Annotated in this window: 56 protein-coding genes (2 of these 56 running past the window's edge); 26 read left to right on the top strand and 30 right to left on the bottom strand. The window is 38.3% G+C overall.

The features are described from left to right. A protein-coding gene (locus R2R28_RS06605; protein WP_316824917.1) for a DUF1080 domain-containing protein crosses the window boundary here: on the top strand, positions 1–494 show its 3' portion. Its footprint begins 316 nt before the window's first position; the window shows 494 of its 810 coding nt (coding positions 317–810); its start codon lies beyond the left edge, outside the window; its stop codon occupies positions 492–494. 30 nt (positions 495–524) lie between these two features. After that, complete coding sequence (locus R2R28_RS06600; protein WP_316824916.1) at positions 525–1,223, top strand: SDR family oxidoreductase; 699 nt, start codon at positions 525–527, stop codon at positions 1,221–1,223. Between the two features lie 214 nt (positions 1,224–1,437). Here the strand turns inward: R2R28_RS06600 and R2R28_RS06595 are convergent, their stop codons facing one another. From R2R28_RS06595 to R2R28_RS06575, 5 genes are all read right to left on the bottom strand, one after another. Beyond that, a complete protein-coding gene (locus R2R28_RS06595) occupies positions 1,438–2,550 on the bottom strand; it encodes a Fic family protein (protein WP_316824915.1) in 1,113 nt (370 codons plus the stop codon). Positions 2,551–2,792: 242 nt separating this feature from the next. Further along, entirely contained in the window at positions 2,793–3,236 is a 444-nt protein-coding gene (gene rplI / locus R2R28_RS06590; protein ID WP_025144599.1) for a 50S ribosomal protein L9, read from the bottom strand. A 12-nt stretch (positions 3,237–3,248) separates the two neighbouring features. After that, the gene (gene rpsR, locus R2R28_RS06585; RefSeq protein WP_010599582.1) at positions 3,249–3,512 is read right to left on the bottom strand and encodes a 30S ribosomal protein S18; all 264 of its coding nucleotides are present in this window, start codon (positions 3,510–3,512) and stop codon (positions 3,249–3,251) included. After that, on the bottom strand, positions 3,512–3,868 hold the full coding sequence (rpsF, locus tag R2R28_RS06580) for a 30S ribosomal protein S6 (RefSeq protein ID WP_025144598.1): 357 nt from the start codon (positions 3,866–3,868) through the stop codon (positions 3,512–3,514). Before rpsF ends, rpsR begins: the two co-directional genes overlap by 1 nt. Positions 3,869–4,119: 251 nt before the next feature. Beyond that, complete coding sequence (locus R2R28_RS06575) at positions 4,120–4,713, bottom strand: hypothetical protein (RefSeq protein WP_316824914.1); 594 nt, start codon at positions 4,711–4,713, stop codon at positions 4,120–4,122. A 180-nt stretch (positions 4,714–4,893) separates the two neighbouring features. Between R2R28_RS06575 and R2R28_RS06570 the strand changes: the two genes are divergently transcribed. The 3 genes from R2R28_RS06570 to R2R28_RS06560 all read left to right on the top strand — a co-directional run bounded on the left by R2R28_RS06570 (position 4,894) and on the right by R2R28_RS06560 (position 8,609). After that, a complete protein-coding gene (locus R2R28_RS06570) occupies positions 4,894–5,757 on the top strand; it encodes an AraC family transcriptional regulator (RefSeq protein WP_316824913.1) in 864 nt (287 codons plus the stop codon). A gap of 27 nt (positions 5,758–5,784) precedes the next feature. Continuing rightward, positions 5,785–6,540 (top strand): DUF1570 domain-containing protein, encoded by a 756-nt coding sequence (locus R2R28_RS06565; RefSeq protein ID WP_316824912.1) that lies wholly within the window; start codon positions 5,785–5,787, stop codon positions 6,538–6,540. Between the two features lie 242 nt (positions 6,541–6,782). After that, a complete protein-coding gene (locus R2R28_RS06560; RefSeq protein ID WP_316824911.1) occupies positions 6,783–8,609 on the top strand; it encodes a DNA polymerase III subunit gamma/tau in 1,827 nt (608 codons plus the stop codon). A gap of 29 nt (positions 8,610–8,638) precedes the next feature. Here the strand turns inward: R2R28_RS06560 and R2R28_RS06555 are convergent, their stop codons facing one another. The 3 genes from R2R28_RS06555 to R2R28_RS06545 all read right to left on the bottom strand — a co-directional run bounded on the left by R2R28_RS06555 (position 8,639) and on the right by R2R28_RS06545 (position 12,663). Further along, positions 8,639–9,310, bottom strand: a complete 672-nt coding sequence (locus R2R28_RS06555; RefSeq protein WP_316824910.1) for a TlpA family protein disulfide reductase — start codon at positions 9,308–9,310, stop codon at positions 8,639–8,641. Positions 9,311–9,497: 187 nt separating this feature from the next. After that, the gene (locus R2R28_RS06550) at positions 9,498–9,905 is read right to left on the bottom strand and encodes a hypothetical protein (RefSeq protein ID WP_316824909.1); all 408 of its coding nucleotides are present in this window, start codon (positions 9,903–9,905) and stop codon (positions 9,498–9,500) included. 538 nt (positions 9,906–10,443) lie between these two features. Next, a complete protein-coding gene (locus tag R2R28_RS06545; RefSeq protein WP_316824908.1) occupies positions 10,444–12,663 on the bottom strand; it encodes an NADP-dependent isocitrate dehydrogenase in 2,220 nt (739 codons plus the stop codon). A 213-nt stretch (positions 12,664–12,876) separates the two neighbouring features. Here R2R28_RS06545 and R2R28_RS06540 point away from each other — a divergent pair, with 213 nt between their 5' ends. From R2R28_RS06540 to R2R28_RS06510, 7 genes are all read left to right on the top strand, one after another. Further along, the gene (locus R2R28_RS06540; protein ID WP_316824907.1) at positions 12,877–13,485 is read left to right on the top strand and encodes a hypothetical protein; all 609 of its coding nucleotides are present in this window, start codon (positions 12,877–12,879) and stop codon (positions 13,483–13,485) included. 1,051 nt (positions 13,486–14,536) lie between these two features. Next, a complete protein-coding gene (locus R2R28_RS06535) occupies positions 14,537–15,739 on the top strand; it encodes an ankyrin repeat domain-containing protein (protein WP_316824906.1) in 1,203 nt (400 codons plus the stop codon). Between the two features lie 9 nt (positions 15,740–15,748). After that, the gene (locus R2R28_RS06530) at positions 15,749–17,095 is read left to right on the top strand and encodes an ankyrin repeat domain-containing protein (RefSeq protein ID WP_316824905.1); all 1,347 of its coding nucleotides are present in this window, start codon (positions 15,749–15,751) and stop codon (positions 17,093–17,095) included. A 367-nt stretch (positions 17,096–17,462) separates the two neighbouring features. Beyond that, positions 17,463–18,035, top strand: a complete 573-nt coding sequence (locus R2R28_RS06525; protein WP_316824904.1) for a hypothetical protein — start codon at positions 17,463–17,465, stop codon at positions 18,033–18,035. Between the two features lie 123 nt (positions 18,036–18,158). Next, on the top strand, positions 18,159–20,876 hold the full coding sequence (locus R2R28_RS06520; protein WP_316824903.1) for an outer membrane beta-barrel protein: 2,718 nt from the start codon (positions 18,159–18,161) through the stop codon (positions 20,874–20,876). 135 nt (positions 20,877–21,011) lie between these two features. Beyond that, complete coding sequence (locus R2R28_RS06515; RefSeq protein ID WP_316824902.1) at positions 21,012–22,331, top strand: sorbosone dehydrogenase family protein; 1,320 nt, start codon at positions 21,012–21,014, stop codon at positions 22,329–22,331. Between the two features lie 81 nt (positions 22,332–22,412). Beyond that, entirely contained in the window at positions 22,413–24,464 is a 2,052-nt protein-coding gene (locus R2R28_RS06510; RefSeq protein ID WP_316824901.1) for a TonB-dependent receptor, read from the top strand. A gap of 55 nt (positions 24,465–24,519) precedes the next feature. On the opposite strand, the gene R2R28_RS06505 is transcribed toward R2R28_RS06510, so the two are convergent. Then, positions 24,520–24,663: a single-stranded DNA-binding protein gene (locus R2R28_RS06505; RefSeq protein WP_316825006.1), complete on the bottom strand. Its 144-nt coding sequence runs from the start codon at positions 24,661–24,663 to the stop codon at positions 24,520–24,522. Positions 24,664–25,103: 440 nt separating this feature from the next. Between R2R28_RS06505 and R2R28_RS06500 the strand changes: the two genes are divergently transcribed. From R2R28_RS06500 to R2R28_RS06490, 3 genes are all read left to right on the top strand, one after another. Further along, positions 25,104–25,640 (top strand): MepB family protein, encoded by a 537-nt coding sequence (locus R2R28_RS06500; RefSeq protein ID WP_316824900.1) that lies wholly within the window; start codon positions 25,104–25,106, stop codon positions 25,638–25,640. Between the two features lie 68 nt (positions 25,641–25,708). Further along, positions 25,709–26,554, top strand: a complete 846-nt coding sequence (locus R2R28_RS06495; protein ID WP_316824899.1) for a methylated-DNA--[protein]-cysteine S-methyltransferase — start codon at positions 25,709–25,711, stop codon at positions 26,552–26,554. Further along, positions 26,554–27,186 carry an alpha-ketoglutarate-dependent dioxygenase AlkB gene (locus R2R28_RS06490; RefSeq protein WP_316824898.1) on the top strand — a complete coding sequence of 211 codons (633 nt, stop codon included), beginning with the start codon at positions 26,554–26,556 and terminating at the stop codon, positions 27,184–27,186. The genes R2R28_RS06495 and R2R28_RS06490 overlap by 1 nt, the downstream gene beginning before the upstream one ends. 129 nt (positions 27,187–27,315) lie before the next feature. Here R2R28_RS06490 and R2R28_RS06485 read toward each other — a convergent pair whose 3' ends face one another. Beyond that, complete coding sequence (locus R2R28_RS06485) at positions 27,316–28,107, bottom strand: hypothetical protein (protein ID WP_316824897.1); 792 nt, start codon at positions 28,105–28,107, stop codon at positions 27,316–27,318. 292 nt (positions 28,108–28,399) lie between these two features. Between R2R28_RS06485 and R2R28_RS06480 the strand changes: the two genes are divergently transcribed. From R2R28_RS06480 to R2R28_RS06460, 5 genes are all read left to right on the top strand, one after another. Next, on the top strand, positions 28,400–28,702 hold the full coding sequence (locus R2R28_RS06480; RefSeq protein ID WP_316824896.1) for a hypothetical protein: 303 nt from the start codon (positions 28,400–28,402) through the stop codon (positions 28,700–28,702). Between the two features lie 11 nt (positions 28,703–28,713). Then, positions 28,714–29,064 carry a DHCW motif cupin fold protein gene (locus R2R28_RS06475; protein WP_316824895.1) on the top strand — a complete coding sequence of 117 codons (351 nt, stop codon included), beginning with the start codon at positions 28,714–28,716 and terminating at the stop codon, positions 29,062–29,064. A 4-nt stretch (positions 29,065–29,068) separates the two neighbouring features. Continuing rightward, positions 29,069–29,599 carry a GNAT family N-acetyltransferase gene (locus R2R28_RS06470; RefSeq protein WP_316824894.1) on the top strand — a complete coding sequence of 177 codons (531 nt, stop codon included), beginning with the start codon at positions 29,069–29,071 and terminating at the stop codon, positions 29,597–29,599. Between the two features lie 55 nt (positions 29,600–29,654). After that, positions 29,655–30,053, top strand: coding sequence for an META domain-containing protein (locus R2R28_RS06465; RefSeq protein WP_316824893.1), 399 nt, complete (start codon positions 29,655–29,657; stop codon positions 30,051–30,053). Between the two features lie 75 nt (positions 30,054–30,128). Beyond that, positions 30,129–31,052 (top strand): YihY/virulence factor BrkB family protein, encoded by a 924-nt coding sequence (locus R2R28_RS06460; RefSeq protein ID WP_316824892.1) that lies wholly within the window; start codon positions 30,129–30,131, stop codon positions 31,050–31,052. 193 nt (positions 31,053–31,245) lie between these two features. Here R2R28_RS06460 and R2R28_RS06455 read toward each other — a convergent pair whose 3' ends face one another. Both R2R28_RS06455 and R2R28_RS06450 read right to left on the bottom strand, forming a co-directional pair. Continuing rightward, on the bottom strand, positions 31,246–31,836 hold the full coding sequence (locus R2R28_RS06455; RefSeq protein WP_316824891.1) for a porin family protein: 591 nt from the start codon (positions 31,834–31,836) through the stop codon (positions 31,246–31,248). An 11-nt stretch (positions 31,837–31,847) separates the two neighbouring features. Beyond that, the gene (locus tag R2R28_RS06450) at positions 31,848–32,144 is read right to left on the bottom strand and encodes a hypothetical protein (RefSeq protein WP_316824890.1); all 297 of its coding nucleotides are present in this window, start codon (positions 32,142–32,144) and stop codon (positions 31,848–31,850) included. Positions 32,145–32,276: 132 nt separating this feature from the next. Here R2R28_RS06450 and R2R28_RS06445 point away from each other — a divergent pair, with 132 nt between their 5' ends. Continuing rightward, a complete protein-coding gene (locus R2R28_RS06445; RefSeq protein ID WP_316824889.1) occupies positions 32,277–33,431 on the top strand; it encodes a tetratricopeptide repeat protein in 1,155 nt (384 codons plus the stop codon). On the opposite strand, the gene R2R28_RS06440 is transcribed toward R2R28_RS06445, so the two are convergent. The 5 genes from R2R28_RS06440 to R2R28_RS06420 all read right to left on the bottom strand — a co-directional run bounded on the left by R2R28_RS06440 (position 33,428) and on the right by R2R28_RS06420 (position 40,337). Further along, a complete protein-coding gene (locus R2R28_RS06440; protein ID WP_316824888.1) occupies positions 33,428–33,889 on the bottom strand; it encodes a DUF4268 domain-containing protein in 462 nt (153 codons plus the stop codon). The genes R2R28_RS06445 and R2R28_RS06440 overlap by 4 nt on opposite strands. 176 nt (positions 33,890–34,065) lie before the next feature. Continuing rightward, entirely contained in the window at positions 34,066–36,714 is a 2,649-nt protein-coding gene (locus R2R28_RS06435; protein ID WP_316824887.1) for a glycoside hydrolase family 78 protein, read from the bottom strand. Positions 36,715–36,883: 169 nt separating this feature from the next. Continuing rightward, positions 36,884–37,468: a riboflavin synthase gene (locus R2R28_RS06430; protein ID WP_316824886.1), complete on the bottom strand. Its 585-nt coding sequence runs from the start codon at positions 37,466–37,468 to the stop codon at positions 36,884–36,886. 228 nt (positions 37,469–37,696) lie between these two features. Then, a complete protein-coding gene (gene accC / locus R2R28_RS06425) occupies positions 37,697–39,208 on the bottom strand; it encodes an acetyl-CoA carboxylase biotin carboxylase subunit (RefSeq protein ID WP_316824885.1) in 1,512 nt (503 codons plus the stop codon). A gap of 103 nt (positions 39,209–39,311) precedes the next feature. Continuing rightward, on the bottom strand, positions 39,312–40,337 hold the full coding sequence (locus R2R28_RS06420) for a GntG family PLP-dependent aldolase (protein ID WP_316824884.1): 1,026 nt from the start codon (positions 40,335–40,337) through the stop codon (positions 39,312–39,314). Between the two features lie 220 nt (positions 40,338–40,557). Between R2R28_RS06420 and R2R28_RS06415 the strand changes: the two genes are divergently transcribed. After that, on the top strand, positions 40,558–41,418 hold the full coding sequence (locus tag R2R28_RS06415; protein WP_316824883.1) for an N-acetylglucosamine kinase: 861 nt from the start codon (positions 40,558–40,560) through the stop codon (positions 41,416–41,418). A 223-nt stretch (positions 41,419–41,641) separates the two neighbouring features. Here R2R28_RS06415 and R2R28_RS06410 read toward each other — a convergent pair whose 3' ends face one another. Further along, positions 41,642–42,331: an NUDIX hydrolase gene (locus R2R28_RS06410; protein ID WP_316824882.1), complete on the bottom strand. Its 690-nt coding sequence runs from the start codon at positions 42,329–42,331 to the stop codon at positions 41,642–41,644. Positions 42,332–42,442: 111 nt separating this feature from the next. Here R2R28_RS06410 and pfkA point away from each other — a divergent pair, with 111 nt between their 5' ends. From pfkA to gap, 3 genes are read left to right on the top strand one after another with little or no spacing between them, the layout of a single operon-like run. Further along, on the top strand, positions 42,443–43,429 hold the full coding sequence (gene pfkA, locus R2R28_RS06405; RefSeq protein WP_316824881.1) for a 6-phosphofructokinase: 987 nt from the start codon (positions 42,443–42,445) through the stop codon (positions 43,427–43,429). A gap of 1 nt (position 43,430) precedes the next feature. Beyond that, complete coding sequence (locus R2R28_RS06400; protein WP_316824880.1) at positions 43,431–44,273, top strand: hypothetical protein; 843 nt, start codon at positions 43,431–43,433, stop codon at positions 44,271–44,273. 8 nt (positions 44,274–44,281) lie between these two features. Continuing rightward, entirely contained in the window at positions 44,282–45,280 is a 999-nt protein-coding gene (gene gap / locus R2R28_RS06395; RefSeq protein WP_121282344.1) for a type I glyceraldehyde-3-phosphate dehydrogenase, read from the top strand. Between the two features lie 683 nt (positions 45,281–45,963). Here gap and R2R28_RS06390 read toward each other — a convergent pair. Genes R2R28_RS06390 through R2R28_RS06380 form a run of 3 tightly spaced genes read right to left on the bottom strand, consistent with a single transcriptional unit; the run spans position 45,964 to position 48,081 of the window. After that, on the bottom strand, positions 45,964–46,710 hold the full coding sequence (locus tag R2R28_RS06390; RefSeq protein ID WP_316824879.1) for a metallophosphoesterase: 747 nt from the start codon (positions 46,708–46,710) through the stop codon (positions 45,964–45,966). Positions 46,711–46,719: 9 nt separating this feature from the next. After that, entirely contained in the window at positions 46,720–47,280 is a 561-nt protein-coding gene (locus R2R28_RS06385; protein WP_316824878.1) for a hypothetical protein, read from the bottom strand. Between the two features lie 51 nt (positions 47,281–47,331). After that, positions 47,332–48,081 carry a DeoR/GlpR family DNA-binding transcription regulator gene (locus R2R28_RS06380; RefSeq protein WP_316824877.1) on the bottom strand — a complete coding sequence of 250 codons (750 nt, stop codon included), beginning with the start codon at positions 48,079–48,081 and terminating at the stop codon, positions 47,332–47,334. Positions 48,082–48,180: 99 nt separating this feature from the next. Between R2R28_RS06380 and R2R28_RS06375 the strand changes: the two genes are divergently transcribed. After that, positions 48,181–48,759: a 5' nucleotidase, NT5C type gene (locus R2R28_RS06375; RefSeq protein ID WP_316824876.1), complete on the top strand. Its 579-nt coding sequence runs from the start codon at positions 48,181–48,183 to the stop codon at positions 48,757–48,759. Between the two features lie 140 nt (positions 48,760–48,899). Here the strand turns inward: R2R28_RS06375 and R2R28_RS06370 are convergent, their stop codons facing one another. From R2R28_RS06370 to R2R28_RS06330, 9 genes are all read right to left on the bottom strand, one after another. Next, complete coding sequence (locus tag R2R28_RS06370) at positions 48,900–50,264, bottom strand: TIGR04222 domain-containing membrane protein (protein ID WP_316824875.1); 1,365 nt, start codon at positions 50,262–50,264, stop codon at positions 48,900–48,902. 135 nt (positions 50,265–50,399) lie between these two features. Continuing rightward, the gene (locus R2R28_RS06365) at positions 50,400–51,008 is read right to left on the bottom strand and encodes a Crp/Fnr family transcriptional regulator (RefSeq protein WP_316824874.1); all 609 of its coding nucleotides are present in this window, start codon (positions 51,006–51,008) and stop codon (positions 50,400–50,402) included. 99 nt (positions 51,009–51,107) lie between these two features. Further along, positions 51,108–51,422 carry a hypothetical protein gene (locus tag R2R28_RS06360; protein ID WP_316824873.1) on the bottom strand — a complete coding sequence of 105 codons (315 nt, stop codon included), beginning with the start codon at positions 51,420–51,422 and terminating at the stop codon, positions 51,108–51,110. 99 nt (positions 51,423–51,521) lie between these two features. After that, positions 51,522–52,502 (bottom strand): type IX secretion system membrane protein PorP/SprF, encoded by a 981-nt coding sequence (locus tag R2R28_RS06355; protein ID WP_316824872.1) that lies wholly within the window; start codon positions 52,500–52,502, stop codon positions 51,522–51,524. Between the two features lie 18 nt (positions 52,503–52,520). Then, positions 52,521–53,465, bottom strand: coding sequence for a gliding motility-associated C-terminal domain-containing protein (locus tag R2R28_RS06350; protein ID WP_316824871.1), 945 nt, complete (start codon positions 53,463–53,465; stop codon positions 52,521–52,523). A gap of 39 nt (positions 53,466–53,504) precedes the next feature. Beyond that, a complete protein-coding gene (locus R2R28_RS06345; protein ID WP_316824870.1) occupies positions 53,505–54,194 on the bottom strand; it encodes a hypothetical protein in 690 nt (229 codons plus the stop codon). 27 nt (positions 54,195–54,221) lie between these two features. Then, positions 54,222–56,288, bottom strand: coding sequence for an Ig-like domain-containing protein (locus tag R2R28_RS06340; protein ID WP_316824869.1), 2,067 nt, complete (start codon positions 56,286–56,288; stop codon positions 54,222–54,224). Positions 56,289–56,563: 275 nt separating this feature from the next. After that, entirely contained in the window at positions 56,564–57,535 is a 972-nt protein-coding gene (locus tag R2R28_RS06335; RefSeq protein WP_316824868.1) for a type IX secretion system membrane protein PorP/SprF, read from the bottom strand. A 20-nt stretch (positions 57,536–57,555) separates the two neighbouring features. Then, positions 57,556–57,671 carry the final stretch of a gliding motility-associated C-terminal domain-containing protein gene (locus R2R28_RS06330; protein WP_316824867.1) on the bottom strand. 823 nt of this gene lie beyond the right edge of the window, so only the last 116 of its 939 coding nucleotides appear in the window; its start codon lies off the right edge, out of view; its stop codon occupies positions 57,556–57,558.

Genomic DNA, 57,671 nt, shown 5'->3' with positions numbered 1-57,671 from the left:
GTGCTCCAAGTTATACCCTGCGCAATAGCGGTGTAATGTTCCATTCGCAGGATCCGAAAACAATGCCGAAAGAACAAGATTGGCCAATTTCGATCGAAATGCAGTTTTTAGGTGGCCTGAGCGATGGCCGCCCGCGGCCTACAGGTAACATGTGTTCACCAGGTACGGATATTTTTTATCAGGGTAAACTATATGATGGACATTGTTTAGACTCTAAATCAAAAACATATGATGGCGATCAATGGGTATCAGCCGAGCTGATTGTAATGGGCGATTCGCTGGTTACGCACATTATCAATGGTGATACCGTTTTACAATATAGCAAACCACAGATCGGCGGTGGTGTAGCCAACCGCTACGATCCAAAAATCAAAATCGATGGAAAAGCGCTTACCGAAGGTTTTATTGCCTTGCAAAGTGAAGGTCAGCCGGTAGATTTTAAGGATATCCAGATCATGGAGCTGCCGCATAATGGCAAGCAAAAATCAAAATAAACATTTTTCGATATCATACGTTACAAGAACATGAAAGTTGCATTAATTACAGGAGGAAGTAAAGGAATAGGTTACGGTATTGCCGAGGCCCTTTTAAAAGCAGGTTACAAAGTAGCCATCACCAGCAGAACAATCGAGAGTGCAAACCAGGCAGCGGCCAATTTGGTGGCTCATGGCGATGTATTGGCCATTGAAGCCAATGTTGCCAATTTTAACTCTCAACAGGATGCCGTAAAGCTGATTCTGGAAAAATGGGGACAATTGGATGTATTGATTGCCAATGCAGGCATTGGTCATTTTGCACCTATTGACGAGTTAGATATTGATTTGTGGAAGGAAACCATTGATACCAATTTAACAGGTGTTTTTTACAGCATCAAAGCCACAGTCGACGAACTAAAAAGAACTCAAGGGCATATTTTTACGATATCCAGCTTGGCGGGCACTAATTTCTTCGCAGGAGGCTCGGCCTATAATGCAAGTAAATTCGGTTTAACAGGATTTACCCAATCTGTGATGCTTGATTTAAGAAAGTATGGTGTAAAAGTGAGTACCATTATGCCTGGTTCAGTAGCAAGCCATTTTAATGATCACCAACCGGATAGCGAAAGTGATGCCTGGAAAATCCAGCCGGAAGACATGGGTAAACTGATTGTTGATCTTTTAGCCATGCCAGCCAGAACTTTACCAAGTAAGGTAGAAATCAGACCAACTACGCCTAAAGGCTAGTGAGATGGATGATGTGAGATGGATAATGGAAGACGGGTTAACTCAATTTCATTATTACCTATACCTCTGGGAGATCAATAATGATTTCCCAGAGATTTACGCTAATTTGATGCTATAATAGGTTTCTTCTTCAACTGAAAAGATCATCATCCGAAAAATTTGGCTTTTTCTTGGAAATAGCTACTTACAGAATTAATTATCCATAACATCACCATTACCCTCTTAAGATCTGAATAAGATCATCATTAATGTAGAATACCTCTTTCCCGTCTTTAATGTTGCTTAATATTTTGGCATCCATTAGTTCATTAAAATATTTGGTAAGGGTTGTTCTTGAACTAATTCCTAATAAATTGCCAATAAGTTTTGGCTTGATATATGGTTGACTAAAGATAGCTTCATTAACTTCTTTACTGTACCACTTCATTTTTGATTTACCATGGACCAAAGTGGCTTCCATCTGACTAAGAATACTTAAAATCAATTGATTGGTAAGCACAGCGGTCTTCTCTATTGCATCAAGCATATATAATACCCACGGTTTCCACAAACCTCTTTGTGTTACTGTGCCTAAATGATAATAATAATCATCTTTGTTAAGGATAATGTATTTAGAAAGATATAGTATAGGCTGATCCAATAAATGCTTACTTACCAGGTACAACAAATTTAAAATCCTTCCGGTTCTTCCATTCCCATCAAAAAACGGATGTATTGCCTCAAACTGATAGTGCGCGATACACATTTTGATAAGCGGATCGGTTGGATACTTAATATCGTTGTTCAGGTAATCTATTAAATTCCCTATTTTTTCTTCAATTATACCTGTCCCCCTCGGAGGGGTGTATATAACTTCCCCTGATTTAAATTCGCTTTGCCCTTTTTTGATTACGGTTAAACTTTGCGGAGGTCTAAAACCTGCAGTTGAATTTTTAACCTGCCTGAATGTGTTAATAACACAACCTGTATCTATTTTTCCATTTGAACGGATTAGTTTATACCCTTCCCAAAGTGCTTCCCTGTAGCGTAATACTTCCTTGGTTGCGGGCTTAATATTTTCTTCATTCAAGGTTTCAGATACCGCTTTGTATAATTCGTCTTCAGTTGTAAATATATTTTCGATCGCGGTTGAGGTTTGCGCTTCCTGCAACGCAATGGTATTTACCAGCATAGTAGGGTTAGGTAAGCGCTGAAAGCTGCTGTTGGTTGTTGCTAGTACTCTTGATGCCGTTACTAATTTTTTAAGGATATCAACATCCTGCTCTACATCATTTAGCGGTGGCAGATTTGGCAGCTGGTTGTAAGGTTGTAATCTATCGTATGCCATAAGCGTTCATTTTTTATGTATTATTTGAACACGTTTTATAATTAGTTTCAAATAATGAACATATTATTAAGTCATGTTCATTATATCCGAAATACTGAACATATCACGAATTTACGAATATAACTGAACATATAAAGCCAACATGTTCATATTTTTATAAAAAGTGAACACATAATTTTTTTTTGCGCATAAAAAAAGTCCCGATTTTCACCGGGACTTTTTATTGATTCTTTAAAGAATGCTTATTCAGCGATTACTTCGAAAGGAACCTGAACTTTAACTTCTTTGTGTAAGTTTAAGTTAGCAACATATTCGCCAACAAATTTAGGTTCAGTTTCGAAAGTGATGCGACGACGGTCTACATCAAAGCCTTGTGCTTTTAATGCTTCAGCAATCTGGATGGTGTTAACCGCTCCGAAGATTTTTCCGCTTTCGCCTGCTTTAGCACCGATTGAAAGTTTAACATCAGTTAAACGCTCAGCAACACCTTCAGCATCTTTCTTAATTTTATCTTGTTTAAAAGCAGCTTGCTTTAAGTTTTCAGCTAAAACTTTTTTAGCAGAAGAAGTAGCCAATGCTCCAAATCCTTGAGGGATTAAATAGTTACGGCCATAACCTGGCTTTACTGTAACTACATCATCTTTCTCACCAAGGCCTTTAATATCTTGTTTTAAAATAATTTCCATATCTCTAGCCTCCTATTTTAATTGATCAGCAACGAAAGGTAACAAACCGATATGACGGGCACGTTTAACTGCCTGAGCCACTTTACGTTGGAATTTTAACGAAGTACCAGTTAAACGGCGTGGTAATAATTTACCTTGATCGTTGATAAATTTCAACAAGAAGTTTGCATCCTTGTAATCGATGTATTTAATTCCGTTTTTCTTGAAACGGCAATATTTTTTACGGTTATCCTCTACTTTAGGGGCAGTTACGTATTGTATTTGTTCTCTTGCCATTACGCTGCAACCTCCTTAGTTTTTTTGTTAAAAGCACCACTACGCTTTTTCTCATTGTAAGCAATTGCGTGTTTGTCTAAACGGATAGTTAAGAAACGTAACACACGCTCATCGCGTTTTAATTCAAGCTCTAATTTTGCGATCAAATCTCCTGAAGCTTTGTATTCAGTTAAGTTGAAGAATCCGTTTGATTTTTTGTCAATTGGATACGCTAATTTTCTCAAACCCCAATTATCTTCCTGGATAATTTCGGCACTGTTGTCAGTTAGAACTGCTTTAAATTTAGCTAATGCCTCTTTTGCAGCCTCTTCTGATAACAACGGGGTTAGAACGATAACAGTTTCGTACTGATTCATTGTTATAAATTATGTTTTTAATTTTTTAATCCCGAGGTATATTACGGGGATGCAAAAGTAACAATATTTTTCTTTAAATCAAAGGATTAGTCAGAAATTATGATAGAATAAAGTAAGATGGAAGATGTAATAAGGTGAAATGGACAATTGAAACTATGGGCACTACCTCATCCATCCTACATCTTCCATTTAAACAAAAAAAGGGGAATTATCTATCAAGACAATCCCCCTACATCTATTAGCTGTTATTGTTAGTACGTTTGCACAGTTTTAACAAAACACTCATCTTTAAACTTAACCACAAAGGTTAATTCTCTTGAGTCTGTTTTGCTGATGTTGAATTTTTTAGTCAACTGTGCTTTATCTTTAAATACCTCGTTGTAAACCTCATCATTGTATTCGTTGTACACTTTAACTTCGATCGGATTTTTATCCAGGTTATCGAGGCTAAGTGTGATTACTTTATCATTTTGAGTATAAACAGGTTTTGATATGTTAGAAATTGTTGGCTCCGAAACTACTGCCTCACCATCTTTAATGGTCACGGCATATTTTGCCAATTTTGCTTCAGACTCTACTTTAAGCACATAGTTTCCATCAGGAAGTGCGTTTAAATCGTAGATTTTGCTTGAAAATGCTGTTGCATGAATAGTTTCCTCAAATAAAACCTCATCATCAGAACCAAGAAGTGATAAATTCACATTTTCTGCTTTATCAGCAGTAAAACGGATATATTTTTCCTTTTCGCTTTTTACTTTTAAAGTAAAATCATCATCGTTAGCGTGAACACCCGTAGCAGTAAAAAACAAAGCTGCTATTAAACCGATTTTTAAGAACTTTTTCATAACCAATATTTTTTAAGAGTTAATCATTATATGATGGTACTAAGGTAGGGCGCTAATTGGGATATAGTGAGTTGCATATTTTCCACTTTCTATGCTATATTACCCCAACAATACAGCAATTTGACAAAAAGCTATAATAAAGCATATTTTTATGTATTTTGGTAAAATAATTTACAGCATATGAAACCAAGTTTCGAAGTTGTTGAACCTTCTTTCGGAAGTTCATTCTATTATTCGAAGTATGTAGAAAATGCCAATAATATGGCGCACCTCTGGCATTACCATCCGGAAATCGAAATGGTATTTGTAAATGGTGGCGCCGGAAAACGGCAGATCGGCAGTCACGTTTCCTATTATACAGATGGCGATCTGATCCTGATCGGCAGCAACCTACCCCACTGCGGGTTTACCGACACCAACACAGGTAATAAAAACGAAACAGTGATCCAGATGAAACCAGAATTTTTGGGTGATACTTTTTTAGGTTTACTGGAAATTAAAGGTATCTCCGAATTATTTGATAAGGCAAAGGCAGGCATTGCTTTTGGAGCCGAAACCATGCGCAAAGTTGGAGATAGAATTGAAATGATGGATGATCAGCCACCTTTTGAAAGGTTGTTGACTTTGCTCAGTATTTTAAAAGAACTGGAACTGGCCGGAGATTATAAAATCTTAAATGCAGATGGTTTTTCGATGGAAATGCAGGTACAGGATAACGACCGCATCAACATGATTTTTAACTATGTAAAAGACCACTTTCAGGATCAGATCAGTTTACAGCATGTGGCAGAAATGTCGAGCATGACCGTTCCTTCATTTTGTCGTTACTTTAAAAAAATTACCAAAAAAACCTTTACGCATTTCGTAAACGAATACCGTGTGGTACATGCTTCGAAACTTTTAGCAGAAAAACCGACGAGTATAGCCAATATCTCTTACGAAAGCGGTTTTAACAACTTTAGCCATTTTAATAAATTATTTAAGGAATTTACAGGTAAAAGTGCTTCAGAATATAGACATGAGCTGAAATCGGTGATTAAATAATATATTAGGATAGTTTTTTTAAAAAATATGAACAAGCTTTTCCTATTAATATTTGTCAATCTGATCAGCGTAAGCCTTTATGCCCAGTATGTTGAGATTAATCCGGTCAACTGTAAAATAAACGATAACGAGCAGAAGAAAATCGAAAAACTGATTGCTTACGAACGGATGTTCTGCAATGAAATTTTTGAAACCAGCGAAAACGTAACTGTACCTGTTAAAATAAATCTTTATGGAAAATCTAAAGATTACCGTGTAGAAAAAGCCAAATACAACGCACCATCAACCACTGGCTTTTATATACCAACTATAAATGAGGCTTTTATCATGAAAGGAAGCAATTTTATAGCGGTGGTATTACATGAAGCCAGTCACAGTATTTTTCAGTTTAATTACCAAAAAGCACCAAAATGGTTAAATGAAGGTTTAGCCGAATTCTTCGAAACACTGGATTTTGACAGTGAAGGAAATTTATATTCTTACCCGCAAAGCGACCGGATTAAAAGTATTAAAGCTGGTTTGGATTTTAAAGATACCGACAGGTTAAAAACCTTTTTCAGAATATACGATGGTACTTTTTACGGGCATGGCGTGGATGACAATTACAATACGGCTTACAGCATTATCTATTATTTTGTCAAAAACAAAAGAACAGCAGCTTTAAAAAACATCATCAAACTAACTGCACAAGGCTACGATACCGAAAAAGCCATTGAAGTTACTTATGGTAGTTTTAATGCATTTGAAAGAAGTTATAAACAGTTTTACAACCTGCATCCTTAAACAATGAACAAATGATTGAATTTTGAATGAGTAAATATATGCGTTAAGTCTAACCCTTAAAACATGTCAACTTTACAACATTAAAAACGTTCCAACATTCATTAACAAAGCAATTCAACAATAAAGCAATTAACAATGGCTTACCAACATTAAAACCTTCAAACATTAAACTCCACACCCAACTTTTCAACATTCCAACTTTTCAACCTCACAACACCTAAATTTTTCCTATTTTCGTGCCGATGGAAAATTTTATTGTTTCTGCCCGTAAGTACCGCCCAGCCACCTTCGAAACCGTAGTTGGCCAGCAGCATATTACCGGTACGTTAAAAAATGCCATCAAAAACAATCAGCTTGCCCAGGCCTTTTTATTTTGCGGGCCACGCGGGGTGGGTAAAACAACCTGCGCACGTATTCTGGCCAAAACCATTAACTGTACCAATCCTACAGCAGAAATGGAAGCCTGCGGACAATGCGACAACTGCCTTTCTTTCCAGAACGGACATTCTTTTAATGTACACGAGTTAGATGCGGCATCGAACAACTCTGTTGATGATATCCGTAGTTTAATTGAGCAGGTGCGCATACCACCACAAGCCGGAAAGTACAAGATCTATATTATAGATGAGGTTCACATGTTATCTCAAAGTGCATTTAATGCCTTTCTGAAAACTCTGGAAGAACCACCTTCTTATGCCATTTTTATTCTGGCTACTACTGAGAAACATAAAATCCTGCCAACTATTCTATCACGTTGTCAGATTTTCGATTTCAACCGTATCCAGGTAGATGATATTGCAAGTCACCTATCAACCATTGCCCAACGCGAAAACATTGCTTTCGAAAGTGATGGTTTACATATTATTGCCCAAAAGGCTGATGGCGGTTTGCGTGATGCACTTTCGATGTTCGATCAGATTGCCAGTTATGCCAACAAGAACATTACTTATAAAGCGGTAATTGATAACCTGAATATTTTAGATTACGATTACTTTTTTAAACTTACTTCTTATTTAACTGCAGCTGAAGTAAGCCAGACTTTGCTTTTGTTCGATGAAATTCTGAACAATGGCTTTGATGGCAATAATTTTATTAATGGTTTAGCCAGTCACTTCCGTAACCTGTTAGTGGGTAAAGATGCCGCTACCATTAAACTTTTAGAGGTGAGCGAAAACATTAAGCAAAAATACCTCGATCAGTGCCGTCAAACAGAACTTTCGTTCCTGTTAACCGCATTAAACCTGGCCAATACCTGCGATTTAAATTACAAAAACTCTAAAAACCAGCGTTTACAGGTAGAATTGGCATTGATTAAAATGTGCCACATCCGGTCAGTCGTCAATTTAGCACAACAGCCTTTAAATACCAATAACACAGCAACTGACGGAGATCAGGATAAAAAAAAAACTAATGTCGTAGCCGAACAGCCTGAAAGCCAAAAGCCAAAAGCCGAAAGCGTAAATACGGTTCAAACTGCTGCACCCGTTGTTAATCCCCCTGTTTTACCCAGCATTCCTTTAGAAGAAAAAACAAAGGAAATACCAAGGGTAAGCAGTCCTCCGCCATCTACTACTTCCATTAATATCAATATATCAAAAGCTGGGGCAGCCAGCATGCTTATTCCTTCGCTAAACGATTTCGATCGTATTGCCCAGGAGGAGGAAGATAAAGGACCGAAAAAAGCAACCGGTGAGGCCCGCGAAACTTTTAGTTACGACCGCTTATTGGAAATTTGGAGCATATACACTCAACGGCTTAAGGCCACCGATAAAATTAATCTATTTACGATTTTAAATAATTTCGCCCCTACATTATTAAATCCTCAACTGATTGAAATTTCGGTGGAAAGTAAAACACAGGAACACCTGATCCAACAAGAATCAGTTGATCTCTTGAATTTCCTACGGAATGAACTCCGCAATTTTGGGGTAGAGGTTGTATATAAACTGGTAGAGCGTAAAATAGAAAACAGGCTTTACGGTAACCGCGAAAAATACGATTACCTGGTAAATAAAAACCCAAAGCTTGATGAATTACGCAGAAGATTCAATTTAGATATTAACCCCTAATCATTTAATTGATTGAAATTTCGGCGTATTTAAATCTTCTGGACGTACTTTTCAAGAAATAGCTTAAAATTTTCTACTTCAACTCCCGATTTATTTTTTCCGGCATCATTATAAAGTTTTATAAATTGTTTCAAGCTGGCAGTTGCATCAATGCCTTTTTCTGCCTGTAGCAACATATACATGGCTATCGTGCCCTCACTACCTAAATCTACTCCCATGCCGCCACCCAACACTTTCCTGCCCTTCCCCAAAATAATATTATATGGCAGTCCTTCCATATCTACATGTAACACATCCATGTATTTTTTGTAAAGGCTATCCGGAAGAAAGAGATTTACGCCGCTTAACTTTTCACGTTCAACAACCTTTTTCCATTCCTCTTTTTTGCTATCAACGCCTATATTAAGTACAATTATTTTTGGGTTTTCTTTAAGTTTAGCCGCAATCATGTTAATGCCGGGCATCTCATTAATGCAAGGCTTACACCATGTACCCCAAGAGTTTAATAATACAGTATTATCATCAAAATCAGATAGCTGAACTATTTTTCCTGACAGGTCTTCGAGTGCCATTTGCGGCACCTCTAACCCATTTTTTTTATTGAATTTGTTAACTGCGTGGTTTATTAGAAGCGTTTTGCACGAACAAAAAGTAAAAAATGAGAGGGAGAGCACAAAACACAAGCGTAATATTTTCATCATTGAGAACGATTAATTTTCCCACAATATAAGAAGATTAACAAAAATATAACGTCCTGTTTGCATCTACGCTATTAAATATAATTAAAACAAAAAGCAGGATTACACATCATTTTACAAATGTATAACCCTGCTTTTCCATTTATGATTGTTTCGTCAAATTACCATTTTCCGGATGGCAATCTCCTGACTATTTTTGGGGCGTATCGTTAACCGGATAACCTTCTTCGTCCAAATCGTCTCGGTTATCTTCAGGGGTACGGGCAAGTATTTCATCCTCTGCGTTCAGTTTTACACTTTCTCCGTTATCTACATGCATGCCTAACTCTTCTAAGTTATCTTCGGCAATTTCTTCGTTGCGTGCATATTCATTGCCAACATACGGATTTGCTTCATCATAGGTAGAATCATCATCTTTGGCACCGGCAGCAACCGTTTCATATCCCATCGGATGATCGTATTCACTATCCGTTCCTTTTACATCAAGCTCGTAACTTTCTTTATTTTTATCGTACGATAAATTTTCTTTATTGATTTCACTATTTTCTGTGGTACTGTGTATTTTATCCTGCGATCCTTTGTTTTCGTTAATTGCCATGGTATGGGTCTCCTATAATTTATAATGTTATAACAAAGCGGTGTAGATAAGGTTTTTCTTTAGCCATATAATTTTATTATTATTTGAGCGTGCACCAAGCTACGCAAGGGTCGGGCTATGCACTACAAGTCCTCGCCACTCGTTCCTCACGGCTGCGGGCTTTCCGTTGCTATCCCTCACGCAGGCAAAATGCCTAAAATCCATTTTGAAAGTATATCATTCTGCTATTGATCTGTGGGGACACAGACCCGAGGGGTTAGAAATAGTATCACTGAATAATCCACCCTAAACCCGATCAAACCGGGATGCTACCGATCCTTCATCGGGAGCAGAAGCGGGAGCGGGACTGCTGCAACCCAAATGCTTTTGCAGCTGCTTTCCAAATGCAAAAGATTCATTAATTTCTAACAAATAGCTATTAAAGCTAAAAAATCCATCATAAAAAAAGCGTCCCGATTTTTACATCAGAACGCTAAATATGTTAAAATTTGCCAACCTCTATACTAAAAGCATATTAAAGTTGACCACTTGGTTTTAATTACAAACTAGCCAAAGAGGTATTTAATGTCTCACTAGGGCGCATGGCTTTGCTCGCCAATTCATCATTAGGATTGTAATAACCACCAATGTTTTGAGGTTTGCCTTGCGAACCAATCAACTCTTCATTAATTTTCGCTTCGTTTTCTAACAAAGTTTTAGCCAATGGCGCAAATCTGGCTTGCAGATCAGCATCTTTAGTTTGAGCAGCCAAAGCTTCAGCCCAGTATAAAGCCAAATAGAAGTGCGAACCACGGTTATCGATTGTTCCTAACTTTCTACCCGGAGATTTATCGGTTGCCAAGAATTTAGCATTAGCCTCATCCAAAGCATCGGCCAATACCTGTGCTTTTGTATTGTTTTGAGTTTGAGATAAATGCTCTAAAGAAGCTTGAAGTGCTAAAAACTCACCAAGCGAATCCCAACGTAAATAACCTTCTTCGATAAACTGCTCAATGTGTTTCGGAGCAGAACCACCGGCACCGGTTTCGAACAAACCACCACCATTCATTAAAGGAACAATTGATAACATTTTCGCAGAAGTTCCTAATTCTAAAATCGGGAATAAATCGGTTAAATAATCACGCAATACATTACCGGTAACCGAAATGGTATCTAAACCTTTACGGATGCGCGCTAAAGTAAACTTAGTAGCTTCGATCGGGGCCAAAATACGGATATCTAAACCTGTAGTATCGTGATCTTTTAAGTAACTATTTACTTTTGCAATGATTTCTCTATCATGTGCTCTTTTTTCGTCTAACCAGAAAACCGCAGGTGTTTCAGATAAACGCGCCCTGTTAACCGCTAATTTAACCCAATCCTGAATCGGAGCATCTTTGGTTTGACACATGCGGAAAATATCGCCTTTTTCTACTTTCTGATCGAAAAACACTTTACCGTCAGCATCAGTTACACGAATAATACCAGAACCAGTAGCCTGGAAAGTTTTATCGTGCGAACCATATTCTTCGGCTTTTTGTGCCATTAAACCCACATTTGGTACTGAACCAATCGTCGTTACATCAAAAGCACCGTGTACTTTACAGTCATCGATAGTTGCAGTATATACACCCGCATAAGAACGATCTGGAATTAAAGCAATCGTATCTTCAGGTTTACCTTCTTTATTCCACATCTGGCCCGAGGTACGGATCATTGCAGGCATCGAAGCATCAACAATCACGTCACTTGGCACATGCAGGTTGGTAATTCCTTTATCAGAGTTTACCATCGCCAAAGCTGGTCCGTTTTCTATGGCTTGTGCCAAAGCGGCTTCAACTTCTGCCTGTTTAGGGTTGCCTGCAATTTTTGCATAAACATCACCTAAACCATTGCGGGTATCGATGTTAAGTGCTGCGAAAAGATCAGCATATTTAGTAAATACATCTGCAAAATAAACCTCAACAATGGCACCGAAAATAATCGGGTCCGATACTTTCATCATGGTTGCTTTTAAATGCGCTGATAATAAAACGCCTTCTGCTTTAGCCTCAGCAATTTCTTTAGCTACGAAAGTTTTCAATGCTGATAAACTCAATGCAGAGCTATCAATCACCTCTCCTGCTTTTAATGGCGATAAACCTTTTAATTCGGTTACCGCACCATCTGCAGCAACAAATTCAATTTTAAACTGACTTGCTTCTGCAACAGTAGTAGATTTTTCCGAACCGTAAAAATCGCCTTCAGTCATGCTTACTACTTTAGTTTTTGAGTCAGCAGACCATTTCCCCATCGAATGTGGGTTTTGTTTTGCGTAGTTTTTAACCGCTTTAGGTGCTCTACGATCAGAGTTACCTTCGCGTAAAACAGGATTTACTGCCGAACCTAAAACTTTTGCATATTTAGTTTTAATTGCTTTTTCTTCTTCGCTCTGCGCATTATCAGGGTAATTAGGAATGGCAAAACCCTGAGCCTGTAACTCTGTAATTGCAGCTACCAATTGTGGAATAGAAGCAGAGATATTTGGTAATTTGATGATATTTGCCTCTGGAGCGGTAGCCAAAGTACCAAGCTCTGCTAAAGCATCACCAATTTTTTGTTCGTCTTTTAAATACTCAGGAAAGTTTGCCAAAATTCTTCCTGCTAAAGAAATATCTCTGGTTTCTACATCAATACCTGCTGATGCGGTAAAAGCTTGTACAATAGGTAAAAGTGAATAAGTAGCCAACATGGGCGCCTCATCGGTTTTGGTGTAGATAATTTTTGATGTATTTGACATATTTATATTGATTTTACTGATTAAGGTTAATTATTCGATCGGTTTATGGCTTTGTAAACCAATCTTTTTAAAATCGCCTAAAGATAAAATAATCGAATGAATTAAGGAACATCGTAATGTTATTTATGGTTGGGTAAACATCTAAATACTTAAAAATATAGTTACATTTTATTTATTTTAGTTTCGTAAAAACTTAAAACTAAATTACCTACTTTGAAAACACTCAAATATCCGCTTCCAGAAACATTAGAAAAAATACTTACCAGTGATGATTATTACCAGGACGGAGGTATGGTTATTTCAGGACTGGCTTATCAAGATAAAGATCTCATTTTAACTGTTAACCTCTACCCAAATTCTAACAGACAAACTAAGCAGATTTGGGAGTTAAAAGTTATTAATATCGCGGCCGAAAATTTTTCGAGATCATGGACGACACATTTCTCTTTCTATTCTGAACATTTTTTACTTTATGGATTAACAGACGCTCACGGTGATCTTTATTACAACGGAAAAGCAAAAAATTCGGAAAAACTTTTTATAGATCTTTATAAGAACCATTTAAAAACCTACTATGGCGACTTTCCCTTTGCTTATGGGATAAATGCTGCTATGGATATTTTTAAATTGTGTAAAGACGGATCAGGAATGTTCGCACGTGGCCCGAAGGAGGTTTTAGAAAAATATCAGGTTTGCCTTGCCAAGCATAACATCCAATCAAATTTTGTAGGAAGCTCGCCTAAACCTGAACATAAATTAAAGCTCCTGACTTTTGGTGAAAGTTATTTTATCGGAGAAGAATTTTTATTTACAGAAGCATAAAATAATTGATTATTACTTCTGGATGCTTAAAATCAGCTTCTCATATAATAATAAAACTTTGGAGCGCTTGTCACTCGCTTTTTTTAATTTAGTCCTGCCCTGCGCTTTATCCCGATGAAATATCGGGGATGCCCGCTCCGATCAGGGCTAGAAACTTAGGCCTGTGACACGGAAAACCGACATAGTAGCAGAAAACTACCTAAACTAAATCTGATCAGCTGGTTACGATTTCTTATCATACCGTGTCGACACAAATATTTAAGATTAGTTTAGGCATTTTGCTGGTTTCCATCCAAAACCTACAATCCTTACCGAAGGACGCCGTCAATCCCAAGTGGCAGGGGAATCAAAAAAACAGTTGCAGTATAAAACAAACGGCACTACCAAACCTGAAACGCAGTGGTTTTGTGTTCGTAAACGATAATTCAAAAGTTATTAAGGAATCGAACACAAAATGAAGTGCCGCTGTTTTTTTGATGAGCGCGGGGCGGTGAGAAGCCACATTGCCGGATTGACAAAGCGCTTTGGCTACTTTGGCGCTCCAAAGTAGCATGCCCCCGCGGCATAGAGCGGAAAAAAAATATTCATTTATAGCAGTATTAAATAATTGAATCTTTATCATATACTTATTAAGTCAGATTTCTATAAAAAATAATATTATGTTGGAGCGCAGCGTCACTCGCTTTTTTTAATTTACTCCTGCTCATTGCTTTACCCCGATGAAATATCGGGGATGCCCGCTCCGATCAGGGCTATAAACTTAGGCCTGTGGTACGGAAAACCGACATAGTAGCAGAAAACTACCTAAACTAAACCTGATCGAACGAATGCCATTTTTCACGGCAGCAGGCAGAGCAGGAAGAAATTAACCTATGGCACACTACAACTGCTTTCCAAAAGCAAGCAACTAAAACTTCATGATACTATAATTTGTTGCCACCCATTGTGGGAAGCTTTCAAAGTAAATAAACGCTACCACCTTAATATTTTGGCTAAACTTTTGTAGGATCCAGGGCACATATATCTATCTATTTTAAATATTTTAATTGAAATGACCGAAACTACCTTAGATCAGCAGTTAAATGCCCGCAAATTTGATGAAGCGAAAAGCTTAATGCAAAACGGCGAAAAACTCTCTAAAAACTTACAGGATTACCAGAAATCGTCTATTTTAGACAACCTTATTAAGGGAAAACAGTACGAAATATTAAATATGATGGTAAAGGATAAAACCATCGAGACCGATATTTACGAATTCGACAATTTTGATAAAAGCATTTTTCAGGGTATCGTATACCACCTGGGCAATGATGCTGAAGACATTGCCTTTTTTGCAGCATTTATTACCCATTTCGAGAACCTGAATGACGAAGTAAACGCTAAAACTTTATTGGGTTATCTCTTCGAAAATGGGATGAACTTAGAAGTAATCAAGGCTTGTATCGATGCGGGATGCACAACAAATTTTAAAAATAATGCCGAGGAAAATTACCTACATCAGGTGGCAAAAAGCAACTTTCGTAAATATAACCTCAACGATGAGCAAACCACCGATCTGCTTAAAGGTTATATCGACATCCTGATTAACGAAGGAATTGACATAAACGAAGGCAATATTGTACAGGAAACGCCTTTAATTACCACGATAAAATTTAATAAGAAAAATTTAATTGCCCACCTGCTCGAAAATGGTGCAGATCCGAACCAAATCGATCGGGAAGGCAATTCGGCTTTCTTTTATGCTGTGGCGCATTCGCAAAGTGAAAACATTTACGATACGCTCCGCAATTTTGCCTCGCCCGAGTTTGATCAGGTGAGCAAAAAAGGAGAAACTTTATTGTTCGAATATGTGCGCATGATGTCTAACAGCGAAAGTGGTATTAATTTTCTTAAAAAACTGCTTGAGGATGGTGCCGACTTGTATCAAACCAGCACATGGTACAGTGCAGATAAAACCCCGTTGGATGTAATTGCCGAAAAACAGGCCGGTATTTTAGCCGCTGTTTTAGAAAGTGGACAGGTAGATATTAACAGAACAGACGATGAAGGAAACACCTTACTGCATAAGGTTTGCGCTTATAATGTAAATTACGAAGCAGAAAAAGCAAAGGAAACCTACAGGAAGGTTAAACTTTTGATCGAAAATGGAGCAGATGTTTCAATTAGCAACGATAAAGATCAAACGGCTTTAATGCTGGCTTCTGACGATAACCTGAAAATAAAAACTGTTGAATTACTAATGAAACAACCTTAATATATGTCGATGTCATTTATAATTGCCTGCGAAAGCGGTAAACGAAAAATAGCCGAACTTTTATTGGCCAATAACGAAGTAGAAGTAGGATACACCGACGAAAAAGGCCGCACCGCTTTACACTATGCTGCCCACCATGGGTATTTAGACCTGGTAAAAATATTAATTGATCGCGGTTCAGATTTAGATTATGAGGATCATGCTGGCGAAACCCCCTTTTATTTTGCCTGCCTGCAAAAGCAGAAACAGACAGCATTATATCTATTAGATAAAGGCGCCAGGGTTGATATTAAAGACCTGAAAGGAAACAGTTTGCTCCACTTAACAGCACAAAATGGACAGATGGAGGTTTTGGAAAAACTGCTTGATAAAGGATTAGAAGTTGATGGCGAAAACAATGAGGCAGAAACACCGCTCCTAATCGCATCAGCCTGGAGAAATAAAGAGGTTGTTCAAAAATTACTGGACTTTGGTGCCAATATCAACACCACCAATAAACATGGTGATTCGTCATTGATTTTTGCTGTCAAATCAAAAAATTCGCCGATGGCCGAATTGCTTATTGATAAAGGTGCTAACATTAACCATGTTAATCACGCAGGCGAATCAGCCTTATTACTTGCCTGTTACGATGCCAACCGCATGCTCACCAAAACACTGGTAGAAAAAGGAGCTGATGTATTTGTAGCTTCAAAAAGCGGTTTATCACCAATATGGTATGCCTGCGCCAATAACCAGAAAGAAATTGTTGATTTATTTTTGGCCAATGGTGTAGACGTAAATTACGCAAAACCACTTTCGGGCAATGATGATTCGATGTATTCGTACCTCGAATGGGTAGAAACGGCTAATAATATTTCCATTTCAGCCAGCTTTTCTTTCGATAATGATTATAACTATGGTGGCGAAAGCATGTTACATGTTGCGGCAAAAAGCGGTCATTTAAGCATGTTAAAGTTATTATTGGAAAAAGGTGCCAACGTTAACATTCAGGATGAAAGCGGTAACACAGCCTTACACTATGCTGCTGCAAATGGTAAAAAAGATGCCGTAAAGTTTTTGCTCGAAAAATCCGCTGACCCATCTATTGTGAATGTGAAAGAGCAAAAGGCAATAGATTATTCAAATATTAAAGGTTTTAATGAAATTACTGAACTCTTGCTAAAATACGGTCCGGCAAGTAATTCGAGCCCACAAAGTACGAATGCTGTACCAACAGGAAGTAATGCCGAAACGCCAAAAAACGATATGGCAGCTAAAAAACAGGCTTTGTTAGATTTAAAAGAATTATTGGATGCAGGAATTTTATCGCAGGAGGAATTTGATGCGGAGAAGGCTAAGATTTTGAAAGCATAAATCTTTATATCGTCGTCATTTCGAGCGCAGCCGAGAAATCTATCTAGGCAGATCTCTCCACTCCACTGTGTTTCGGTCGAGATGACGACACTTTTTTAAAATTTGATATCATTACCGGAGCTCCCCCCCCGAACCGTCATTTCGAGCTTATTGCAGCGCAGCCGAGCGATCTATCCAGACAGATCTCTCCATTCCACTACATTTCAGTTGAGATGACAATGCTTTTATTTAAATCTGTTAACATTGGCATGGAGAAATGATATTAATATATTGCCCGATAAAATTTTAGTTATAAATTTATCTTTACAATTCTCTGGTCAACTATCGTAAATCCGATCAGGAAACCTGCTATATTAACGCTGACACAATGAAAAATACCTCGAAAATTAAAACCCAGTTATTTATACTTCTCTTTCTTTCCATAATCATCTACGCCTGCTCTCCAAAGTTATATGTAGATGAAGAAAAGCGTTACCAGGCCGGCACCTTAACCAATGCACAGATCGATTCGCTACATACTTTTTTGAAACAAAACGAAAGGCTTGCATTAAAAGATACCATTATTATTAAATACGATTTTAACCAGGATGCTTGCTGGGATGACCTAAAATACCAGAACTCGGAGTTTTTGAACAATGTAAGGTGGACATTCCAAAAAAACATATTAGAAAAAGCAGAGGCCCGTCCTAAAGTAGCCATATACCAATACCGCGAAGTTGGAGAGCGGTTTAGTCAGATTAAATCAAAAGGTTTAGAAATAGAAACCGATCCGGGATTTTTAAAAAAGTTATTATTTAAGGAAATAACCACTTGTGGTACAGCTGCAATTATACTTCCTGACGGAAAATTCTTGCTTGTTAAATCTGATCCACAATTTTCTGCATTGCTATTAACTGCCGGAGATATTCAAAAAAAATTACTGGAAAACCTGGTGAAGTAGCTTTAAAGGCTGTTATTGATATTTTTAAATCGATTTAACAATTCTTTAACTAAATCTTTGGTTATTATGCTGTAATTTAGTTTCCACTAATCGTTACAAATTATAGCTCAACCAAATACCTAAATGCTCAAGCTTCTCTCTACACTCCTATTTATTTTTATAGGTTTTAACCTGATGGCGCAAAATAAAACTACTGTAAAAGGTATTGTTGCCGATTCATCTTCCAAAGCACCAGTAGAATTTGCTACCGTAGCCATTGTAAATGCGAAAGATACCAGTTTGGTTTCTTATACACTTACCGATAAAAATGGTGTTTTCAAGTTATCCGGGATTCCGGTTGAAAAACCTACCAAACTGATTATCTCTTATGTTGGCTATACCACATTCAGGCGGATGCTCGATCTGAAAAAGGATGTGGTTAAAGATTTCGGCACAATTTTATTGGCAGGCCATAACCTTGAAGAGGTAGTAATAAAAGGCGAAAGATCACCAATTGTGATCAAAAAAGATACCATCGAATTTAATACTGAAGCTTTTAAAACCCGGCCAAACGCCGTTGTAGAAGAATTGCTTCGAAAATTACCTGGTGTACAGGTAAATGTAGATGGTTCTATCCTGGTAAACGGCAAATCAATCAGTAAACTCTTAATTGATGGCAAAGAATTTTTTGGTAACGACCCAAAAGTAGCCACCAAAAACCTTGATGCCGATATGGTAGATAAAATCCAGGTTTATGATGACCGCGAGAATGATCCCGATCATCTGGTTAGTGAAACCCAGGTAGCCAAAATCATCAACCTGAAGATGAAGAGTAAAATCAAGAAAAGTACACTGGGTAAAATTTATGGCGGTGGAGGCAGCCGCGATCGTTATGAGGCTGCAGGTATCCTCAGTAATTTTAGGGATACTTTACAGGTAAGTTTAATTGGTTTGGCCAATAACCTCAATAAAACAGGCTTTTCCGGTCAGGATTTATATTCTATGGGTGGTTTCGATCGTTCAGGCGGATCGCAGGTATACGATGGAACATTTGGCGGCCGGGGTTATGGTGGGATGGAAAATGTAGCTTCAGGGGGTTTTAACATCAACAACAATTATGGCAAAAAACTAAAACTCAATTTAGTTTATTTTTATACCCATACCGAGCGAATATTTAACGGAAACAATTATAACGAACAATTTCTGCCTGATACCAAACTTGTATCCATTTCGCAAAACAACAGCAATAACAAAAACGATAAACATGCCATCAGTGGTCTTATTGAGTGGGTGCCCGATACCATTAACAGGATTAGGTACGAACCAAAGTTTAATTTTGGCAGTGATAACAATGTAAACGGAAGTTTCGGTAACAGTTCAAACACGGCTTTTCCCAAATTAAGAGAAACCAATTTTGATTCGGGATACCATGCAAATAACACCAGTTTTTCGCATAATTTTAATTACTACCGCAGGTTAAAGAAAAAAGGCGAATCGCTGAATATTACACACTCTGCTCAATTAAACAATAACGGCGGAGATAAATTCTCCCTTTATAACATCATTTCCTACACTGCTGACGTAAAATCGGAAAGGCAGGACCGTTATGAAGATAGCTGGAGAAAATCGAGTTCGGTTGATTTATCACTTACCTATAATTACCCGATTATTATAGATAAAATGATTTTAGAAATGAATGTTTATGCTAAATATTCGGCCAATAAAGACCAGTTGAGTATTTTAGAAAACAATCCGCTCACAGGAAATTACGATTTGCTACAGGTAAACCTCAGCAACGATTTACAGCGTAATATTTTTACGCAGAACATCCGTCCTCAGCTATTGTATAAAATAAATAAAAATTACAGTATAAGACTGGGCGTTAAGGCCGAACTGAATGATGTGAAAAACAACTTCAATTATGGTTATGATGATATTAACCAAAAGTTTTATAATTTTTTTCCAACTATACGCTTTGATGGCCCAAGCTTGTCATTCAGTTACGATGAAAGGATAGATTTACCTAGTATCTCACAGATGCAACCCATAGTACGGGAGTATAATTCATTATATAAAACAACCGGTAATCCTAACCTTGCACCATCAAGGGTAAGGAATTTAAATTTTAACCTTTATAAATATAACCATAGCAAACAGATCAATTTTAATGTTTACTCCGGGCTAAATTTCAGCAATAATATAGTGATCCAGCAAACCATATTAAGCAGTGCAGGCGCAAATACCACCACCTATGTAAACCGGAATGGTGGTGCCAACGGGTATATGGGTTTAAATTTTGGCAAACAACTAAAAAAATCCCAAAAATGGCAGGTTGGTTTTAATACCAATGTAAACCTGAATTTAAACAGAAGACCGTTTATCCTTAATACAGATGAAGGTTTCGAAAACAGTTTTTACACCACCTTGGGTGAAAATATCAGTTTCAACTACAATGAGTTGTTAAGCATCAATGCCAGATATAATTTCACCAAACAAATGACCAGGTATAAGGATGTAAATTTCAACAATGTAAATACCTATTCGCATACCATAGGATCTGATTTTAGCCTGCGCTGGCCTAAAAAAATAATTCTGGACGCCAATTATTCTTATAACTACAATCCCCAGATTGCAGAAGGTTTTCCCAGAAGTTCACATCTTTTAAACCTTGCCTTATCGCTACAAATGCTTAAAAAAGACCGTGGGCAGTTAAAAATCTCGGTTTACGATCTTTTCGATCAGAATATTTCGGTAAGCAGGTATGCTTACAACAATGCTGTTAATATATCCGATAGAGAAATATTAAAACGATACTTCCTTGTTACCTATCAGTATAAACTGAATATTTTTAAAGGAAAATAAGGCGCGCTCTCCTATGGAAGGTGCTTTCGGGTACTTTCCATTTTCATTTTTTTGGTTGTGGCAATTATAGCGGAAACGAAAACATCTCCCCCATTTCGATGTTTATTTTTATGAAAACTAATAAAACCAGTTAACATGAAAAATAAAATTTTCTACACAGCAATCCTGTCAACGTCGGTTCTTTTTGGATGCCAATCCAATTCTGATAAGCAACCTCAGGGCGAAGATACCACCGTAACCACCAAAACCGGGGCAGTAGATTTACCTGCACCGGATACCAATGCCGCCAAAAGCAAATTCAGCAAGGTAATTGGCTGGCCGGAAGGAAAAACACCTGTTGCACCCGAGGGATTTGTGGTGACCAAATTTGCGTCCAACATCAAAAGTCCGCGTAATACTTATATCGCGCCAAACGGCGATGTATTAGTCGCCCTCTCAAACTCTGAAAGAAGCGCGGCAGAATCGGTTGCCAATACAGTTACCGGTAAAGCTAAATCTGAAGTTCCGGGAAAAAGTGCAAATACCATTTTGCTTTACCGCGACGACAATAAAGATGGCAAACCCGAAACAGTAACGACCTTTTTAAATGGACTTAACCAGCCATTCGGCATGCTCATTATTGGCAATTCGTTTTATGTAGCCAATACCGATGGTTTGTGGCAATATCCTTATAAGACTGGTGACACGAAAATAACTGCTACGGGTAAAAAGATTTTAAGTCTGCCAGCCGGTGGTTATAACAACCATTGGACAAGAAACCTGATTACCAATGCGGATAAAAGCAAAATTTATGTAACCGTTGGATCGGGTAGTAATGTAGGCGAAAACGGCATGGAAAATGAAATTCGCAGAGCCAATATATTAGAAATTAACCCGGATGGAACTGGTGAAAAAATTTATGCCAGTGGTTTACGTAATCCCGTAGGGATTGATTGGGCGCCATCAACCAATATGTTGTGGACAGCTGTTAACGAACGCGATGGCTTGGGCGATGACCTTGTACCTGATTATATTACCAGCGTTAGACAAGGCGCATTTTATGGCTGGCCATTTTCTTATTACGGCCAAAATGAAGATCCGCGCTTAAAAGGTAAAAATCCTGAAATGGTTAAAAAAGCGATAGCTCCTGATGTAGCAGTTGGTGCGCATACTGCTTCTTTGGGTTTAGCTTTTTATAAAGCCACAAAATTTCCTCAAAAATACCAGGGTGGTGCATTTATCGGTCAGCATGGCTCATGGAACCGGTCGGCAATTTCTGGCTATAAAGTAGCTTTCGTGCCATTTAAAGATGGAAAGCCAACAGGAAAACCTGAAGATTTTTTAACCGGTTTTGTTTCAAATGCAGATAAAGCAGAGGTTTATGGTCGTCCGGTTGGTGTTACGTTGACCCCAGATGGCGCCTTATTGGTAGCCGATGATGTAAGCGGGGTAATTTGGAAGGTAGCCGCAAAATAGTTTACCAATCAGCCACAGGTTAGCAGAATATACAGTAATTTTATCCTGCCAATCTGTGGTTAAACATCAAACCTTGTACCCTTGAAATCAAATCTTACCCTCCTATTCACTTTATTTGCAGTTACTGGTTTAGCCCAGACCGTTAAACAAGATTCGACAAAAAAACTCGAAGATATTACCGTAAAAGGTTATTACAACCAGCAGTCTCTATTAAGATCGGTATCAGCAGTAAGCTTGATTGATAGCAGCTTAATCCAAAACCAGCAAAACAGTTCGTTGGTAAGCACGCTAAATGCTACTCCCGGAGTAAGAATGGAAGAGCGCTCTCCCGGAAGTTACCGTTTATCGCTTCGCGGAAGTTTATTGCGCTCGCCTTTTGGCATAAGGAACGTTAAAATTTACATTGATGATTTCCCTTTAACCGATGCGGGTGGCAATACCTATTTAAATGCCCTGGATATAGCTGCAGTGGGTACAATAGAAGTTTACAAAGGACCGGAGGCCAGCATATTTGGAGCAAATACAGGAGGTGCGCTTTTGATCTCGCCACCAAATTTAAGTCATAACGAAATTAATGTTTCGGCCAGTACAGGCTCATATGGTTTGTTTCATCAAACTGCTGATATTAAACGCCAGTTCAAAAATTACAGTTTCAGCTTTACAGAAGGTTATCAAAAAAGTGATGGTTACCGCCAAAATAGTGCGATGGAAAGAAAATATTTTCAAACTTTTCATCAATGGAACTATAGTGCTGCGGGTAGCTTAAAAGCATTTGTACTTTATAGCGATTTAGACTATAGTACTCCGGGGGGATTAACAGCCACTCAGCTGGATCAGGATCCTAAACTGGCACGACCAGCTACACCAACTATCCCTGGTGCCATTTCGCAGCAAGCTGCCATCTACAATAAAACCGTTTTTGGTGGTTTATCTAATTCCTATCAGTTTAATGCGCATCTAAAACACGTTATTGCTTTATTTACCACCTATACCGATTTCAAAAACCCTTTTATTACCAATTATGAAAAACGTTACGAAAGCACTTTGGGCTTAAGAACATTTTTAGACTATAATCAGGCAAAAGAAGATTTTAAATTCAATGCACAAATCGGGCTGGAGGGTTCGGCAACAAAAAGCCAGATCAAAAATTTCAATAATAATGCAGGTGAAGCCGCGGCAATGCAGGCCTCAGATCGCTTAAAAGCAAGTCAGGATTTTGCTTATCTACGGTTAAATTTCGATATCACTAATAAATTCCTGATCGAACTCGCTTCGAGTTTAAATTTCTACAAGTATAATTACGAAAGTTTTTTTCCTGTAGTTATTGCTTCTAAACAGCGAAAATTTGACGCCCAGTTTATGCCTAAAGCGGCAGTATCTTACCTGATTACTTCTGATTTTTCGGCCAGAGCTTCGGTTAGCAAAGGTTATTCTCCACCAACCATTGCAGAAGTAAGGTCATCCGATAATATGATTAACAATGATTTGCAGGCAGAACTTGGTTGGAATTACGAATTAGGTTTACGTTACAAAAGCAAAAACAACCGGTTTTATGCCAATGGAAGTATATTCAGCTACCATTTGAAAGACGCTATTGTAAGAAGGTTAAATCAAAATGATGCTGAATATTTCATCAATGCAGGAGGAACCAAACAACAAGGCATTGAATTGGAAACCACAATCTGGATTGTCAGAAATGATGCTTCCTTTTTAAAAGGCCTTCAACTGAGAAGCAATTACACCTTTAGCCATTTTAGGTTTGAAAACTTTTTAAGCGGTACTACTGCTTTTAGTGGCAATAAACTTACCGGCGTTCCGGAAAGTATTTTGGTCAATAGCTTAGCTTTTGATTTCCCAAAAACATTTTACCTGTTTATTCAGCACAATTATACTTCTTCCATACCTTTAAATGATGCGAATACTGTTTTCGCGAGGAGGTATCATCTTGTAGAGGGTAAACTTGGCATCAGAAATTTAAGGGTAAGTAAAACCCATTTAGATCTATTTGCCGGGGTAAACAATTTGTTTAACGTAAATTACAGCTTGGGTAACGATTTAAACGCTGCAAACGGAAGGTATTTTAATCCTGCAGCAGGAATCAATTTTTATACGGGGCTTTCGGTTAAATTATAAGGATTAAAAACCGCACCTATAAAGCCTAATTTTACAGGATGCGGTTGAGCGCTGATTAAACGGCGTTTTGTTTTTCGTTTTCTCTTATTACCACTTCGTTAACAATGATATCGAAACTAGAACGCTTTGTTCCGTCCTTAGCATCATAACTATTGGTTTGCAACCTTCCTTCTATTGTTAAACCTGTACCTTTTTTAATCTGTGCCTCTGCACCGAAAAAAATTACTTTCTGCAGGTTTCAATTTTGATTACCATACCTATAGCTACGAAACACAAAGTGGAAATTGCTATATTTTCTGTTACGAATATGGTTATCTGACTCTAAGCGACGAAAAGGTATTACTGCTTAAAAGAGAAGAAAATCTTTGGCTGGCATAACTGGATTTGATTTTTGAGTTCTGATGAGGTATCTAAATCATTAAATTTTGATTAATAAACAACCTCAAGGTATTAGCTGCAATTTTCATAATCTGTTTAACGCCTTAGTGCTCAAAAATTCTATTTCAATAATTGTCCAACTTTCGCCAGGCAGGTAAGTTTGGCTGGCCGATTATTGCAATGTAATGTTTCAATGCTGGTAAAATATTATGTCCTTAAAACCTAAATTTTAATAAAATAAGTTAGTTTCTTTGTCAGCCAATGATGTCCTCAAAAGAAAACCCAGTTAATGAAATACCTAGCATACTCGCCGCCGCCCAGAATTTAGTTTACCAACCATTAAATTATCTAATTAACAACCTGCATATAGAACCCGAAAGCCGTGAATACACCGCCTGTACTTTTGAATTAAACGGATTAAAAATTATACACCGCCAATCTAAAATTACACCAACTAAAACCGGCCAATTTGTAACCATTTGGAAACGGAACGAAGCAGGAATTACCATCCCATTTAATGAACAGGATGGTTTTGATTTGTTAATGATATCTACAAAAACCGAAAATCATTTTGGTCAGTTTATCTTTTCGAAGGCCACATTATCTGATCATAAAATAATTACCAAAAACGACATAGAAGGGAAAAGAGGCATCAGAATATACCCTCCATGGGATCCCGTAACCAGTAAACAGGCAGAAAAAACCCAAAAATGGCAAATACCATATTTTCTTAAGATCGGTATCAATGAAAATCCAGATCTTGCACTGGCAAAGAAATTAATCAATAGTAAATATTAAACTGAGCAAGTTTCGGGTGGTTTACCTTTTCTTTCCATACTACTTTTGAATATAAATTATTCAAGACCATGAAAGCACAAGAAGAAATTAATTTTAACAGGATAACTGAAGCCATTAATTATATCCAGGCTAATTTTAAAACACAGCCAGGTTTGGAAGAAATTGCCGAAAAAGTAAATTTAAGTCCTTTTCATTTCCAGCGGTTATTTAGCGAATGGGCTGGTACCACTCCAAAACGTTTTTTGCAGTATATCAGCATTGGTTATGCCAAAGAAATGCTTAAAGAAAACCATAGTTTGTTTGATACCGCTTTAGAAACCGGTTTATCGGGTGCAAGCAGGCTGCATGATCTCTTCGTAAACATTGAAGGCATGACACCGGGTGAATATAAAAACGGAGGCGAAAACCTCCACATCAATTACAGCTTTGCAGAAAGTCCGTTTGGGAATATTATTGTAGCAAGCACACCTAAAGGGATTTGCCACATTGCTTTTTATGATGATGAAAAGCCGGCTTTAACCAATCTTCAAAAACAATTTCCAGCTGCTAAGTATCAATTGATACTGGATAAAGAACAACAAAATGCATTGTATATCTTCAGTAACGACTGGAGCAAACTTAACCAGGTTAAGCTACATTTAAAGGGAACAGATTTTCAATTAAAAGTTTGGGAAGCATTGCTCAAAATCCCGATGGGTAAATTAAGCACCTATGGCAGCATAGCCAAAAAATTGCAAAACCCTAACGCCTCAAGGGCAGTTGGTACCGCTATTGGCGATAATCCGGTTGCCTTCTTAATTCCCTGTCACCGGGTGATACAAACCAGTGGTGCTTTGGGCGGATACCATTGGGGACTGAACAGAAAAACGGCGATGATTGGTTGGGAGGCAGCACAAACAAACCCTGAATTGTAATGAGCAAACACAACACTCAAACACTGGATTTATTCGGTACAACGATAAACCCGGGTCAAAACCTGCTTCCATATGATGGAACAGTAAATTATTTCGGTAAATTATTTTCGCCAGCAGAAGCCGGTCAATATTTCGACATACTGATGGATACGATTGAATGGAAAAACGACGAAGCTTTTATTATGGGTAAACACATCATTACCAAAAGAAAAGTAGCCTGGTACGGAGACGAAAATTATTCTTACACCTATTCGAACAAATCAAAGCTGGCCTTACCCTGGACGAAAGAACTGCTGGAATTGAAAAAAATATCGGAAGAACAAACAGGTGTAACCTACAACTCCTGCCTGCTTAATTTATACCACAACGGCGATGAAGGTATGGCTTACCATAGCGACGACGAAAAAGCTTTGGCAAAAGATTCTGCCATTGCATCCTTAAGTTTTGGTGCCGAAAGGCGATTTCTTTTCAAACATAAACAAAGTAAGGAAACGGTTACTTTACTTTTGGAACACGGAAGTTTACTGGTGATGAAAGATGAAACGCAAAAGAACTGGCTGCATCGGCTCCCTCCTACCAAAAAAGTAAATCAGCCAAGGGTAAACCTAACCTTTAGAACGATGGTGGTTTAATCCTGGCTGATTAAAAATCTTTGAAGTGTTTCGTGAGGATACTTACCACGGCGCATTATGTTTAATAACTGATTAATGCTTAAATTTCAGAAGCCTTGGTTCGTGTGCCCACGAACCAAGGTATTTCCTTTAATGTTGGAACTCTTTAATGTCAACAATACGATCGTCATCAGCATTTTTCTTTAAGAAAGATGTTCCATGCGCATTGGCCACCCAGGTATAATCTCTCTGGATATTTCCCACAAGGGTTTCAGGCTGACTGGTTAATGATGCAGGTAATGGAAGATTAAACGTTTCTCCGGTTTTAGTATTCACCTGGAACAAAGAATTAGCTGTTAAAAATGCCAAAGTGGTTTTATCACTCGAATACATAAAGAATTTGCCTTGAATACGTTCGTCTGGATTTTGGCGTTTAATTGGATAAACCCTGGAGTTGATTGTAGTAATAAAGAAATCGTTGTTAACCAATAAATTGCTACGGGTTAATTCTTCCAATCCATTGGTATATTTTTTATCGTCAGCACCTTTTGATGGGATGTTCAAACTCACTACTTCTATTTTACCACCGCTTACATAAATGATATAAAATGGATCCATTTTATCTTTTTCATTAGCACTCTGAACTAAAACAGCTGTTTTTTGTGTATTGATAAAAGAAGCAACCTTAAATTTCTTTGTTGCAGCATTAGGCGCATCCTCAATGGTAATGGTGGTATCTTTTACATTAATAGCAAATCGATCGGTAGCAGCTAGTTTTCCTGAATCCGTTTTTACAATTGTTAATACATCTTTTGTTGATTTTGGGAATACATTAAAATCATCACTCACCGCAAATGCGCGTGCTTTGTAAGTTTTTTCTGAATTACCACCGCAGCCAAATAAAACAACGGAAAGAAAGAGTGCATAAAGCGTAATTTTCATAGGTATAGTTATTTATTTTTTTTGCTAATTTATAACCTTTATTGCTTTTCTTTTATTAAAGTCACCAGAAAATTACCGCTCTTGATTAAAATTTTGATTTTTAATGGATTGGTGGCGTTTTTAACCGCAAAGTTGGTTTTAGTTCCAAACGCTGATTGCTCATTTTTCACCACCGAGACCACAAAGAAAACGCACAGAGTTGGAATTTATCCATCTTACATTTTCCATTCCTGCCCTCCCCAACTAAAGACTTAAATCTAAATTCCCTATTTTTGACTAAAGCGTTATCTAAATGGCAGGCAAAACAACCTTTCTCACTAAAAATAAAAGTATCATCTTATGCGGGATTTCTTTGGCCGTATTACTTTTATTATTGAAATGGCTGGAGCTTCGTTTTATCATTATTAACAATGCTTTAGAAATTTACGCCGGTTCAATCGCCATTATATTTACGCCCCTGGGTATTTGGCTGGCCTTAAAATTAACAAAACCCAATAATGGTTATATTATTTACTTATATGGAAATTTTGCCTGTGGGTATTTTGGTTTCACTAATAGCGGCACTCTTTTTAAAAAGAAAAATGAACACCACTAACCACTTAAAATATGTATAACATTACTTTTAACAATATAGACTGGAACCAGGTAGAAAAAGAAGAATATCCTGGCGAAACAGGCACTGCAACCTGGCAAACCTTAAACTTTGATGGTTTGAGGATGAGGATTGTAACCTATTCGGAGGGCTACCTTGCCGATCATTGGTGTCAAAAAGGTCATATTGTACATTGCTTAGCAGGTAGTTTTGTAAGTGAAATGGAAGATGGAACAACATTCGGACTTAGCACAGGGATGACTTATGTAGTTTCCGACGATTTAAGTTCACATCGCTCAGTATCGAAAGAAGGTGTAAAACTTTTAATTATTGATGGTAGTTTTTTAAAGCCAAAAGATATTTAATCAAATGGAGATTAAGATTTTTGCCGAAACAGAACGTTTAATATTGCGAGAGCTGTTACCTGAAGATGCTGAAGGCATGTTTGAAATGGATGGCGATCCGGAAGTACATCTTTTTCTGGGCAATAAACCCGTTTTATCAATCGAACAGAGTAAGGCCGATATCGAATTTATCAGGAAACAATACCTGGATAACGGAATTGGCAGATGGGCAGTTATCGAAAAAGAAAACAACCATTTTATCGGCTGGGCCGGTTTAAAGTTAATGACGGAGACCTGTAATAACCATAGCAATTATTATGATTTGGGTTACCGTTTCAGTAAAAGGTTTTGGGGCGAGGGTTATGCTACAGAAGCTGCAATAGCAACGAGAGATTATGGTTTTAAGGAACTGAATCTAGATGAAATTATAGGTATAGCAGACATTAACAACCTCGGTTCTATCCATGTTTTAGAAAAAACAGGCTTAAAAAAGGTATCTATTTTCGATTACCACGGCGTTAATCACCATTGGATGCGGGTTGAAAAGCCAGTTTAAATTTTATTGGTTTAGTTTTTGATGATAAAAAGACAAATCATTAAACCTTATAATCATGAAACAACTTATGCTCTGCGGCATGTTACTCTTTTTATTGAGTTCATGTAAAGAAAAATTAGACCCTGCAAGTTTTACCAATACCAAATGGGAATTAACAGAATTGCCTGGTTTAACTTTGCCAACAGCAGCAAAAGCAACCCTTAATTTTGCTGATAGCCTTAAAATCAGTGGAAAATCTTTCTGTAACAACTATGGTGGACAAGCGGAAATTGCAAATAATAAGATAACTGTTAAAAATGTTTTCGGCACCCGAATGTTTTGCCAGGAAACTGATGCCGCAGAACGTTCTTACCTGCATGCCTTAAATCAGGTAAATGGAGCTAAAATAACAGATAATAAGCTTTATCTTTTAAATGGCGACAAAACATTACTGGTTTACACCAAAACGAATTAGAATCTTTACAATCATAAAAAAGGCTGAATAAAGTATTTTTACTATTTTCGGCCTTTTGAGTTTAACGCAGGAGTAATGCCATCGATAACAGAAGATCTGAAGTTCTTTTTCTCAACCGTAAAGAATGCATTTAATTTATTTCAACAGAATGATCCTTTACGCCTTGCCGGTGCAACTGCCTTTTTTACCAATTTTGCCCTTCCACCGATTTTAATTATCCTCATCAGGCTTTTCGGAATGTTTACCGACAGAAGATTATTGGCAACCCACCTTTTCGAACGTTTGGCCAGTATTCTCGACAGTGCCAGTATTACACAAATCAGAACAACCCTAAGAAATATCAGGGGCATCGATCAGGCATGGTATGTAACCCTCTTTAGTTTTATATTTTTTCTTTTTGTAGCCACAACTTTGTTCAACGTAATTAAAAACTCTTTAGAACAAATCTGGAATATTGGTCAGAAAGATAAAAAAGGCATTATCAGTACCCTTAAATCAAGGGCCATATCAGTTACCATAATATTATTGGCAGGCATATTATTTTTTATTGGTTTACTGGCCGATAGTGTGCAGGCTTATATTGGTGCATATTTAAAAAATGGAGCACCTTCAGTCGGTTTAATTATAACCTCTGTCATTAATCAACTGGTATTTGTGGTAATTGTAACCACATGGTTCACCATCTTATTCAGGTACCTCACCAATGGCCGGCCTACCTGGCGTGCAGCCATTTCTGGCGGTTTGTTAACCGGATGCCTGTTTACTGCTGGTAAATATATTTTAAGGATTTTATTGCCCCTCAGCAACATCAGCAATATTTACGGATCTGCCGGATCTATTATCGTAATTATGCTTTTTGTATTTTATTCTTCACTGATCTTCTATTTCGGGGCTTCATTTATTAAAGCACTCAGTGTAGGCAGGGCTACACCAATTATACCAAAAAACGGATCGTTTGCTTATGAGCTTACGGAAGTTGAACTCGAAAAAGAAGAGTAAAAACTTTTGGGTAAATGAATTTATTGTCAGATGGTAACATCCCGACAGTACAGAAAGACAATTAACATCTGATAACAAAAAAATCGTCATTTCGAGCGGAGTGCAACGGAGTTGAGAAATCTATTGTAGATCTCTCCATTTCGCTACGCTTCAGTCGAGATGACGATTCGCGGTTAGAAAATTATATTAAGTATTACAAAATTCTATATCCCAAACCAATTGTAAATAAATTTAGCTTGGTACCCGGATAACCTGCTTTATTAATTTTAGATAATCCTAGTTCGTAACGGGCATCGAAACTTAGCTTTTTAATGTCTAAGCCTGCGCCAAACTGCCATGCCAGGGCTTGATTTTTAAAGTCGGCTTTAAAAACACTTCCTGCAGCCTGACTGAAACTCTGATTTTCATCTAAAATCAATGAAAACATTGGTCCGGTATTTAAACGAAGGCCCACACCGGCAGCACCAAATTTGGTACCCACCAATAATGGCACATCTAAACTAGTGAAATTCACCTTATTTACCTCGCCAGTTGCATCGCTCACCAGGTTTGCTTTTTTGCCTGAAACATAAAGTTCCGGCTGGAAATGAATACCTGCTGCGCCTATTCTGGCCCAAAGTCCACCATAAAAACCTGCGCGGTTTTTACTGCTAAAAGTGTTATCACTATCAAATTTTGATAAATTTGCACCAGCTTTAACGCCCAGCTGGAAAGTTGGCAATACTTGCGCACTGGCAAATAAGCCTGCCAGTAAAAATGCAACGGTTAAAGATAAAAATTTCATATACGGTTAATTTAGCTGGTGGCATTGTTAATCGCTTCTTGTTCTTTTAAAGCATCAACATTGTTTTTATCACCAAAGTTTTGTGTTTTACCTGCAAAGTAATCTAAAATTCCTGAAATAGTATCTAAGTTATCTGCTAAATTTTGATGTATATCCGGCAGATCCTTTTCAAGGCGGCTATCGCTTAGTTCAATATTATCTACTTCAATTTTACCAATTTTCTGAATGAGTGCCTGTTGAGAGTTTTGTAAATCTTCTAATTCACGCACAATCTTTTCCATTAATTCAAACTTCTTTAAAGTGTTCATAGGTCTTATATTTTAGTTCAACTATTCAATATAAACCCTTTCGCTCTTATTTTGTTTTATTTTGCCTTTCTTTTAACAAACCGATTTGGAAATTTCAAAATTAACTAATAAATTAGTTTAAAATTATTAGCCATGAAAAATCTACTCACTTTGCTGGCATTATTCAGTTTCAGTTTAACACTTTACGCCCAAAACGGCAATGCATTGGACAAGGAAAAACTTTTTGATTTTTACCAGAGCCAGCGTTATGCCGATGCCGCCCAATACCTGAAAAATATTTACGGCGAAGAAGTTGATGATTTTAAAACTTTAAGCCAGATTGGTTACTGTTTTTTAATGGCCGGCAATAATGTTGAAGCAGAAAAATTTTATAGTAAGGCCTACACACTTCAGCCACTAAATCTGCCTATCCTTTTTAGTTTGGCCAGTATCAATACCAAAAGGGGAAATACCGAAAAAGCCAAACGCTATTATAGCGAAATAGTAAAAATAGACAGTAATAACTTTAATGTGTATAAGCAGTTGGCCAATATGTATAGCTCGCCTAAGGAAGATTCGGTAAAAATAATTTACCTGTTAAAGGCCAATAAAATTAATCCTTTAGAGGGCGATGTTGCTGTTGATCTTGCCGAAGTACATTCTGATTACCAGCAATATGAAAAAGCTTATGATGTGCTTGATATTGCCATTAAAGGTGATAGCGATAACCTGGTGTTGCAAAGAGCAAAACTCCCGATAGCTAACCAGCTAAAAAAATATGCCGAAGTAATTGCCTCCGGAGAGAAGTTATTAAAGGATGGTGCCGATGCAGGTGTGATAAAAGAGGTAGCCAAGGCCTATTACTACAATAAGAAATATCAGAAAGCCATCGATCTTTTCAAGATGCTCGAAGCGGCTGCCATGCAGAATGAAGCTACTTTATATTACACATCACTTAGCTACCGGGCATTGAAAAATTATCCCCAGGCCGCTACATATACCAGGAGAACGATAGATGAGGCCATTTCGCCCAATACTTCTAGTTATTATTCTTTACTGGGACTGGTTTATGAAGAAAATAACCAGTTAACGCTTGCGAGTGCGGCTTATAAAAAAGGACTTCAGTTTAAAGTTGTTCCGGCCTTGTATTATCGGATGGCGGTATTTTACGACACTAAAATGAAACATCCTGGTAATGCGCTCAAATATTATATGCTTTATTTAAAAAGTAAGCCGAGTTTGCTAAACGACAAGGAAGAAATTAAATTCACGAAAGACAGGATCGCACAGCTCAATCTCACTGATTAAACCAGATCTTCAAAAACGGGCTTTACATTATCCCAAAATTCATCAAGGGCAATAATACGTGGTTTAAAAAAGGAAATCAACTCTGGCCAGTGCTGCTGGTTAAATATGCTTACACCACTAATGCTGATGGAAATTAGAGAAACCGTTTTGCCAAACTCATCAGTTGCATCTTTAATCCAGTCCCATTCCTCGTTTACGGTATTGGTAAACATGAGCTTAAATTCTTCGAATTGCTCAAATATAAGGTGCCTGATATCAGCATCGGGATGCGACAGCTGAATACTGACAAAAGCTTTTTTACTGTCAACATCCATTTTAAAGAAGATGTTTTTTACCCCTGTTTTATAGTTGGTCCAGTTTACGGTAGAACCGCTGGCTGAAGGAACGGGTTTCATGTATTGCCCGAAACTGATCCAAAACTGTTGACGTAAACGAGCTGATTCTTCTTTACTGTACATTTAATTTTTTTAGCATTGGGTAGAGGCCTTATCATCATTACACTAAATCGTCATTCACGCGTAGGCGGAAATCTTAATACCATCAGCTTTAAGATTCCCAATCAAGTTGGGAGTGACGACCGTCGCAAAATCTATTAATAAGACAGCTCTTTTTACAACGCTGCAATTATAAGCGATTAATATTTATATTCAAAATGATAGCTCCCGGAGCCAATTTCTTCCTTTTTATCCGTTTTAGGCAAAATTACAGTAGCAGTAGCATTGGCCGGAACGGTTACATCGAGCTTAAATACACCACCTGCAATCGTCCATGATGATTTTACCGTACCATAGGCAGTTTCCAATTCAGCAGTGGCATTTGTTAGTTTTCCGCCTGGTCTTGGTGCAATTAAAATGGCTTTATAACCGGGTTGTGCAGCAACTGGGTTAATCCCTGCAATATTTTTATACATCCAGTCACCAATTGCCCCATAAGCATAATGGTTAAAAGAATTCATATCTGCCGTTTGAAAAGATCCATCCTGTTTAATACCATCCCAACGCTCCCAGATGGTAGTAGCGCCCATTTTTACGGGGTAAAGCCATGAAGGATAACTTTCTTGCATTAACAGGTCATAGGCTACATTTTCATGCCCAAACCTGCTTAATACATGGCAAAGGTAAGGTGTGCCCAAAAAGCCCGTAGTAAGGTGGTTTCCATAATCACGAACATTATCTACTAACCTCTGTGCAGCCTGCGCACGTAAATTTTCTGGCAGCATATCAAACTGTAAAGCCAAAACATAAGCCGTTTGTGTATTGGAGATCAGTTTACCACTTGGGGTCATATTTTCTTTAATATATGCTTCCTTTATTTTTTCTAACAGATCGGTATAGGTGGTTACGTCTTCTGTTTTACCCAATACTTTAGCTGCATTTAAAAGCAATTGCGTAGAATGGGCATAAAATGTTTGCGCAATCATGTATTTATCTGTTACTGCGGCCCGGCCATCATTATCATCATTCGGGCGGTAGAATAACCAATCTCCAAAATGGAAACCTGTATTCCAAAGGTTGTTTTTGGATTTTGAAGACATGTAATCAACCCACTTTTTCATACTGCTGTACTGTGTTTCCAACAAGCCTTTATCACCATATAACACATACATATCCCATGGAATAATGGTGGCTACATCTGCCCAGCCTGCAGAACCTGCATCATTTTGGTTTAATACATTCGGTACCACAAAAGGCACACTCCCATTAGGAAGCTGATCGGCCGAAACATCTTTTAACCATTTGGTAAAGAAGCCCGATACATCCATATTGTATGCTGCGGTTGAAGCAAATGCCTGCGCATCACCTGTCCAGCCCAAACGTTCGTCTCTTTGCGGGCAATCTGTTGGCACATCAACAAAATTTCCTTTCTGCCCCCACGAAATGTTATGCTGCAATTGGTTTAACAAAGGATTCGAAGTGCTAAATTTTCCGCTCGTTTTCATATCCGAATAAACAGCAACAGCCGTCAGATCTGCTAATTTAAGTTCACCCGGATAACCATCTATTTTTACATACCTGAAACCCTGAAAAGAAAAATGCGGCTCGAATATCTGCTCGGTTTCGCCTTTTAAAATATAATTGTTTTGCTGTTTGGCGGTACGGAGGTTGGTGGTGTAAAAATTCCCTTCTTTGGTTAACACCTCAGCATGGCTGATGGTAATTTTTGTACCAGCTGCACCTTTTGCTTTTAACATTACCCAACCTACTAAGTTCTGCCCAAAATCGACAACGGTCTCACCTAAAGGTGTTTTAAATATTTTTAATGCCTTAAATTCTTCGTGTTTGCTTACCTGCGGACCACTCATCCCAACCAGTTTTTCTGGTCCATTGGCCAGTTCCTGTACAGGTTTCCAACTGGCATTTTCTTTAAAATTGATGTTGTTCCAACCGTTTTGCTCCAACCGGGCATCATAAGTATCACCGTCATAGATATTAGATGACCTAATTGCTCCATAACTCGTTTTCCAGCTATTATCAGATATGATGGTTTCTTTACTGCCATCGGTATATTCAACTTCCAGTTGCAACAATAAGGCACGGGTATTGCCATAAAACTCTTTTTGCGAACCAAAACCAATCCTTCCCTTATACCAGCCATCGCCCAATGAAACACCGATTACATTTGTCCCTTTTTTTAATGTTTTGTTCAGTTCGTAAACCTGGTACTGGATATGATTTTTATAACTCGTCCAGCCGGGTGCAAAATAAGCATCACTCACACGTTCGCCATTAATACTGGCTTCGTATAAACCTTTTGCTGTAATGTAAGCTTTGGCAACACGGACTTCTTTTTTTAAATTAAACTCTTTTCTAAACAGCGGACTAGCTAGAGAGGTATCTTTTCCTTCTACCGCGATCCATTTTGCATTCCAATCCTCCGGCTTTAAACCGGTTTGAAAGTATTGCACTTCCGACCATGCTGAGGTATTGCTGTGATTATCTTTTACCCTAACCTGCCAGTAATATTTAGTTTTTGATGATAATTGTGGTCCATCATAAGCAATTAACACCGATTGATCGTTATTTACTGTTGCTTTCCATAAAACTTTATCAATTTTTGGCGTTGTACCCAACCTGATTTCATAATTACTCTGCTTAGTATTTTTTGCCGCCGAAACGATTTTCCAGCTAAACCTGGGCTTAGGGTTATCAATACTAAAAGGATTTACCAAATGCTCAACGGTTAAATCTTTTAAAGCGATTTTTTGAGCTGAAACAGTTGTTGTAAATAAAAATAGCAAGGCAACTGTAAACATTGCACTTGAGATTCGGGAGATCTTGTTCATAAATGGTTAGCGTTAAATTTTTTATTCTTAACAGCACTATATTCAGCAATATAATTCAAGCAACCATCCTGCACTGTCATGAAAAATTAAGCGTTACACAAACGCTAATAAACACATAACAATTTAATAATAAGATAATTAAAAATAAAAAAGATGAAAAAAAATAAATTTATCGTGTCATCAAACGGGCAACGTATTTGCCAATGATATCGAATTCTAAATTTACGGTATCACCCACTTCTACCTCTTGCAGATTGGTATGCTCAAAGGTGTAAGGGATAATAAACACCGAAAATTCGTTTGCGGCGGAGTTTACCACGGTTAAGCTGATGCCATTTAAGCAGGCCGAACCTTTTTCTACCGTCACATTTCCAGCCGAAGCATCATATTTAAAGCGGTATTCCCAGCTGCCATCCAGTTCTTCGCGTTTAATGCAAACCGCGGTCTGGTCTACATGCCCTTGCACAATGTGGCCATCCAAACGGGCATTCATCTGCATACAGCGTTCCAGGTTGATTTTACTGCCCACTTTTAAGCCATCCAAATTGGTTTTATTCAGGGTTTCATCTATAGCAGTAACGGTATGTGTTCCATCGTTTAAAGCCACCACAGTTAAGCAAACCCCATTATGGGCAACGCTTTGATCGATTTTTAATTCATGGCTGATGGCCGATGAAATGGTAAAATGGATATTGGTATGATCGTTTTTGATGGCAGTAACTTCGCCAAGTGTTTCTATAATTCCTGTGAACATTTTATATTTATTAAAGTATTAGGCTAAAACTTAACATATTTTATAATTGGATTTTTCCGACCCGGCAAGGATAAGCCCCAAGGGGAAAAATCAATTAAAATTTCGGCCGGAGTGACACCGACCGATAAATAAATAAAGTAGTCTAAAGTGCAAGCTGGTAGCGATCGTTGTAAGATTGCTTCGTCGGCTGAAAAAGCCTTCTCGCAATGACGACTTATATTATATATTTTAATATTTCAATCTATTCTTTCTCCACTCCGAAGAACTTTTAACAGCTTTATCGCTCAATTTCAATTCCTTATTTTGGAAAAGTTTCGCGGCTATTACCGCGGCAATCAATGCTTCCGTCTCATCCTGAACCTTCAAACTTTCGGGTTTAAAGTATTTACCTACAAAATGGGTATCAAAATTACCCGTTTTAAAAGCCTCGTGCTGCATTACAAATTTACCAAAAGCCAAAGTAGTTTCTATCCCCGTAATATCATATTCTTCAATGGCCCTTATCATCCTTTCGATGGCTTCTTCCCTGTCTTTCCCATAAGTGATCAGTTTGGCGATCATCGGATCGTAATAAATCGGTATTTCCATCCCTTGTTCAAAGCCATCATCAACCCTTACCCCATTGCCTTTAGGGGTATTATAAGTTTGTAAAGTACCGATATCAGGAAGGAAATTATTGGCCGGATCTTCTGCATAAACCCGAAGTTCGATGGCATGTCCGCTTATTTTTAAATCCTCCTGGTTAAAACTCAGTTTTTCGCCTGAAGCGATTTTAATCTGCTCCTTTACCAAATCGATTCCGGTGATCAGTTCGCTTACCGGATGTTCTACCTGCAAACGGGTATTCATTTCGAGGAAAAAGAAATCGAGGTTTTCATCCAGGATAAACTCTACGGTACCAGCTCCGGTATAATTAACCGAACGGGCCACATCTACCGCACATTTCCCCATCTGCTGCCTAATTTCTGCTGTTAAAACCGATGAAGGCGCTTCTTCTACCACCTTTTGGTGACGGCGCTGCACAGAACATTCGCGTTCAAAAAGATGTACAATATTACCATGCGTATCGCCTAAAACCTGTATTTCAATGTGCCTGGGCGAAGTAACATAACGTTCGATAAAAACCGCCCCATCGCCAAAGGCTGAAGTAGCTTCGCTTACGGCAAGTTGCATCTGTTCTTCAAAATCATCTGCCTTTTCCACTATGCGCATCCCTTTGCCACCACCACCAGCGGCCGCTTTAATTAAAATCGGGAAACCGACTTCGATGGCACGCTGTTTGGCTTCATTTACATCCTGTATCGCCTCTTCGGTTCCGGGTACCATTGGGATATTATATTTTAATGCGGCGGCTTTTGCGGATAATTTATTACCCATGGTTTCCATAGCTTGTGGCGAAGGGCCTACTAAAATCAAACCTGCATCAGCAACTTTCTGTGCAAAACCAGCATTCTCGGATAAGAAACCATAACCCGGGTGAATGGCTTCGGCACCTGTTAATTTACAGGCCTCGATAATTTTCTCCCCCACCAGATAACTTTGGCTGGAAGGTGCCGGCCCGATAAAAACAGCTTCATCGGCATAACGTACGTGCAATGCATTGCGGTCGGCTTCAGAAAAAACAGCTACCGTTTTAATCCCCATTTCCTTTGCCGAACGCATAATACGTAAAGCAATTTCGCCACGGTTTGCGATTAAAAGTTTGGAGATGGGAGTTAGGGCTTTGGAGTTATTGGGCATTTTGGTTAGACTTTGTGTATATGCAAATAGTAAATTACTACCTGATTATTGACCATGAACTATGAAACTATTTAACTTCGGACTCCCGTCTCCGGACCGCCGACTAATACAAATGTAATATTATTTCAATTGCCTCATCGATCATTTCAGCGCTTAAATCTAAATGCGTTACTAAACGAATTGTACTTGCGCTGGTGGTATTACAATGTAATCCTTTTTCCTTTAATTGGTTTACAATTTTCTCTGCTGATCCTTTTTCCACTTCGAAAATCACAATATTGGTTTCTACCGGCATTACCGATTTTACATATTTTGCCGAAGCCAAAGCATTGGTCAAAGCCTGGGCATGGGCATGATCTTCTTTTAAACGCGTTACATGGTTATCGAGCGCATAAATACCTGCAGCTGCCAAAAAGCCCGCCTGGCGCATGCCTCCACCAAAGGCTTTCCTTATTTTACGTGCTTTATTAATCATCTGTTTCGTACCCAAAAGCACAGAGCCAACCGGTGCCCCCAACCCTTTGGATAAACACACCGAAATGCCATCGAAATATTTACCATATTCGCCGGCCTGATCGCCGGTTGCAGTAAGTGCATTAAAAATACGGGCACCATCTAAGTGCAGTTTTAATCCTTTTATATTACAAAGATGATGGATGGGGGCAATTTGGGATAAAGTATAGCAACTACCCCCACCTTTATTTACGGTATTTTCTAAAACCACCAAACTCGAGTTGGGATAATGGATATTATCTTCATTAATTTCAGGTTCGATTAATTCAGGAGTTAAGATGCCCCGTTCGCCATGCAACAACCTTACCGATGCCCCGGAGTGGAAGGCAATACCACCGATTTCGTAACGGTAAACATGTGCCGTTTGATCGCAGATTACCTCGTCCATAGGTTGGGTAAAACACTTAATCGCAATCTGGTTGGTCATCGTTCCCGAAGGGCAAAATAGCCCGGCTTCCATATTAAAAGTTGAGGCCAGTTTTGTCTCCAATGCATGCACCGTTTCGTCTTCACCAAAAACGTCATCACCTACCTTTGCGCTCATCATGGCATCCAACATTCCGGCTGTTGGTTTGGTTACAGTATCACTCCTGAAATCTAAAAATCTGTTATTCATTTCGCTATCGGATTGTAAAATATTCTTGATGTTAAAAAAAAAGACCAATGCCTTTTCTGGTATAATTTTAAGGTTTTTCGTCGATTAAACGCCCTATATAGTGTATTTTTTACACACTTAATTTTCGACAACAACAAATTGTTAAAAAATTATTAAAAAAAAGGATACAAAATATAAGAGTTTTTATACTTTTATCGTGCTAAAACCAAAAATAAATAAAATGATAGTAATTGCAGACGGCGGATCTACCAAAACAAATTGGTGCTTGATTAACGAGGCCGGCAGAAAAATTTACTTTAACACCGAAGGTTACAATCCATATTTTTCCAAAGGAGAGTATATTGTAAAGTCTTTGAATGACACTCTTCCAGACCACTTGGAAAGAGAAAAATTAACAGCAGTTTATTACTACGGTGCCGGCTGTTCTACACCTGCAAATGTAAAGATTGTGGCTGATGCCATGCAACAGATTTTTACCAATGCAACCATTTTTGTCGGTCATGATTTACTTGCCTCTTCGAGGGCGCTTCTTGGAAACGAGCCGGGATTTGCTGCTATCTTAGGTACAGGTACAAATTCATGCCTTTACGATGGAACTGAAATTACCATGAATATCGATTCATTAGGTTATTTCTTAGGTGATGAAGGTAGCGGTTCGTACATCGGTAAACGTATTTTGAGCGATTACATGAAAGGTTATATGCCAAAAGGTTTACGTGAAGCTTTTTACGATAACTATGCTTTAACCAACGAAGATATTTTCGATAACATTTACAACAAACCATTGCCAAACCGTTTCTGTGCAAGTTTTAGTAAATTTTTATACGATTTTAAAGATAACTATGAGGATTATGCCTTTGCTACCATCGATTATGCTTTCACCGCATTTTTCGAAGCTTTGGTGATCCACTACCCTAACTACAAAGACCATAAATTAAACTGTGTAGGTTCTGTAGGTTATAGTTTCCGCGATATTTTAAGCATTGTAGCCGACCGTTACGAAATGGGCGTGGGTAAAATTATCCGCTCACCTATAGATGATTTGGTTCACTATCACTTAGAGTTAGCACCGAAAGCTTAGTTTGGAGTTGGGAGTTTTCAGTTTGGAGTTCCCAGTGCTGAGTCCTAAGTCTGGAGCCATATCAGGTATAAATATTAAATAATTCACCAAAGCAAAAAAATCCCCGGTTTGAAATTTCAAACCGGGGATTTTTTTTTATAATCGATTCAGTTGCTTTCTGCTTTGGTCTTTCAGCTCTTCTGCTATCTCACGTCTCAAATCTAACACCTCAAATCTAAACCCGCTAAAACGAAATCTCCTTACCAAAAAGCTTCGCATACTTGCGCTTATCAAAACGATACAAAGTAGCCGCACGATACGATACACCTTTTTGTTTCTCATCAAGTTCTTTTAACACACCAAAACTGACGATCTTCTTTCTAAAATTTCGTTTATCTAATTTTTTACCCAAAACCAGTTCATATACATGCTGCAACTGCGTTAAAGTAAATTTCTCAGGTAAAAGCTCAAAAGCAATCGGCTGGTGTTTAATCCGGCGTTTTATTTTTTCTAAACCTTTATCGTAAATCTTCTGGTGGTCGAAAGCCAGTTTAGGCAGATCAGAAATCGGTAACCAGTTGGCACGTTTTGCATAGGTACTAATCGGGCGCAGTTCTTTATCACCGCCCAAACGGATTAAAGCATAATAGGCCAGCGTAATTACCCTGCCCTGCGGGTGCCTGTGTGGATCGCCAAAAGCATAATACTGCTCCATATAAATACCGCGTAATCCGGTAAGTTCGTACAAAATCCGTGAGGCAGACTGATCTAAACTTTCATCAGGACCAACAATGTTACCGGGCAACGCCCACCAATCCTTAAATGGTTCTTCATTCCTTTCAATGAGTAAGATTTTGAGTTCCTTACCATCAAATCCAAACAAAACGCAATCTATCGAGAATACAGAATCTAAATGAGGTAAAATTTGTTCCAAAGTAAAATTTAGTTATTTTAAGCAGATAAAGGTATGACTTTCAATATTAAGTAAAAAAAATAAAATAAATTACTTAGTGTAAAAAATACACACTATATTCGTATTATAAAGATGGAGCCAAATATAAAAAATATAGCTGTACTTACTTCTGGAGGCGATGCCCCAGGAATGAATGCTGCAATTAGAGCTGTTGTTCGTACCGGAATTTACCATGGCATTAATATGTTTGGTGTAATGCAAGGTTACCAGGGGTTAATAACCGACAACATAAAACCAATGGACGCCCGTTCGGTAAGTAATATTTTACACTTAGGGGGGACTATATTAAAAACTGCACGTTGTTTAGAATTTAAAACAGACGAAGGTCAGCAAATTGCTTATAACAATTTAAAGAAAAACAACATCGATGGCTTAGTGGTTATCGGTGGCGATGGAACCTTTACTGGTGCCAAACGTTTTTCTGAAACTTTTGGTGTTAAAGTAATCGGTATACCGGGTACCATTGATAATGACCTGGTTGGATCTGATTTTACCTTAGGTTACGATACCGCGATTAATACCGTTATAGAAGCGATTGATAAAATCAGGGATACTGCCGATGCGCACGACCGTTTATTCTTTGTAGAGGTAATGGGCCGCGACTCGGGATGTATAGCTTTAAGAAGCTCGATTGCCAGTGGAGCCGAGGCAGTGCTGTTACCTGAAAGGGAAACCAGCGTAACCGAATTGATTAATAAACTGGCCTTAGGGGCAGCAACTAAAAAATCATCGAGCATTGTAATTGTAGCCGAAGGACATAAACAAGGTGGTGCTTACGATATTGCCAAAAAAGTAAAAGAAACTTTCGATCATTATGACACCAAGGTAACCATCCTTGGCCACCTGCAACGTGGTGGAAGCCCAAGCAGTTTCGACAGAATTTTGGGCAGTCGTTTAGGTTTTGCCGCAGTAAATGCGTTAATTGCAGGCGAAACAGAACAAATGGTCGGTTTAAAAGGAAACGAAATAAAATTAACCAGCATAAGAGAGGCCTTAACGGCTCATTCTTTTAAACTCGAACCCGATTTAATGGAAATGACCGAGGTACTTTCGATATAATATGGTAGCAGTTGTTTATAGCGGATCGAAAACAGCATTTTGGAAAATAACCCAAAACGGACAGGTAGTGGCACATTGCAATACTACCGGCTTAAATCCATGCTTTGTTGATCCAAAAACGATTTTACAGATTTTAAATAAAAAAGTTGCCCTTGTTAATAACGCTGAAAACATCAAGAAGATTTACTTCTTTGCAGCCGGGGCATCATCAGCAGACAGAAAAGAGGAGTTAGCAAAAACCCTTGCATCATTTTTCAAATACAGTAAAATAGTAGTCGAAAATGATTTGTTCGGGGCAGCTAAAGCCGCTTGTTACGATCAGCCAGGTATTGTTGGCATGTTGGGTAGTGGCGCACATTGTGCTTACTTCGACGGGAAAAAACCGCTGAACAATAACTTTGGATTAGGTTATATTCTTGGAGATGAAGGTTCTTCAAATTATTTTGGAAAAATACTGCTTAAAGAGTTTTTGAGCCTTAAAATGCCAAAAGATATTGAAACCAAGTTCACATTAACATACAATCTAGACCGCCCTCAAATATTAGAACGCATTTACAACAAGCCCCAGGCTAATATATTTCTAACCTCATTTTTCGATTTCATTACCCAAAACAGCAAACACGAATATATCTGTAAGCTGATTGATGAAGGATTTGAAAAATATATAGAAACCTATGTTTTGCCAATGGTAGAAAAATATAAAATGCGCGAAGTACATATTGTAGGTAAAGTAGGAGCCGAACTCGAAAGCCGTTTAAGGCTGGTGGCCGGTAAATATGATTTAGAAATTAAAAGCATTATTAAAGAACCAATACAAAATTTATTAAAACATTACACTAATTAACAAAAACAATGAGCAAAATTGGAATAAACGGCTTTGGCCGTATTGGCCGACTGGTTTTCAGAGCCGCATTAAAAAGAGGATTAGATATAGTTGCAATCAATGATTTGATCGAGCCAGATTATATGGCATACATGTTAAAATATGATACTACCCACGGTAAATTTGATGGCACCATCGAAGTTGTTGACGGTAATTTAGTAGTGAATGGCAAAACAATCCGTGTAACTGCTGAAAGAAACCCGGCTGATTTAAAATGGGATGCTGTAGGTGTTGAAGTAGTAATCGAATCAACAGGTTTATTCTTAACCCGTGCTGATGCGGAGAAACACATTGCTGCAGGTGCTAAAAAAGTAGTTTTCTCTGCTCCTGCAAAAGATGGCGATATCCCTACTTATGTAATGGGTGTTAACCACCATAAATTAACAGCAGATCAAACTATCGTTTCTAATGCATCTTGTACTACAAACTGTTTAGCACCAATTGCTAAAGTTTTAAACGATAACTTCGGTATTGTTGAAGGTTTAATGAGCACTATCCACGCCGTAACTGCAACTCAAAAAACAGTTGATGGTCCTTCGGCTAAAGACTGGAGAGGTGGCCGTGGTGGTTTCTCTAACATTATCCCTTCTTCTACAGGTGCTGCTAAAGCAGTAGGTATGGTTTTACCTGAATTAAAAGGTAAATTAACTGGTATGTCATTCCGCGTTCCTGTTGCTGACGTATCTGTTGTAGATTTAACTGTACGTTTAGAAAAACCAGCTACTTATGAGCAAATTAAAGCGGCTATGAAAGCAGCTTCAGAAGGTGAATTAAAAGGCGTATTGGCTTATACTGAAGACGAAGTTGTTTCTTCTGACTTCATTGGTGATGACCATGCTTCTATTTTTGATGCAAAAGCTGGTATTTCATTGAACGATAATTTCGTTAAAGTGGTATCTTGGTACGATAACGAGTGGGGATATTCTTCTGCATTAGCTAAATTCGTAGAATATTACGCTAGTTTATAATAAAAAAAAGCTTTAAGCGATTTTTTAAACCTTATAAAAGGCAACATTATTGATTTAATGTTGCCTTTTTCTTTTAAACATAATTTTCACCTATAAATTTTCATATCAAAATCACACAAAAAATTAATTTTATTTGATTTTCACATCAAAATTCCACTTAACAACACCAAAAAGACAAAAAATTAAGGAAAAATTTCACCAAAATGCTTTTCAAACCAAGAACTAGACAAACGTTTGACTAAATTGTACCATAAATAGATAATATTTAACAATTACTTAACATATTTTTGAGCTATATTTGCAATACAGTCATTTTAAACAGCAAAACCTTTCAGAAAAGGATCAGTAAATAAAAAATGACAAAAAAAATACTTAAATTTTTCTTAGTGTATTTTTTACACTATCAAATTTTTTACTATATTTGTAGAGTAATAAACGGAACGATGTTTATTACCAATAAAAAAAGATAAATCATTTTCTTAAAAAACTTCGGTTTAGATAGAAGATTAAAGACAAAGCCTGGCTCATAACAGGTTTATATTTGGTTAGAAAAAAGGGACAAGCTTGGATAAGTTGTCCCTTTTCTTATTTAAAGGGTATTTGTAATATCATAGTATTAAAAATTCCCGAATACAAAATCTTATTTAAGGCCCTGCTAAACATTCCTACACCTGGAAAATCTTTTAGATTTCAATGATCAGTTCTTTTTGATAACCGTTATACTTTTCGCTAATATATCCATGTGAATTACAAACAACTTCAGTTTCTCCTATCTTATACCTTACCGGTGTATGAATATGCCCATGTATCCAATATGCAGGCTTGTATTGTCCAATCACATCTTCAAGGTTTGAAGCGTATGCAGAAGCGACCGGATCCTTTCTATATTCCTCAGGCACAGATCTTATACTTGGAGCATGATGACTAATAACAACATTTCTATAAGCCTCTGATTCTTCGAGACTTTTTTGCAGCCATTTTTTAGAAATCTGATGGATTTTATACGTATCGACCGTTCTTAACTTTGAATAGGATGGATCCCGCCTGATCAGCTTATAATCATTCATCTTACCCTGACAGATGATCCCATATTCTACCGGATTGCCAAACAGGGAAAAATCGGTCCATAAAGTTGCTCCGTGAAACCTGACACCTTCAAACTCGACAAAATTATTTTCCAGTACATGGACATTTGAATCTTTAGACAGTTCTACTATTTTACGAAGGGTGTTAGGATATGAGCCTTTATAATACTCGTGATTACCTAAAACATAAATTACAGGTTTATCGGGAATATTTTCCTTAATCCACTCAATACCTTTTGTTCCGAGGTTAATATCGCCTGCCAGAATAACCAGATCTGCATTTTGGAAATTTAATTCCGAAATCCCAAACTCTTGATGCAGATCACTAATTACCTGTATTTTCATTTATTCTGTTTATCTCCCAATTGTTTTGTGCCTCCAAACAGCAATCACGTTGGTATCAGCATGGTGTTCTTCAGGATTATTTTCCAATAGAAGTTTCTTTATTTCATATGCTTTATTAAAGTCATAAATAAGCCCTTTATCGTTTAAATCTGACGGCAGAAATGATTCATCAAAACCTCCGCAATTGGTTAAAGCACTAATATCAAATTCCTGATCCAACAGTTCATAACCTACAAATTCGTACTCATCAACCAAGATATCGCTACATGACCGATCTGGTTCTACAACAACAGTCAAGAGATTAAATTTATTCCTAGGAACCATCCGTCTGAAAACGTAATCGACTGTTGTAAAAAAGTTAGTCTGATACAATCCTGCAACATGGATAAAATCCCAATCTTCGCCATTGCTGTAATCTGGTTCAACTAACACCTCATTTAGCATTCCATCAAGCGAAATAAGCTCGGTTAAATGGGGCAACTTAGCCCATTCGATATATTCATCCCAAGACATCCCGTCCTGGTCAAAATTTTCATCGTATGTTCCACGTGCGGTATATAAAAACGTCATCTATTATTATTTTCTATTTAGCCATTGCTAGTGAATAATCGATTCACAATTCTAAACCACTTCAATCCCCAAATGTTTGTAAGGTGCCAGATCAGCATCATCAGGATCGGTTTCGGTGATGATTACATCTACATCCGTAACCGGACAAACATAATAAGGTTCTACGGTATTTATTTTTTCGAGTGCCGAAAGTGCGATGGTTTTCTGTGCCTGGTTAATCATAATGTTGTTTAACTGCGCATCTTCATAAATAATGGAAGTAATGCCCATGCTATGGTGCAAACTGCAAATCCCTAACATACAAATGTCGGCCCTAATTTTCCTAAAGGTATCAATGGTTTCCGGTCCCATAGTAGTAAATGCAGTTTTATGCAATCTTCCGCCGGCAAATATTACTTCGGCACTTGGGTGATCTTCCAGAATATTGGCTACCGGAAAGCTGTTGGTAACAATCGTGATCTTCAGGTCTTTCGGTAATGCGGCTGCCAGTGCTACCACCGAGGTACCGCCATCGAAAAACACTACCTGGCCATCTTTTAAAAACTGTAAGGCTTTGTTTGCAATTACTTGTTTGTGCTGCTGGTTGTATTTTTCGCGCTCTCTATAGTGCTGTGGAACGGGTGAATGTGAAATTGCACCACCCCTAACAGCGCGCAGCAACCCCTGCGAATCAAGCTCTTTAATATCACGACGAACGGTATCTTCCGATACATTGAGCAATGTACTCAATTCATCCAGTCTTACCCTACTGTCCTTTTCGAGGGTGTCAATTATGACCTGTAAACGTTCTTCCTTTACCATAAAAATGCAATATAGTGCAAATATAATGTTTTAATTGAATTTAATTTTGCAAAATATTGCAATATTAAATACATTTGTTGCGAAATATAGCAAAAAAAAATGAAAAAGACAATCGGCATTGATATGGACGGCGTACTGGCCGACATAGAAGATCATATATTACAAACTTACCACGCAGAAACTGGTATTTTACTTAGCCGGGAAGATATTAAAGGCAAATCGGAAGAAGAACTTTTTCCGGACAGGGCTGTGGTGATGAATATCTGTAACAGGGTGGGTTTTTTCAGGAATTTACCGGTTATGGAGGGAGCGGTTGAAACGGTAAAACAGTTAATGGAAGATTACGAAATTTATATCGTTTCGGCTGCTATGGAATTCCCTTTATCACTTTTTGAAAAGCACGAATGGCTTGCCGAACATTTCCCTTTCATCAGCTGGAGAAATATTATTTTTTGTGGCGATAAAAGCATTATCGACACCGATTATTTAATTGACGATCACTGTAAAAACCTCGATTTCTGTAAAGGAAAGCCACTAATGTTTACCGCATTCCACAATGTAGAGAAAGACCATCACCAAAGAATTAATCATTGGAACGAAGTACCCGGATTGTTGAAACAACTGGAAGAGGAAAAACTGGCATTAGTGAAACCCTCCTCAATAAAAAAAAGGATGTAGCCACTGGCTACACCCTCTATCTAAATTAACGCTCTCAACTATGAAGTTGATATAAGGCTCTCACCCCTTATGTCCACAATATTACGGCAGAAAGATTAAGATTTGATGAAGATTTTAAATTATTGTTGCTAATTTTTCAATTAATCTCCGCCGCAGCCACCACAACTTCCGCAAGAACTTCCACAGGATGAACCGCAAGAACTGCTCCCATCGCCGCCGCCGCCATAACCTCTCCTGCTGCGTTCGTAATTTACCAAAGGAATCAGGCTGGCTGTTAACACAGTGGAACCATGCAAAAAGTAATCCCAGCGCCAATCCTGCTTTTCATTTATGGTAGGCAGAATAGCTTTTTTGTAAAGATTGGGGATTGTACGACTAAAAAACTGCTGATTAAGACTGTATAGATGGTTAATTATAAAAACAAAGAATAGTCCTAACAAAATCGCAACCTGAAAAATGGGTTTGTCTCTCGAAATACCAGTGATCAGGCGGATTAACGGTAACATCATAAGCGCCGCAAAAACCACAAAATTCAGGTAAAACAGTCTTGTAAATTGCTGAGATTGCTTAAAATGAAACCTTATCTGATCCATACTTCTTAATGTATTCCTAAAAACGTGTTTAGTACGTAATTGCTGTAACAACTCATGGTAAAAAATATTACCCTTATCTTTTAAAATGGCTACCACCTGAAGCTGTTCGTCTGAAAGATGATCTGTTTCACCTGAAATAGACATCCGCTGATCAGCACCTACCCTCACAACACCAGCATGTATCAACTCGCTTATGGTGCCATTGATTACCTCGTCCAATTTCTGACTTCTGAGATAAATGAGTTCGAACGGTTTAAGATGATATATGAAAGACTGCTTCCCGAAATTATCAATTATCCGCTTAAACCTATCCTGGGTATATAATTTAAGGATTACATGCGCTGCAACCGCTAAGGCAAGAAAACCCAGAATAAAATACGGATTGTTAATATGGATATAAATGGGCCTGAGCAGAAGGTAAAAGGGAATTGTAAGCAAGATAAGGGCCAGTATACCATAAAGTGTAAAAAAACCGGTTGTAAGTTTAGCAGGCTTTAAATTTAAACTATCTAATATGTGATCGTTATGCCAAATGTTTTCAGGTTGTGCTCCAAAATGCGCTGTGTAAAGTTTTTGGGTTTGCCCTGCAGCTTTTTTAAACTGTTCAAATTGGGCTTTATTATGGGTTGATGGTACATGCTGGATGTTTTTTCCCAGTAAAGCGCAAAAATCCTGATAAGATTGACTAAAAATGAGGTGCTGGTGCCAAACCACATCAACAATGGCAGAAGGCGAAACCATTACATCAGAAATAGCCGCGAGGTACATAAATTTTTTATATTCCAGAATGGTTTTTTCTGTAAAATCTTTGGTCCACCGGTTTTCGCCCGCCAGCCTGATCGAAAAAGAATATTCGCCTGATGCATGATCAAGTTCAAATTGAAGGATCTTATTCCAGAGCGCTTCATTCATAACCATTTGTATTATTTTTCAGTTTCCAGCCACTTCTCTATCTTTTTCCATGGTATAGAAAGCAGCATGAACAATAATCCGAGCAATATTTCCATACCCTAAATATATTACTAAATAAGGATTTAAGCAACAGTACTATACCAGCTCTTTTATGAGTTTGCTGCGGATCCTGCTCAGGGTTTCAAGGCGCATGCCTAAATAACTGGCAATACAACGCAGGGGGACTTTAGACAGATCAAAAGGATTTAACTCCAGAAATTTTTCGTAGCGCCTTTCGGCCGAAGGAATGCGGGCAAGTATCGATCTTTCTGAAGCGGCATGGTACTGTAAGGCAAGGATTTTCCGCCCAATTACATTAGTTTCCGGATAATTATCGTATAACTTATCAATCAATGTACGTGGCATAGGCACCAGTTCAGAATTTTCAAGCGCCTGCAAATATTCAATTGAAGGCTCCATATCCTGATCGGGATGCTGGATGGCTCCGATAAATTCGGTCCCTAAACTAATCCAGGTGGTAATTTCTTTACCATCATCTTTTATAAAACCCCTTACTAAACCATTTACCACAAAAAAAACATCATCGTTATTATCAATTGGTGAGAGAATATATTTATTCTTTTTAACCTGAATAGGCTGGAGATTTTTTTCAATTTCCTGAATAAAACCCGGCGTTATCGGGCTTAAACTGCTGAAATAATTCAATACAGCATTAACTAAAAATACCTTGCGGGATTCGAGCATACAATATAGGGATAGACTTTAGACCCTTAATTATAGCGAATCCAACCGGAACATAAAAATAAAGTAGATTATTGATACGATTGTGCTGCTGAAAACTTATTAAACGGTTGTTTTTTTAATGTTTTGTGCTGCGATCTGATTAATCCAGGTGAATATCCGCAATTTGGTTTCATCGTAGCTGGCAATAGATTGCCATACCTCGCAAAAGGTTTGCGTTAAAATTGAATTTGCCTTTTCTTCATCACTTACCTGCCGTGTAATTGCACCGTAAATGGCTCCGGCATATTGCTGATAAAGAACTTTGAAAGCAGCGGCATCCTGATCCCTTAACCTATTAAAAAGCATCTCCTGGTCAGACAACCATACTTTTAGGTTAACATCCTGATCTACAATCCTATTAACTGACACATTCATGATAAATTGGTATTATTAAGAGAACATGAACGTACTTAATTTGTTTAGCTGACTAATGATTATCAAACAACCAAATGGAATATGCCTGAAAGTGTTAAACTAAAAGTAACATTTTGGTCTCCTGCTTTTTTTGGTTACCAAGTAATAACCAACAGAAATTTCATGCGAGCCATAGTCGTAATTACCTAGTTTATTTAAACTGTAATCGTAACCATAGCCCAAACGCAGGTTTTCTTGCAGAAACAATTCGGTTATAAAGCCAATGGCAGCACGATCACGAAGATTACTTTCTAAATTTTGCTTGGGGTATATTTTTACTGAAGTACGGTACACAGCCCCCAGCCAAAAACGTTCTTTTACGAGTAAAAATGCATTTAAATCTAAAGATGTTGGTCCATGCAGGTCATCTTTAATCAAAAAAGCAGGTTTAAATACAAACTCGTCATTTATCGGGAGCGCCAGGCCGGAACTTAAATAAAAATGAGGTTGTATTTTAACATTAAGCAGGTTATAATCAGTAAAAACAGATAAAGACTTAGATAAAAGGTTATCTGCGGAGAAACCGATAAAAAATTTCTCATTAGAGTAATGGATTCCTGCACGGATATCGGGCATTACCTGACTAATGCTTCCGGTTGGGATGCGGCTATCCCCCTGTTCAATCGGATCGAGCAGGTTTCCGTTTAACCCGGTTTGTATTACACCCACCCCTAAACCAAAAGCCAGGATATTCGTTTCGGTACGATCTAATTTAATCCGATAAGCAAAATTGGCCGAAGCGTTTAAGGTACTCTGCGCACCGATTTTATCTTTGGTGATTATGGCGCCTATACCCAGGCTTTCATCATTAATGGCTTCATCAGCCGAAATGGACAGGGTTTGCGGCGCACCTTTTACCCCTGTCCACTGTGCCCGCGCAAAAGCCTGGAGATAAAGTTCTTCTTTATAACCTGTATAGGCCGGATTAATATACATCCCGTTAAAAACATACTGACCAAATTGTGCATTCTGCTGCGCGTGCAATGTTTTACATGCCAAACAGATAACCAAAACAAAAATGATCTTCTTTAAACTCCTCATTACAATTTAATTGTTCATTTATCTAATGATGGTGATATATCCTTTATATTCTAACCAATCGGAATTACCGTTCTTCACTTTAACTACATAGAAATAAGTCCCATCACTTAATCCCGGAGCAGTCCAGTCGTTTAAATAACGGTTTGATTGATATACGGTACTTCCCCATCTGTTAATTACGGTAAGCTCGTTAAACTCAAAAGATTCAAGATTTTCCAGGTAAAATGTATCGTTTTTCCCATCCCCATTGGGTGTAAATACATTTGGCACCCTTAAACCCGAAATTTCTTTTAAATCGGTTGAGGTATTGTTTGAAAGTATAGGATCGTGTTCGGTGGCTGTTACTGTTGCAGTGTTGCTTACCATACCTGGCTGTTTGGCCCTCACATGCACCACAAGCTCCGCAAATTTTCCGTTATTTAAAAGCTCTATCCCCCATTGGATAGTCCTGGTGGCCGGATCATAACTGGCAACTCCATCTGTTGGCTGCGCCAGACTTTCGAAAATAAGGTTATCAGGCAAAACATCCTTCACCTTAACCAGCGAAGCATCATCTGCACCATTATTCCGCACATCGAGATAATAATCGAATACCTGGTTACTGAGCACTTTTTTGTTTTCGGATCGTTTGGTAATGGCTACATCGGCCTGCGGAATGCTGATTATTTCAACCTCTATCTCATCAGAAAGATCGGATGTACAGCCGAAACTATTGATTGCAGCTACTTTATAAATACCGGCTGTTGCAGTAATGAGGTTCTGCTTGTGCTGACCGGGCACGAGTACGCCATCTTTAAACCAGATGTACGTAGTAGCCCCTCCCGAATTTGCACGCAAAGAAACCGACGATCCTTTTTTGATCGCGATCTTCTGCCGCCCATTGGGTACGGTCTGGCTAAATCCTGTTATAGATAAACACAACAGAAAAGCCATAAACAGGAAGGTATAAAACCTAAGCCTCATTTATAGATTTAAAAGCAGTAAAAAATGTATTAAATGCTACTAAAAAGTAACTGCATTGGCTGTTCCTAAAATTTGTGCTGGTGTAATGGTTGGTTTGGTTGGTTTGGCGGTTACCGTTACATCATGATCTACTGTTTGCGCACAATATTTATTGCCATTAATGACATAACCTACTTTTAGGCGGTATTTTGTAGTACCTACCGTAGGTGAGGCTGGTGTATAATCTTTTTGGTTTGCACCAGCAATTGCAGTTTCAGTGGTACCAGCAACGGTATACCATTGATAAGCCAATGAAGTTATAGCAGGATCTTCGGGGTTAATAATCGTTCCAACCTGGGCAATTGGGGTTTCTATACAAAAATCAGCGGCTGCGAAATTGGGCACCAGAGGTTTGAGTACATAAACCGGGATTTGCTGCATATCCGATTCGCAGGCCCCTGCTGTGGCGGCTTTTGAGCTTAAATAATAATAACCGTTCTGCAAATCTGCAGCGGCAATTTTATTTCCGCCTGCCAAAGGAATTACGGTAGATGGCGTGGTTGTAATGTTTGTACTAAACCTTACTATCCAGTCCTGGCCAGTAGGGGCTGCAGGCAGGGTAAGGTCGGAACCCTGGCAAAATAGACTAACACCAGTTGTGGTTGGTGTAACCTGCGCCGAAACGCGTAAGAAGTTACAGATCAGCAATAATGCGATCACAAATAAGCTTTTTTTAATGGTACTGTTCATGGGGATGGGGATTTTAAATTTGTTTAATTAATATTGAGATGTGATGGGCACCAGCACATGCGGTGCGGATGGTTTAGGGTTTATTTGAATATTGAAATTGATCTGGCTGCTGCAGCCATCGGTATTTTTAATGGTAAGCGTGCCCGAATGAATACCCGTTGTGGCATCAAAAGGCACGGTAAAAGGAATATTGCCTGAAGGTAAAACCTGGTTGTTTATGGGAGTAAATCCTGCTGTGGCCCAACTGATGCTGTAAGTTGTCGGACTGTTTACCGGATTAGTATAACTTAATGATGAAACAGTAAAACCCGAGCAAATTTCAGGCTCTGGTCCCAACGTTAAACTTGGTGGCGCCGCAACTGTCAGGTTAAAATCGGTAGCATTTGTACAAACAGTTGGTCCATCAGCAATCGCATAGCGGATAATTGTTGAACCCGCAGCCACACCTGTTACCTCACCCGTACCGGGATTTACGGTTGCAATGAGCGGATTAGCGCTCGACCATGTTCCGCCAGCATTTAAATTATTTAATGTAGTTGAAGAACCAATACAAATTTTATTTGCACCTGTTGTGGTACCCACAACAGCAATCGGTTTTACCTGGATGGCAAGCGCTGCACGGCTAGCACTCACACAACCTGTAGCCTGGTTTACCGCCTCTGCATAGTAAGTGGTGTTTGCAGTAAGCGCAGGTGTGGTATAGGTATTTCCACTATGCTTTAAATTACCGCCTGTTAATGCATCGTACCAGTTGTAAGTGATTCCAGTTAATGGGTTATCTACAGAAAGGTTAAGCACCGAACCGCTACAAGAAATTACATTGCTTACCGAAACCGTTGGTAACGGATTAACCTTTAACGTTACTTTTACCCTTTCGGAAATAGAAGAAATACAGTTATTACGCCTCGATTCTACATAATAAACATAATCGCCAACTGGTAATACGCCTAAACTATAGGTACTGCCTGTAAACAGTGGTGTTAAAGTGGTTTTATCTGCATACCAGTTATATGTGGTACAATCTTGCAGGTTACTGATGGATAAAGTAGTGGCATGGCCAGAACATACATTGGCCGTATAAAGCGGCAATCCATCAATTAGTGGTATAGGTTTAGGGATTACTTTGGTTACATTGTAAACATGGAGTTCGGTACCGATGGCCAAAAGGCCACCCCAGGATATTTTCACCCGGTCGAAAACTACTGAAACGGGAAATGATGCTTCAAATTTTGTGGTGCCTGGAATAGGTTTAATCGTTACATTTCCGTTGTTAAAAGCACCACCAGCAAGAGCACCGCCCAAATACGGCTGTATATTAAAGCCACTAAGCAGACTAAGCCCTCCGCCGCCATCATAAACCACTTTAACGGAATCAAGCGGTTGACCTTCTTTTGCGAATATAGCTGTGATAAATGCTTCATTAACTGCCTGTAACCCGGTATTAATGGTAGCGTAAGTAGCATAAGCAGGATCTGCATCTATTGCAGCATAAGGATTGCTTATCGCAGCCGTTCCGTTGAGCAAACCCGCGCCATTTACACCTGCAAGTACATCAATACCCTTATCACATTCTATATCCGAAGGATTGTCTTCCAGTATATATGCACCATACACCTGTGCTCCTGCCCCTAGGGAGACTAGTGGTGCTGAAAGCTTAATATAAACCCCATTGTAGGCCTGTGCAGGTGTTAACGGAACTTCGATCGCATTGGATCCGCTGAGAAGCGCCAAATTTGAGCTGGAGTAAAGTGAGCTTCTTACAGCTAATTTGGTTGTGGTATTGAGATCAACGAAAGATCCAATCTCGATAGTGGCATCAACGGATAAAAAAGAAGCGGGAATAGATACCTTAACCACAACCGGGGTACCTGCAGGCAGCAATCGCTTGTTGTCGTGCGTACCGTCGGTACTAAACTCAAGGTATTGCGTAACGGTTGAAGTGGCCAGCACATTGGTTAAAGATAAGGTAGATGCTGTTGAAGGATCTGTATCAATAGCTTTTGCATCATTGCTCACAGATGCTGATCCAAATCCGGCTTTAGCCTTCTGCGAATCCTGAAAACTGGCGTATACGCGGCTTTTGTTCGTACACAATTGTGCATACAAAGGTCCTGCAAGGACTAACAATAGTCCTAATAATAAGAATAGACAAAAAAACCGCTTCAATTTGTTTGGGAGAGCAAAAATTCAGGGTTATCTTTTGGTTACGTAAAAATGAAACGAACGGTTTTTTGAAACATTCATTTTATTCATTTTTTAACCGCAACAAAACTAAACAACGCCCATTTAGCCCATGTTAAGAAAACATTCTGTCGAACATAAAAAGCAAACAAATCAGGAATATTAATACGATTTTAGGGAGATTACCGCTAAAAGTAACATTTAGGCCTTCTGCTTTTGGCCGTTTGAAGGTAGTAACCTATTGATATTTCGTGAGAACCATAATCGTAGCTTCCTAATTTATTTAAGCTATAATCATAGGCATAACCAATTCGAAGGTTTTCGCGCACAAAGAATTCGGCAATTAAACCGATAGCACTTCTTGCCCTTAAATCAGCCTGTAATTCGGGTTTAGGATAAATTTTTACAGAAGTCCTGTACACCCCGCCCAGCCAAAGTTTTTCTTTGATCATTAAAAAAGCATTCAGATCCAAAGAAGTTGGCCCATTCAGGTCATCTTTAATCAAAAAGGTAGGTTTGAACATAAAATCGTTGTTCATCGGAAATACCATACCTGCGGTGAGGTAAAAATGTGGTTTGGCCGTAATGCTGAGTAAATTGTTATCCCTAAAAACCGGGAGATATTGGGTAAGCAGGTTATTGGCAGAGAAACCAATAAAAAACTTTTCGTTTGAATAATGTACACCCGCCCTGATATCGGGTACAATCCGGCTTTCATAACCGGTAGGAATTTTGTTATCGCTTATTTCGGTAGGATCTAAAAGGTTTCCGTTCAGCCCCATCTGCATTACCCCAACACCAATACCAAAGGCCAGTACATTGGTTTCCGTACGATCGAGCTTGATGCGGTATGCGAAATTACCCGATAAGTTAAGTGAACTCTGTGCACCGATTTTATCTTTTGAAACCAAGAGTCCCAAACCCAGGCTTTCTTCTTTAACCGCTTCATCAACAGATATGGAAAGCGTTTGCGGCGCTCCCTGAACACCAGTCCATTGCGTACGTACAAAAGCCTGCATATACAATTCTTCTTTATAACCTGCATAAGCCGGATTGATGTAAAGACCATTAAAAACGTATTGCCCGAACTGTGCATTCTGCTGAGCGAACAAACACAGCCAGAGTAAATTAAATAATGCCGTTAAAATTATCTTTTTCATATCCTCACCTTAACTTTCATTTATCTGATTACGGTAACATAACCTTTAAATTCTTGCCACTGGCCATTCGTGGCTTTCACTTTCAGGATGTAGAAATACGTTCCATCTACCAGTCCATTGGCCGCCCAATCGTTTA

It is taken from the genome of Pedobacter miscanthi (assembly GCF_032678605.1).
Classification (GTDB): Bacteria; Bacteroidota; Bacteroidia; order Sphingobacteriales; family Sphingobacteriaceae; genus Pedobacter; species Pedobacter miscanthi_A.
The sequence above is the reverse complement of the archived record's forward strand: the minus strand, read 5'-3'. Positions and strand labels throughout refer to the sequence as shown.

What these genes read in the sequence shown, in the direction of transcription:
- R2R28_RS06600 (WP_316824916.1), top strand. Translation starts at nt 525, where the DNA reads ATGAAAGTTGCATTAATTACAGGAGGAAGTAAAGGAATAGGTTACGGT.
- R2R28_RS06595 (WP_316824915.1), bottom strand. Translation starts at nt 2,550, where the DNA reads ATGGCATACGATAGATTACAACCTTACAACCAGCTGCCAAATCTGCCA.
- rplI (WP_025144599.1), bottom strand. Translation starts at nt 3,236, where the DNA reads ATGGAAATTATTTTAAAACAAGATATTAAAGGCCTTGGTGAGAAAGAT.
- rpsR (WP_010599582.1), bottom strand. Translation starts at nt 3,512, where the DNA reads ATGGCAAGAGAACAAATACAATACGTAACTGCCCCTAAAGTAGAGGAT.
- rpsF (WP_025144598.1), bottom strand. Translation starts at nt 3,868, where the DNA reads ATGAATCAGTACGAAACTGTTATCGTTCTAACCCCGTTGTTATCAGAA.
- R2R28_RS06575 (WP_316824914.1), bottom strand. Translation starts at nt 4,713, where the DNA reads ATGAAAAAGTTCTTAAAAATCGGTTTAATAGCAGCTTTGTTTTTTACT.
- R2R28_RS06570 (WP_316824913.1), top strand. Translation starts at nt 4,894, where the DNA reads ATGAAACCAAGTTTCGAAGTTGTTGAACCTTCTTTCGGAAGTTCATTC.
- R2R28_RS06565 (WP_316824912.1), top strand. Translation starts at nt 5,785, where the DNA reads ATGAACAAGCTTTTCCTATTAATATTTGTCAATCTGATCAGCGTAAGC.
- R2R28_RS06560 (WP_316824911.1), top strand. Translation starts at nt 6,783, where the DNA reads ATGGAAAATTTTATTGTTTCTGCCCGTAAGTACCGCCCAGCCACCTTC.
- R2R28_RS06555 (WP_316824910.1), bottom strand. Translation starts at nt 9,310, where the DNA reads ATGATGAAAATATTACGCTTGTGTTTTGTGCTCTCCCTCTCATTTTTT.
- R2R28_RS06550 (WP_316824909.1), bottom strand. Translation starts at nt 9,905, where the DNA reads ATGGCAATTAACGAAAACAAAGGATCGCAGGATAAAATACACAGTACC.
- R2R28_RS06545 (WP_316824908.1), bottom strand. Translation starts at nt 12,663, where the DNA reads ATGTCAAATACATCAAAAATTATCTACACCAAAACCGATGAGGCGCCC.
- R2R28_RS06535 (WP_316824906.1), top strand. Translation starts at nt 14,537, where the DNA reads ATGACCGAAACTACCTTAGATCAGCAGTTAAATGCCCGCAAATTTGAT.
- R2R28_RS06530 (WP_316824905.1), top strand. Translation starts at nt 15,749, where the DNA reads ATGTCATTTATAATTGCCTGCGAAAGCGGTAAACGAAAAATAGCCGAA.
- R2R28_RS06525 (WP_316824904.1), top strand. Translation starts at nt 17,463, where the DNA reads ATGAAAAATACCTCGAAAATTAAAACCCAGTTATTTATACTTCTCTTT.
- R2R28_RS06520 (WP_316824903.1), top strand. Translation starts at nt 18,159, where the DNA reads ATGCTCAAGCTTCTCTCTACACTCCTATTTATTTTTATAGGTTTTAAC.
- R2R28_RS06515 (WP_316824902.1), top strand. Translation starts at nt 21,012, where the DNA reads ATGAAAAATAAAATTTTCTACACAGCAATCCTGTCAACGTCGGTTCTT.
- R2R28_RS06500 (WP_316824900.1), top strand. Translation starts at nt 25,104, where the DNA reads ATGATGTCCTCAAAAGAAAACCCAGTTAATGAAATACCTAGCATACTC.
- R2R28_RS06495 (WP_316824899.1), top strand. Translation starts at nt 25,709, where the DNA reads ATGAAAGCACAAGAAGAAATTAATTTTAACAGGATAACTGAAGCCATT.
- R2R28_RS06490 (WP_316824898.1), top strand. Translation starts at nt 26,554, where the DNA reads ATGAGCAAACACAACACTCAAACACTGGATTTATTCGGTACAACGATA.
- R2R28_RS06485 (WP_316824897.1), bottom strand. Translation starts at nt 28,107, where the DNA reads ATGAAAATTACGCTTTATGCACTCTTTCTTTCCGTTGTTTTATTTGGC.
- R2R28_RS06480 (WP_316824896.1), top strand. Translation starts at nt 28,400, where the DNA reads ATGGCAGGCAAAACAACCTTTCTCACTAAAAATAAAAGTATCATCTTA.
- R2R28_RS06475 (WP_316824895.1), top strand. Translation starts at nt 28,714, where the DNA reads ATGTATAACATTACTTTTAACAATATAGACTGGAACCAGGTAGAAAAA.
- R2R28_RS06470 (WP_316824894.1), top strand. Translation starts at nt 29,069, where the DNA reads ATGGAGATTAAGATTTTTGCCGAAACAGAACGTTTAATATTGCGAGAG.
- R2R28_RS06465 (WP_316824893.1), top strand. Translation starts at nt 29,655, where the DNA reads ATGAAACAACTTATGCTCTGCGGCATGTTACTCTTTTTATTGAGTTCA.
- R2R28_RS06460 (WP_316824892.1), top strand. Translation starts at nt 30,129, where the DNA reads ATGCCATCGATAACAGAAGATCTGAAGTTCTTTTTCTCAACCGTAAAG.
- R2R28_RS06455 (WP_316824891.1), bottom strand. Translation starts at nt 31,836, where the DNA reads ATGAAATTTTTATCTTTAACCGTTGCATTTTTACTGGCAGGCTTATTT.
- R2R28_RS06450 (WP_316824890.1), bottom strand. Translation starts at nt 32,144, where the DNA reads ATGAACACTTTAAAGAAGTTTGAATTAATGGAAAAGATTGTGCGTGAA.
- R2R28_RS06445 (WP_316824889.1), top strand. Translation starts at nt 32,277, where the DNA reads ATGAAAAATCTACTCACTTTGCTGGCATTATTCAGTTTCAGTTTAACA.
- R2R28_RS06440 (WP_316824888.1), bottom strand. Translation starts at nt 33,889, where the DNA reads ATGTACAGTAAAGAAGAATCAGCTCGTTTACGTCAACAGTTTTGGATC.
- R2R28_RS06435 (WP_316824887.1), bottom strand. Translation starts at nt 36,714, where the DNA reads ATGAACAAGATCTCCCGAATCTCAAGTGCAATGTTTACAGTTGCCTTG.
- R2R28_RS06430 (WP_316824886.1), bottom strand. Translation starts at nt 37,468, where the DNA reads ATGTTCACAGGAATTATAGAAACACTTGGCGAAGTTACTGCCATCAAA.
- accC (WP_316824885.1), bottom strand. Translation starts at nt 39,208, where the DNA reads ATGCCCAATAACTCCAAAGCCCTAACTCCCATCTCCAAACTTTTAATC.
- R2R28_RS06420 (WP_316824884.1), bottom strand. Translation starts at nt 40,337, where the DNA reads ATGAATAACAGATTTTTAGATTTCAGGAGTGATACTGTAACCAAACCA.
- R2R28_RS06415 (WP_316824883.1), top strand. Translation starts at nt 40,558, where the DNA reads ATGATAGTAATTGCAGACGGCGGATCTACCAAAACAAATTGGTGCTTG.
- pfkA (WP_316824881.1), top strand. Translation starts at nt 42,443, where the DNA reads ATGGAGCCAAATATAAAAAATATAGCTGTACTTACTTCTGGAGGCGAT.
- R2R28_RS06400 (WP_316824880.1), top strand. Translation starts at nt 43,431, where the DNA reads ATGGTAGCAGTTGTTTATAGCGGATCGAAAACAGCATTTTGGAAAATA.
- gap (WP_121282344.1), top strand. Translation starts at nt 44,282, where the DNA reads ATGAGCAAAATTGGAATAAACGGCTTTGGCCGTATTGGCCGACTGGTT.
- R2R28_RS06390 (WP_316824879.1), bottom strand. Translation starts at nt 46,710, where the DNA reads ATGAAAATACAGGTAATTAGTGATCTGCATCAAGAGTTTGGGATTTCG.
- R2R28_RS06385 (WP_316824878.1), bottom strand. Translation starts at nt 47,280, where the DNA reads ATGACGTTTTTATATACCGCACGTGGAACATACGATGAAAATTTTGAC.
- R2R28_RS06380 (WP_316824877.1), bottom strand. Translation starts at nt 48,081, where the DNA reads ATGGTAAAGGAAGAACGTTTACAGGTCATAATTGACACCCTCGAAAAG.
- R2R28_RS06375 (WP_316824876.1), top strand. Translation starts at nt 48,181, where the DNA reads ATGAAAAAGACAATCGGCATTGATATGGACGGCGTACTGGCCGACATA.
- R2R28_RS06370 (WP_316824875.1), bottom strand. Translation starts at nt 50,264, where the DNA reads ATGAATGAAGCGCTCTGGAATAAGATCCTTCAATTTGAACTTGATCAT.
- R2R28_RS06365 (WP_316824874.1), bottom strand. Translation starts at nt 51,008, where the DNA reads ATGCTCGAATCCCGCAAGGTATTTTTAGTTAATGCTGTATTGAATTAT.
- R2R28_RS06360 (WP_316824873.1), bottom strand. Translation starts at nt 51,422, where the DNA reads ATGAATGTGTCAGTTAATAGGATTGTAGATCAGGATGTTAACCTAAAA.
- R2R28_RS06355 (WP_316824872.1), bottom strand. Translation starts at nt 52,502, where the DNA reads ATGAGGAGTTTAAAGAAGATCATTTTTGTTTTGGTTATCTGTTTGGCA.
- R2R28_RS06350 (WP_316824871.1), bottom strand. Translation starts at nt 53,465, where the DNA reads ATGAGGCTTAGGTTTTATACCTTCCTGTTTATGGCTTTTCTGTTGTGT.
- R2R28_RS06345 (WP_316824870.1), bottom strand. Translation starts at nt 54,194, where the DNA reads ATGAACAGTACCATTAAAAAAAGCTTATTTGTGATCGCATTATTGCTG.
- R2R28_RS06335 (WP_316824868.1), bottom strand. Translation starts at nt 57,535, where the DNA reads ATGAAAAAGATAATTTTAACGGCATTATTTAATTTACTCTGGCTGTGT.